General features: G+C 51.9%; 53 protein-coding genes and 1 tRNA gene (1 of these 54 only partly in view). 31 read left to right on the top strand and 23 right to left on the bottom strand.

Annotated features, from left to right (window positions below; translation table 11 throughout):
• The 3 genes from P3339_RS21265 to alaE form a co-directional block, all read right to left on the bottom strand.
• Window positions 1–518 carry the beginning of a response regulator gene (locus P3339_RS21265; RefSeq protein ID WP_282951816.1) on the bottom strand. It extends 856 nt beyond the left edge of the window, so 518 of the gene's 1,374 nt are visible here — the first part of the coding sequence; it begins with the start codon at window positions 516–518; its stop codon lies off the left edge, out of view.
• Window positions 519–898: 380 nt separating this feature from the next.
• Window positions 899–1,594, bottom strand: coding sequence for an aspartate/glutamate racemase family protein (locus P3339_RS21260; protein WP_020411574.1), 696 nt, complete (start codon window positions 1,592–1,594; stop codon window positions 899–901).
• Between the two features lie 48 nt (window positions 1,595–1,642).
• Window positions 1,643–2,215 carry an L-alanine exporter AlaE gene (gene alaE / locus P3339_RS21255; RefSeq protein ID WP_282951815.1) on the bottom strand — a complete coding sequence of 191 codons (573 nt, stop codon included), beginning with the start codon at window positions 2,213–2,215 and terminating at the stop codon, window positions 1,643–1,645.
• A gap of 166 nt (window positions 2,216–2,381) precedes the next feature.
• On the opposite strand from alaE, the gene P3339_RS21250 reads away from it, so the two are divergent.
• On the top strand, window positions 2,382–2,945 hold the full coding sequence (locus P3339_RS21250; RefSeq protein WP_020411572.1) for a PadR family transcriptional regulator: 564 nt from the start codon (window positions 2,382–2,384) through the stop codon (window positions 2,943–2,945).
• A 46-nt stretch (window positions 2,946–2,991) separates the two neighbouring features.
• On the opposite strand, the gene P3339_RS21245 is transcribed toward P3339_RS21250, so the two are convergent.
• Together P3339_RS21245 and P3339_RS21240 are read right to left on the bottom strand one after the other, a co-directional pair.
• Window positions 2,992–4,137 carry a beta-ketoacyl-ACP synthase III gene (locus P3339_RS21245; RefSeq protein WP_282951814.1) on the bottom strand — a complete coding sequence of 382 codons (1,146 nt, stop codon included), beginning with the start codon at window positions 4,135–4,137 and terminating at the stop codon, window positions 2,992–2,994.
• Between the two features lie 159 nt (window positions 4,138–4,296).
• Window positions 4,297–4,989: a ComF family protein gene (locus P3339_RS21240; protein ID WP_282951813.1), complete on the bottom strand. Its 693-nt coding sequence runs from the start codon at window positions 4,987–4,989 to the stop codon at window positions 4,297–4,299.
• Window positions 4,990–5,140: 151 nt separating this feature from the next.
• Between P3339_RS21240 and bioB the strand changes: the two genes are divergently transcribed.
• The 3 genes from bioB to bioC are packed head-to-tail and all read left to right on the top strand — an operon-like array spanning window position 5,141 to window position 8,942.
• On the top strand, window positions 5,141–6,208 hold the full coding sequence (gene bioB / locus P3339_RS21235; protein ID WP_282951812.1) for a biotin synthase BioB: 1,068 nt from the start codon (window positions 5,141–5,143) through the stop codon (window positions 6,206–6,208).
• On the top strand, window positions 6,205–7,398 hold the full coding sequence (gene bioF / locus P3339_RS21230; RefSeq protein ID WP_282951811.1) for an 8-amino-7-oxononanoate synthase: 1,194 nt from the start codon (window positions 6,205–6,207) through the stop codon (window positions 7,396–7,398). The genes bioB and bioF overlap by 4 nt, the downstream gene beginning before the upstream one ends.
• On the top strand, window positions 7,395–8,942 hold the full coding sequence (gene bioC, locus P3339_RS21225; protein WP_282951810.1) for a malonyl-ACP O-methyltransferase BioC: 1,548 nt from the start codon (window positions 7,395–7,397) through the stop codon (window positions 8,940–8,942). The genes bioF and bioC overlap by 4 nt, the downstream gene beginning before the upstream one ends.
• Here bioC and P3339_RS21220 read toward each other — a convergent pair.
• Window positions 8,933–9,421 (bottom strand): L,D-transpeptidase family protein, encoded by a 489-nt coding sequence (locus P3339_RS21220; RefSeq protein WP_020411566.1) that lies wholly within the window; start codon window positions 9,419–9,421, stop codon window positions 8,933–8,935. The two genes, bioC and P3339_RS21220, sit on opposite strands and share 10 nt — an antisense overlap.
• 229 nt (window positions 9,422–9,650) lie before the next feature.
• Here P3339_RS21220 and bioD point away from each other — a divergent pair, with 229 nt between their 5' ends.
• Window positions 9,651–10,343, top strand: coding sequence for a dethiobiotin synthase (bioD, locus tag P3339_RS21215; RefSeq protein WP_020411564.1), 693 nt, complete (start codon window positions 9,651–9,653; stop codon window positions 10,341–10,343).
• Between the two features lie 120 nt (window positions 10,344–10,463).
• Window positions 10,464–12,245 (top strand): acyl-CoA dehydrogenase C-terminal domain-containing protein, encoded by a 1,782-nt coding sequence (locus P3339_RS21210; RefSeq protein ID WP_282951809.1) that lies wholly within the window; start codon window positions 10,464–10,466, stop codon window positions 12,243–12,245.
• Window positions 12,246–12,320: 75 nt separating this feature from the next.
• On the opposite strand, the gene P3339_RS21205 is transcribed toward P3339_RS21210, so the two are convergent.
• Window positions 12,321–14,066 carry a S8 family peptidase gene (locus P3339_RS21205; protein WP_282951808.1) on the bottom strand — a complete coding sequence of 582 codons (1,746 nt, stop codon included), beginning with the start codon at window positions 14,064–14,066 and terminating at the stop codon, window positions 12,321–12,323.
• A 415-nt stretch (window positions 14,067–14,481) separates the two neighbouring features.
• Between P3339_RS21205 and P3339_RS21200 the strand changes: the two genes are divergently transcribed.
• The 5 genes from P3339_RS21200 to creD all read left to right on the top strand — a co-directional run bounded on the left by P3339_RS21200 (window position 14,482) and on the right by creD (window position 19,055).
• A complete protein-coding gene (locus tag P3339_RS21200; RefSeq protein ID WP_282951807.1) occupies window positions 14,482–14,733 on the top strand; it encodes a DUF3094 family protein in 252 nt (83 codons plus the stop codon).
• Window positions 14,734–14,743: 10 nt separating this feature from the next.
• Entirely contained in the window at window positions 14,744–15,412 is a 669-nt protein-coding gene (locus tag P3339_RS21195; protein ID WP_282951806.1) for a nitroreductase family protein, read from the top strand.
• A 70-nt stretch (window positions 15,413–15,482) separates the two neighbouring features.
• Window positions 15,483–16,169 (top strand): two-component system response regulator CreB, encoded by a 687-nt coding sequence (gene creB, locus P3339_RS21190; protein WP_282951805.1) that lies wholly within the window; start codon window positions 15,483–15,485, stop codon window positions 16,167–16,169.
• Between the two features lies 1 nt (window position 16,170).
• On the top strand, window positions 16,171–17,595 hold the full coding sequence (creC, locus tag P3339_RS21185) for a two-component system sensor histidine kinase CreC (RefSeq protein WP_282951804.1): 1,425 nt from the start codon (window positions 16,171–16,173) through the stop codon (window positions 17,593–17,595).
• Window positions 17,596–17,708: 113 nt separating this feature from the next.
• A complete protein-coding gene (gene creD / locus P3339_RS21180; protein ID WP_282951803.1) occupies window positions 17,709–19,055 on the top strand; it encodes a cell envelope integrity protein CreD in 1,347 nt (448 codons plus the stop codon).
• Between the two features lie 36 nt (window positions 19,056–19,091).
• Here the strand turns inward: creD and P3339_RS21175 are convergent, their stop codons facing one another.
• Window positions 19,092–19,553, bottom strand: a complete 462-nt coding sequence (locus tag P3339_RS21175; RefSeq protein ID WP_282951802.1) for an EVE domain-containing protein — start codon at window positions 19,551–19,553, stop codon at window positions 19,092–19,094.
• A 120-nt stretch (window positions 19,554–19,673) separates the two neighbouring features.
• Between P3339_RS21175 and P3339_RS21170 the strand changes: the two genes are divergently transcribed.
• The 13 genes from P3339_RS21170 (at window position 19,674) to P3339_RS21110 (ending at window position 35,984) form a co-directional block, all read left to right on the top strand.
• Window positions 19,674–20,762: a sensor histidine kinase gene (locus P3339_RS21170; RefSeq protein WP_020411555.1), complete on the top strand. Its 1,089-nt coding sequence runs from the start codon at window positions 19,674–19,676 to the stop codon at window positions 20,760–20,762.
• 4 nt (window positions 20,763–20,766) lie between these two features.
• Complete coding sequence (locus tag P3339_RS21165; protein ID WP_020411554.1) at window positions 20,767–21,582, top strand: LytR/AlgR family response regulator transcription factor; 816 nt, start codon at window positions 20,767–20,769, stop codon at window positions 21,580–21,582.
• 292 nt (window positions 21,583–21,874) lie between these two features.
• Window positions 21,875–24,970, top strand: a complete 3,096-nt coding sequence (locus P3339_RS21160) for an efflux RND transporter permease subunit (RefSeq protein ID WP_282951801.1) — start codon at window positions 21,875–21,877, stop codon at window positions 24,968–24,970.
• Window positions 24,967–26,091: an efflux RND transporter periplasmic adaptor subunit gene (locus tag P3339_RS21155; RefSeq protein WP_282951800.1), complete on the top strand. Its 1,125-nt coding sequence runs from the start codon at window positions 24,967–24,969 to the stop codon at window positions 26,089–26,091. The genes P3339_RS21160 and P3339_RS21155 overlap by 4 nt, the downstream gene beginning before the upstream one ends.
• Window positions 26,092–26,187: 96 nt before the next feature.
• Entirely contained in the window at window positions 26,188–26,784 is a 597-nt protein-coding gene (locus P3339_RS21150) for a DUF6515 family protein (RefSeq protein WP_020411551.1), read from the top strand.
• Between the two features lie 118 nt (window positions 26,785–26,902).
• A complete protein-coding gene (locus tag P3339_RS21145; protein ID WP_282951799.1) occupies window positions 26,903–29,068 on the top strand; it encodes a mechanosensitive ion channel domain-containing protein in 2,166 nt (721 codons plus the stop codon).
• A 148-nt stretch (window positions 29,069–29,216) separates the two neighbouring features.
• Window positions 29,217–30,629 carry a rhomboid family intramembrane serine protease gene (locus P3339_RS21140; RefSeq protein ID WP_282951798.1) on the top strand — a complete coding sequence of 471 codons (1,413 nt, stop codon included), beginning with the start codon at window positions 29,217–29,219 and terminating at the stop codon, window positions 30,627–30,629.
• Between the two features lie 77 nt (window positions 30,630–30,706).
• The gene (locus tag P3339_RS21135; RefSeq protein ID WP_282951797.1) at window positions 30,707–31,174 is read left to right on the top strand and encodes a cupin domain-containing protein; all 468 of its coding nucleotides are present in this window, start codon (window positions 30,707–30,709) and stop codon (window positions 31,172–31,174) included.
• A 20-nt stretch (window positions 31,175–31,194) separates the two neighbouring features.
• Window positions 31,195–31,560 (top strand): thiol-disulfide oxidoreductase DCC family protein, encoded by a 366-nt coding sequence (locus tag P3339_RS21130; protein WP_282951796.1) that lies wholly within the window; start codon window positions 31,195–31,197, stop codon window positions 31,558–31,560.
• A 409-nt stretch (window positions 31,561–31,969) separates the two neighbouring features.
• Window positions 31,970–33,259 (top strand): aminopeptidase PepB, encoded by a 1,290-nt coding sequence (gene pepB, locus P3339_RS21125; protein WP_282951795.1) that lies wholly within the window; start codon window positions 31,970–31,972, stop codon window positions 33,257–33,259.
• Between the two features lie 215 nt (window positions 33,260–33,474).
• Window positions 33,475–33,912 carry a DUF3667 domain-containing protein gene (locus tag P3339_RS21120; RefSeq protein WP_282951794.1) on the top strand — a complete coding sequence of 146 codons (438 nt, stop codon included), beginning with the start codon at window positions 33,475–33,477 and terminating at the stop codon, window positions 33,910–33,912.
• Window positions 33,857–34,609: a hypothetical protein gene (locus P3339_RS21115; protein WP_282951793.1), complete on the top strand. Its 753-nt coding sequence runs from the start codon at window positions 33,857–33,859 to the stop codon at window positions 34,607–34,609. Before P3339_RS21120 ends, P3339_RS21115 begins: the two co-directional genes overlap by 56 nt.
• A gap of 649 nt (window positions 34,610–35,258) precedes the next feature.
• Window positions 35,259–35,984, top strand: a complete 726-nt coding sequence (locus tag P3339_RS21110; RefSeq protein ID WP_282951792.1) for a CARDB domain-containing protein — start codon at window positions 35,259–35,261, stop codon at window positions 35,982–35,984.
• Between the two features lie 60 nt (window positions 35,985–36,044).
• Here P3339_RS21110 and P3339_RS21105 read toward each other — a convergent pair whose 3' ends face one another.
• Window positions 36,045–36,320, bottom strand: coding sequence for a hypothetical protein (locus tag P3339_RS21105; protein ID WP_282951791.1), 276 nt, complete (start codon window positions 36,318–36,320; stop codon window positions 36,045–36,047).
• Window positions 36,321–36,891: 571 nt separating this feature from the next.
• Here P3339_RS21105 and P3339_RS21100 point away from each other — a divergent pair.
• Complete coding sequence (locus P3339_RS21100; RefSeq protein ID WP_282951790.1) at window positions 36,892–37,839, top strand: GlxA family transcriptional regulator; 948 nt, start codon at window positions 36,892–36,894, stop codon at window positions 37,837–37,839.
• 338 nt (window positions 37,840–38,177) lie between these two features.
• Here the strand turns inward: P3339_RS21100 and P3339_RS21095 are convergent, their stop codons facing one another.
• Both P3339_RS21095 and P3339_RS21090 read right to left on the bottom strand, forming a co-directional pair.
• Window positions 38,178–39,191 (bottom strand): zinc-dependent alcohol dehydrogenase family protein, encoded by a 1,014-nt coding sequence (locus tag P3339_RS21095; RefSeq protein ID WP_282951789.1) that lies wholly within the window; start codon window positions 39,189–39,191, stop codon window positions 38,178–38,180.
• On the bottom strand, window positions 39,191–39,736 hold the full coding sequence (locus P3339_RS21090; RefSeq protein WP_282951788.1) for an SRPBCC family protein: 546 nt from the start codon (window positions 39,734–39,736) through the stop codon (window positions 39,191–39,193). The genes P3339_RS21095 and P3339_RS21090 overlap by 1 nt, the downstream gene beginning before the upstream one ends.
• Window positions 39,737–40,067: 331 nt before the next feature.
• Here P3339_RS21090 and P3339_RS21085 point away from each other — a divergent pair, with 331 nt between their 5' ends.
• Entirely contained in the window at window positions 40,068–40,544 is a 477-nt protein-coding gene (locus P3339_RS21085; RefSeq protein ID WP_282951787.1) for a hypothetical protein, read from the top strand.
• A gap of 613 nt (window positions 40,545–41,157) precedes the next feature.
• Complete coding sequence (locus P3339_RS21080; protein WP_282951786.1) at window positions 41,158–41,643, top strand: hypothetical protein; 486 nt, start codon at window positions 41,158–41,160, stop codon at window positions 41,641–41,643.
• Window positions 41,644–42,182: 539 nt separating this feature from the next.
• On the opposite strand, the gene P3339_RS21075 is transcribed toward P3339_RS21080, so the two are convergent.
• The 6 genes from P3339_RS21075 to rpsU all read right to left on the bottom strand — a co-directional run bounded on the left by P3339_RS21075 (window position 42,183) and on the right by rpsU (window position 47,993).
• Window positions 42,183–42,259 (bottom strand) — tRNA-Ile (locus P3339_RS21075).
• Window positions 42,260–42,566: 307 nt separating this feature from the next.
• Window positions 42,567–42,986 (bottom strand): diacylglycerol kinase, encoded by a 420-nt coding sequence (locus tag P3339_RS21070; RefSeq protein WP_020411534.1) that lies wholly within the window; start codon window positions 42,984–42,986, stop codon window positions 42,567–42,569.
• Between the two features lie 91 nt (window positions 42,987–43,077).
• Window positions 43,078–44,940 (bottom strand): RNA polymerase sigma factor RpoD, encoded by a 1,863-nt coding sequence (gene rpoD, locus P3339_RS21065; protein WP_020411533.1) that lies wholly within the window; start codon window positions 44,938–44,940, stop codon window positions 43,078–43,080.
• A gap of 195 nt (window positions 44,941–45,135) precedes the next feature.
• Window positions 45,136–47,112: a DNA primase gene (gene dnaG / locus P3339_RS21060; protein WP_282951785.1), complete on the bottom strand. Its 1,977-nt coding sequence runs from the start codon at window positions 47,110–47,112 to the stop codon at window positions 45,136–45,138.
• A 19-nt stretch (window positions 47,113–47,131) separates the two neighbouring features.
• On the bottom strand, window positions 47,132–47,578 hold the full coding sequence (locus tag P3339_RS21055; RefSeq protein WP_020411531.1) for a GatB/YqeY domain-containing protein: 447 nt from the start codon (window positions 47,576–47,578) through the stop codon (window positions 47,132–47,134).
• A gap of 199 nt (window positions 47,579–47,777) precedes the next feature.
• Window positions 47,778–47,993 carry a 30S ribosomal protein S21 gene (gene rpsU, locus P3339_RS21050; RefSeq protein ID WP_020411530.1) on the bottom strand — a complete coding sequence of 72 codons (216 nt, stop codon included), beginning with the start codon at window positions 47,991–47,993 and terminating at the stop codon, window positions 47,778–47,780.
• Window positions 47,994–48,166: 173 nt separating this feature from the next.
• Here rpsU and tsaD point away from each other — a divergent pair, with 173 nt between their 5' ends.
• The 3 genes from tsaD to folK are packed head-to-tail and all read left to right on the top strand — an operon-like array spanning window position 48,167 to window position 50,130.
• Window positions 48,167–49,201 (top strand): tRNA (adenosine(37)-N6)-threonylcarbamoyltransferase complex transferase subunit TsaD, encoded by a 1,035-nt coding sequence (gene tsaD, locus P3339_RS21045; protein ID WP_020411529.1) that lies wholly within the window; start codon window positions 48,167–48,169, stop codon window positions 49,199–49,201.
• 45 nt (window positions 49,202–49,246) lie between these two features.
• Entirely contained in the window at window positions 49,247–49,636 is a 390-nt protein-coding gene (gene folB, locus P3339_RS21040) for a dihydroneopterin aldolase (RefSeq protein WP_020411528.1), read from the top strand.
• A 2-nt stretch (window positions 49,637–49,638) separates the two neighbouring features.
• Complete coding sequence (gene folK / locus P3339_RS21035; protein WP_282951784.1) at window positions 49,639–50,130, top strand: 2-amino-4-hydroxy-6-hydroxymethyldihydropteridine diphosphokinase; 492 nt, start codon at window positions 49,639–49,641, stop codon at window positions 50,128–50,130.
• A 70-nt stretch (window positions 50,131–50,200) separates the two neighbouring features.
• Here folK and P3339_RS21030 read toward each other — a convergent pair whose 3' ends face one another.
• Complete coding sequence (locus tag P3339_RS21030) at window positions 50,201–51,313, bottom strand: NADH:flavin oxidoreductase (RefSeq protein ID WP_282951783.1); 1,113 nt, start codon at window positions 51,311–51,313, stop codon at window positions 50,201–50,203.
• 414 nt (window positions 51,314–51,727) lie between these two features.
• On the opposite strand from P3339_RS21030, the gene P3339_RS21025 reads away from it, so the two are divergent.
• Complete coding sequence (locus tag P3339_RS21025) at window positions 51,728–52,189, top strand: winged helix-turn-helix transcriptional regulator (RefSeq protein WP_026304897.1); 462 nt, start codon at window positions 51,728–51,730, stop codon at window positions 52,187–52,189.
• A 20-nt stretch (window positions 52,190–52,209) separates the two neighbouring features.
• On the opposite strand, the gene P3339_RS21020 is transcribed toward P3339_RS21025, so the two are convergent.
• From P3339_RS21020 to P3339_RS21000, 5 genes are all read right to left on the bottom strand, one after another.
• Complete coding sequence (locus P3339_RS21020) at window positions 52,210–53,268, bottom strand: type 1 glutamine amidotransferase domain-containing protein (RefSeq protein WP_282951782.1); 1,059 nt, start codon at window positions 53,266–53,268, stop codon at window positions 52,210–52,212.
• Between the two features lie 211 nt (window positions 53,269–53,479).
• Window positions 53,480–54,727: a sensor histidine kinase gene (locus P3339_RS21015; protein WP_282951781.1), complete on the bottom strand. Its 1,248-nt coding sequence runs from the start codon at window positions 54,725–54,727 to the stop codon at window positions 53,480–53,482.
• The gene (locus P3339_RS21010; protein WP_282951780.1) at window positions 54,711–55,406 is read right to left on the bottom strand and encodes a response regulator transcription factor; all 696 of its coding nucleotides are present in this window, start codon (window positions 55,404–55,406) and stop codon (window positions 54,711–54,713) included. The genes P3339_RS21015 and P3339_RS21010 overlap by 17 nt, the downstream gene beginning before the upstream one ends.
• A 76-nt stretch (window positions 55,407–55,482) precedes the next feature.
• Entirely contained in the window at window positions 55,483–56,211 is a 729-nt protein-coding gene (locus tag P3339_RS21005) for a pteridine reductase (protein WP_282951779.1), read from the bottom strand.
• The gene (locus P3339_RS21000; RefSeq protein ID WP_282951778.1) at window positions 56,204–57,424 is read right to left on the bottom strand and encodes a multifunctional CCA addition/repair protein; all 1,221 of its coding nucleotides are present in this window, start codon (window positions 57,422–57,424) and stop codon (window positions 56,204–56,206) included. The genes P3339_RS21005 and P3339_RS21000 overlap by 8 nt, the downstream gene beginning before the upstream one ends.
• Between the last annotated feature and the right edge of the window lie 247 nt (window positions 57,425–57,671).

The raw sequence follows: 57,671 nt of genomic DNA, 5'->3' as shown, positions 1-57,671 counted from the left end.
GCATTAAGTTGGCGCTTGCCGATTTCCACCAGGGCCTTGATGTTATTGTCTTCACTACGTGCCAGTAAATTAAGGGTGCCGAGTAAAGTATCTAGTGGATGGTGTAACTGGTGACGGGCGATAGTGAGTAGATCAGATTTTTCTTGTCGTAAAAGTTCCAGGCTTTCGCGAGTTTCTTCCAGTTGCTTTCCCATAGCATTAAATTCGCTATTGCGGCTGTGCACTTGCTGAAACAGACTGGTATTTTCCGCGCCCAGACTATCAATGCGTCGGTCAGTTTCCCGTTTTAATTTGCTTAGACTCAACTGTCTATTCAGTGCAAAAGCACAAACTATCAAAAACGCAATGACCGTTAAGACGAGCCAGATAATTGGCAGCTGTTGATCGAGAGTGGGCAGCTCGTAAGCCTGTGCGATACTGGAGATAAACACAGAGCCACATACTATTGAGCCGATCAGCAGGGCGTGTAATGAAACACGACGAGAGGGTACCCTCCCAGAAGATATGGTTTTTATCATCCTTGTAACCATTTTTTTGTTGGGGCGGACTAAATCCTGCAGTCCGCATTCTGTTTTTTACGGTGGGTTTCTATAGATACTCCCGAATACTTCAGACCGTTTGATACTGCAATATTGCACAGGGCACAAGAGATATTTTTTGGATGAAGGCCCTATGCAGGAGGAGAAAACAGTCATATGTATGAATGCTTTCTCTACTATCCAAGTAATATCGCGCCAATCAGGCATTGGCGATTTTTTTGTAGGGGTTAATAGGTAGGAATTGCAGCCTATTACAAAGGCTGGGAGGACAGACTTTTTTACAGGACGCGTACGAGGTTTGGCGAGTTCACAACTCAGGCTAAACGGCGCGATTCCCTGTGAATAAAACCCTGAGGCAATTAGGCGGCCTGGGGTAAACGCTCCTGCAGTAGCTGTAACATACGCTCTGAAGGGAGGAAGAGACGGATGCCATCGCAGTGGGCGAGTAGCTCCTGATAGAAATAATCAAAGTGGGTGCAACCCAGGATCAGGATTTGCACGCCGCTTTTTACCAGTGCGGCAACGAGGTCATCGAGGGCATGCTGCTGCACGATCATTTCCGCGGCGAGACCGTCCTCAATATCCTCGACAATCTGCAAGTTGCCGATGCCAATTACTTTTGCAGTTTTATTGCGCTCGAGGATTTCACGCTCGATATTGGCGCAACTCTGGCAGTTAGCTGCGAGCAGGCCAAAGTTGCGATAGCGCTGTGTCAGCTCGGCGTAGACTTCCAGGGGCGAGACAACCTCAATGGGGGAGGCGGCTTTGACTGCCGGCATATCTACCGCACCGGAAAGGGAGTTGCAGTAGATCATGGCAGCATCAGCACCTGCTTCGTGCAATTGCTTGATGGCTTCGATCAGTTGCTGAGTGAGGGCACCGCGCTCCAGGGCTTGCAGTTGGGTCTGGGCTTGTGGCGATGCTGAAAGTGAAAGGCCCAGCCCGCGAAACTGTCGTGCAGCAAGGAAATCGAGACCAAAGCGGGTATCTGTGGGGGTGCCGGCGACTATGCCAATGGTCATCGAACTCTTCTCAATGGCGTTATAGGTCAACACAGCGAATTTCCTCTCTCTCGTAATGCTCAGTCGAGTGTTATTGTTCGCCTAGGAGACCCTTCTGCTCCACAGGGAACTGACATTATTAATCCATACTCGGCGCACCCAGTCGAGATAAATCCCATAAGGGCGCCCGAGAGCGCCGGCGATTAGCATAAACGTGATACTGGCAGTGGCGATTTCATCCCAGCTGGCGCCGCCGAGGCGCATATTGCACAGATACAGAGGAAACTGAAAGCTCAGAAATACGAAGGTGTCCACGAGGTAGGCATTGACCACACCGCCTCCGCCAAATCTGTTCACAATCCAGCTGCGATAAACACTGAAAGGACGTGCTATCAGAGTGTTGAATACCAGCGCCATCAGTCGCACTTTCAGGTGTTCACTCCAGCTCATACCGGCCAGGACCAGCTCAATGGGAATTGCCACAGCCCAGGAGAAGCTGTTCATTGCGAAGATATCCAGCAGAAAGTCCCAGCGGCGAGCATTGGGCGTTTCTGTGTCGGCGTCTGGGCTGGATGGAGTGATTGCGGGCGCGGACATGGAGCTGGAAACCTCGTAGACTTCTGACCGCCTGATACAGGGTGGCGGCAAGCCGGCGATTATATCTACAATTGGCATAAATGCTAGCCCCTACATCTCGACTGGTAAGACTTGTCGAGATAAACATCCTAAATTTTTTTAGAAAATTAATCTAATTATCTTATTGGCTCCTGGTGCCTCCTGGCTATAAGGGCTATTCAGCAGTTAATATGCAACTCTTTGCATAAGCTTAATCGGAGTTCCTATGTCCTTGCGCTATGCTGTCCTCACCTTGCTGGATATCGAGCCCGGCAGCGGTTATGACCTAAAGCGCCGTTTCGAGCGCAGCGTTTCGCACTTCTGGAGCGCCAGCCACCAGCAGATGTATCGGGAACTACACAAGTTACACGCTGAAGGTCTGTTGAATTGCGTGGAACAGCCCCAGGAGGGAAAGCCGGATAAGAAAGTCTACAGCCTCACTGATAAAGGCCGAATGGAACTGCGCGACTGGGTGACCCAGCCAGCGGCGCCGCAAAAGATCCGCGAGCCCTTCTTGGTGCGTATGTTTGCCGGCCACCACCTGAGCCAGGAAGAGCTACGCTCGGCACTGAATACGCAACTAAGGCTTCACCGGGGACTTCTGGATAACTACAGTGAGCAAAACGAGCGAGTACTAAATAGTGATATTGCCCTGCAAGAGCGCTACTGGCTCGCGCACCAGACCCTGTTGTTGGGTATTGAGGCGGAGAAGACCTGGATCACCTGGGCGGAAAAGTTGCTCGAAGAGCTGGATGAGAAGTGCGAAGAGGATGGCCAGGCAGTGAAATAAAAAAACCGGGCCCGGCCCGGTTTTTTCAGGTCTGAAGTAAGTCTAATCAGACCGCGATCTTTTCTACCACCAGACTGCCGATGGAATAGCCGGCGCCGAAGGAACAGATAATGCCGCGATCTCCAACCTGCAAGTCGTCACTGTGCAGGTTGAAGGCGATTACCGAACCGGCGCTTGCGGTATTGGCATAGCGGTCGAGTACTACTGGGGCGCGCTCGATGCTGGCTTCGTCTCCCATCAGTTTCTTGGCGATCAGGTTGTTCATATTGATATTGGCCTGATGTAGCCAGTAGCGGCTCACGCTTTGCGGATTGGTATCGGTTTCCTGCAGGTGCGCCTCAATATGGGCTGCAGCCATGGGGCAAACCTCCTTAAAAACCTTGCGACCGTTCTGGCGGAACAGTTTGCCAGGGCCGAAGGGATCAACATCCGCGGCGCGCGCTGCATATCCGAAGTTTGAGCGGATATTGTTGGAGTAGACGGTCTTGGCTTTGGTGCCGAGTATTTCCCAGGCACTATCTACAGAGCATGTCTCACGGCGCTCGATTACGCTGGCTACAGCCACGTCCCCGAAGATAAAGTGACTATCGCGGTCTGTGAAGTCCACTTGAGGGGAGGCCAGCTCCGCGTTAATCACCAGCACAGTGCGCGCGGCGCCGGAGCTGATCGCATCTACCGCTCGTTGTAAGGAGAAGGTTGCTGAGGAGCAGGCGACTTCCATATCAAAGGCAAAGCCGTCGATACCGAGAGCACCCTGGATTTCGATAGCAATAGCAGGGTAGGCACGCTGCATATAAGAGGCGCCGACGATTACCATATCCACATCGGAGGCTTTCTTACCGGCTTTTTCCAGCGCCAATTTGGCAGCATTCACGCCCATCTCGGCCTGTACACAGAGATCGTCGTCATTGCGCTCGGGGATAAATGGGCGCATGCGCTCTGGGTCGAGAATCCCCTCGCGGGTAACTACATAACGGCTTTTAATCCCTGAGGCTTTCTCGATAAATTCTGCAGAGGATTGGGGTTTGGCTTGCAGTTCCCCATCTTCAATTTGCTGCGCGTGCTTCAGGTTATACTGTGTAGCGTAGGTATTGTAAGCATCTACCAACTCTTCATTGCTGATAGATTCTGGTGGGGTCCATAGGCCTGTCCCGCTGATGACAATGCCCCGTGGCAATTTGTACTCACTCATCGCTGAATTCCTGGCCCGCACCAAAAATCGTGCGAGCAATTAGTCACTGAATAGAACCTTAGCAGCGCTGGCTGATGTGGGACTTTCGTGCCAGAACGGCAAGGCATAATATTGTGACGCTATTGTGACTACTGGTCTATCTGCGGTCGCGCCGATGAGTCATGGCGTTCTGGCCAAAATAAAGGCACTTACCTTGGTTGCGCCTGCTTCAAGCAGTTTCAGCGCTGCTGCTTCCAAAGTGGCGCCGGTGGTCAACACATCATCTACCAGGCCGATGTGTAGCCTCTCAACATTCTCATCGACAGAGAAGCTATGGAGTAAATTGCGCAGGCGCTGGTTACGGCGCAATTGAGATTGTGTCTGGGTGGCACCGAATTTTCGCAGTAATCGAGGGCGTACCGGTAGTTGCCACTGCTTTCCCAACTCAGCTGCTACCAACTGCGCCTGGTTATAGCCGCGCTGCCAATAACGACGCCAGTGAAGAGGGATGGGGACAAGCAGGTCCGGCCCTTGGTTGGCTGGTTTTAACGCTTGGGCGGCCAACTGGGCAAGGCTGTGACCCGCAGCCAGGTCGCCATGGTATTTGAAGCGTTGTATCAGTTGGTTTATCGGGTAAGCATAATGCCAGGCGGCGCGGACTCGGCTGTAGTGTGGTGGCTGCCTCAGGCAGGCGGGGCAAAGCTGGGAGGGCGGCAGCAGCGGCAAAGCACAGGTCTCGCAAGCGTTTTCCAGAAAGGGCAGATCCTCTATGCAAGCGGGGCAGATCCCATAATCGCCGGCCCGGTCACCACATAAAAGGCATTGGGCCAGGTTTCGGGTAATAAACAGTGGGGAGATAATCCTGTAAACCATAATCGGGTGATTGAGTTGACAGCGATACGGGCCTGGCTAAACTGGCCAGTCTGTTTGGTCGAGTCTGCCACTGCAATTAGTGATAGTCACCACGGCCCTGCGAATAAAAAAACAGTACGAATAACTCCAGCAACTAGAGAGAGTAAGCCCTGTGACTGCCGCCCAGCAATTACCCGCCGCTGAGATCCGCCACGATTGGACCCGCCAGCAGATTCTGGACCTCTTTGCCCTGCCGTTTAGCGACCTGATATTTACCGCCCAGCAGGTGCATAGGGTGCATTTTGATGCTAACCGGGTGCAGGTGAGCACGCTCTGCTCGATTAAGACTGGCGCCTGTCCGGAAGACTGCGCCTACTGCCCCCAGAGTGCTCGCTACGATACCGGGCTGGAGCGGGAAAAGCTGATGAAGGTGGAAAAGGTTTTGGAGGAGGCCAGGGCGGCCAAAGCCGGCGGCGCTACCCGTTTCTGCATGGGTGCTGCATGGCGCTCGCCCAAGAAAAAGGACATGCCCTACGTCACCCAGATGGTGCGTGAAGTTAAAGCGCTGGGTATGGAAACCTGTATGACCCTGGGTATGCTGAATGATGACCAGGCGCAGGAATTAGCGGATGCCGGGCTCGACTATTACAACCACAATCTGGACACCTCACCGGAGTATTATGGTGAGATTATCACCACCCGCACCTACCAGGACCGTCTTGAGACTCTGGGTAGGGTGCGCGAGGCCGGTATGAAGGTCTGCGCTGGTGGCATTGTCGGTATGGGTGAGGGGGACAAAGATCGCGCAGGGCTACTGATGCAGCTGGCCAACCTGCCTGAACACCCGGAGTCGGTGCCGATCAATATGTTGGTAAAAGTAGCGGGTACGCCGTTAGAGCAGGAAAAGGATCTGGACCCCTTCGAGTTTATCCGCTGTATTGCCGTGGCCCGAATTATGATGCCCAAGTCCCATGTGCGCCTGTCTGCCGGACGTGAGCAAATGAGCGATGAAATGCAGGCAATGGCTTTCCTCGCCGGTGCCAACTCCATCTTCTATGGGGAGAAGCTGCTGACCACCGCTAACCCTGAGGCCAACAAAGATATGCAGTTGTTCAACCGCTTGGGAATCCTGCCGGAGGAATACCAGCAATACGCTGACGAATCAGAAGTGGAAGCTGAGCTGACCGCCCAGATCAGCGAGCGACAAAACGATGCCTTTTTCTACGACGCGGCCAAATGACCCTGGATCAAACCCTGCGCCAGCGCCTAGATGAGCGGCGCAGGCGTAACCTCTACCGGGAAGTCAAGACTCTGGATTCGGTGCCGGGGCCCGAGGCCAGGGTTAATGGCCGAGAGCTGCTTACTTTCAGTAGCAACGACTACTTGGGGCTGGCAACCCATCCTGAGGTCATCCGCGCCCAGCAGGCCGGAGCTGAGCTGGGCGCTGGTACCACTGCCTCTCACCTGGTCAATGGGCACTTGCAAGTCCACCAACAGCTGCAATACAGTCTTGCTGAAGTCACCGGGCGCGAGGCTGCATTGGTATTCTCCAGTGGCTATATGGCTAATGTGGGCACGCTTTGTGCGTTACTGGGCCGTGCCGACAATATTATTTCCGACAAGCTCAACCACGCTTCACTGATCGATGGAGCACGCTTGTCTGGCGCTAACAGCTTGCGCTTTCCCCACAACGACCTTATTGGTCTGGATCGCCAATTACGGCGTGCTGCCAGTCGAGGTGGCAATATCCTGGTGGCGGTCGACGGTGTTTACAGTATGGATGGTGACCTGGCGCCGATGGCAGAGATTGCTGATCTGTGTCGTGAGTATGGTGCCTGGTTGATGGTGGATGAGGCTCACGGATTTGGGGTAATGGGCAGCGAAAAATTTCCTTTCGCTGGCAGTTGTACTGCGGCGGGTCTTGACCAGTCCCAGGCACCAGTGATCATGGGCACCCTGGGCAAGGCCGCTGGTAATGCCGGAGCCTTTGTGGCTGGTTCTCGCGAGCTGATTGATTATCTGGTGCAATTTGCCCGTACGTACATCTACACCACTGGGATGCCTCCGGCGGTGGCCGCGGGCTGTGTTGCCGCTGTTGATTTGATGCGTAGACAGCCTGAGTTGACCAGGCGCCTGGAGTCTAACATTGCCCACTTTCGCCACTGCGCCAGGCAATTGAATTTACCTCTGGCTGACTCCCCCAGCGCAATTCAGCCGCTCCTGCTCGGCTGTGAAGAAACCGCTATTTCTATTTCTGAACAGTTGGAAAAACGCGGTTTTTTGGTGAGCGCTATTCGCCCTCCGACAGTGCCCGCGGGTACTGCCCGCCTGAGAATTACCTTGAGTGCTTCACATAACCATCACCAAATCGATGCGCTTCTCAATGCCTTGGCGGAGGTCCTCCGGGAAAACAAGGCGGTGCACTTGTGAGCCAGATAGAGAACCTGGTGTTCTTGCATGGTTGGGGCGGAGACAAGGGGCCCTGGCAGCCACTATTGGAGGCTGTGCATGAACAACTGGGGCTACCGCTGATTTGTATCGAGTTACCGGGGTTTGGTGAACGCAGGGAGCAGGCATGGCCAAGGCTAGAGGTGCTTCTACAACAGCTTTACCAAGCGCTACCGCAAAATTGTGTTTTGGTAGGGCACTCCCTTGGCGGCATGTTGGCTCTGCAGATTGCCGCCAGGCCAGGACAAGAGAAAATCCATGGAGTTGTCACCATCTCCGCCAATGCTTGCTTTGTAGAGAGGGACAATTGGCCCGGCATGCCCCGTCGCACTTTTGATAGGTTCCGTAGCGCTTTCGTGCAGGATCCCTATGCTACCTGGGAGCGCTTTTGCGCCCTGCAGTCCCATGGTGATAACGCCATGCGTGACCTGGTCAAGCAACTGAAAGCGCGCAAACCCAACATTAACCCCGGAGCCTGGGTTAAGGCCCTGGACTGCCTGGCAGAGCTGGATAATCGGGATCTTCTGCAGTCGCTGGAAATCCCCGCTCTCCACCTGTTTGGCAAGCGGGATGCCCTGGTGCCGCTGGCGGCCATAGAGGAAATCCAGGCCTATGGTGCGGCAGTAGAGGTGATGGAGGGCTGCGGCCACAAACCACAGTTGTCACAACCTCGCCAAGTGGCAGAGCGATTACGACACTTTGTCGAGAGTTTATCCCCCTCTAGTGCCCTAGCGTCAGAGCCCTTTGATAAATCTGCGGTGGCGCGCTCCTTCGGCCGTGCCGCCGCCAGCTATGACGATTGCGCACATATACAGAGAGCGGTGTGCCGTCAACTGATGAAAATGGCGGAACGCCACTGGGAACCTCGTATCATTGTTGATTTGGGCAGTGGCACCGGCTTTGGCAGTGAGTTGCTGCGCCAGCATTTTCCCAAGGCAAAAATTATCGCCCTGGATCTGGCAGAGGACATGTTGCGCTTTGCCCGCACAGAGAGGCCGCTGGCAGATGGCTATATCACTGCGGATGCGGAGCAACTGCCCCTGGCGGATGGTACTGTAGATCTGGTGTTCTCCAGTATGGCACTGCAATGGTGCTACCGATTGCCGCAGTTATTCGCCGAGTTGCGTCGGGTACTTTCTCCCGCTGGACAATGTCTGGTGGCGACATTGGGGCCGGGTACCCTGGCAGAATTGCGCGATAGCTGGGCTCTGGTAGACAGCGGTGTTCACGTTAATCGCTTCCTGCCACTGGCCAACTGGCGTGAGGCAGCGGCGCAATCGCAGCTTTGTGGTGAAGTACTCGACGAGCAACGCCTGTTGCATTTCGACAGTCTGCGCCAGCTGATGAAGGAATTGAAAGGTGTGGGAGCACATAATATCAACCGCGCGGCCAAGCGAGGCATGACTGGGCGAGCCCGGTTACAGCGGTTGGCCGAAGCCTATGAAGGTCTCCGGCAGCCAAAGGGGCTGCCGGTGAGTTACGAGGTGATTTATATGAAGCTGGCCCTGGGGGGTAATCAAGGGTAGATATCGATGGGGATGGGGGTTTTCACCAGAGCCCAAATTTCATCCATCTCCCGGTTGGAAGCTACGGCGATACAGCCATCGGTCCAGTTGTTACGGCGCAGGTGGTTTTCCATATAGGCCCATTCGGGTTTGATGCCGTGGATCATGATATCGCCACCGGGGCTGACCCCCATCCTGGCCGCCCGCGCTCGGTCCTGTTTATTCGGGTAGGACACGTGGATGGAGCGGTAGAAGCGGCTATTGGGGTTTTTCCAGTCCAGGGTGTAGCGTCCTTCTGGGGTTCGCTCGTCCCCTTGGCGGACTTTGTGTCCCCTGGGGTTATCGCCGAAGGAGACTGTGTAGCTTTTCACTACCCGGCCGTCGCGAATGAGCTGCATCAGCTTCTTCGACTTGTACACAACAACATGATCGACAGGGGTTACTTTTGCTGAGGCGAGCAGTGGCATCGCCAGCAATAGGGCAAGAGTCAGGTATCGCATGGTCTCTAAGCTGCTTGAATGTTTTCAGTTATTTCGAGATTTTCCGCGTCCCTGCAGAGCATTTTCCCCTTTTGGGGGAGTTATTTTGTTAGCGCTACCCCGTGCCTTTGTTATCAGTGCTCGGCTTGATTTGTTCAAAATCTGCGCTACATGGCTAAATTATCATCAAGTTGATGGCGTGAAAAGTCACCACAAGAAAAAAATTGAACTTTTTTGATTAGCGGAGGCGATGGCCTTGGGCAGAACCTATTTTGTGGCCGGTACCGATACCGAAGTGGGCAAGACCTTTGTCAGTACAGCCCTGCTTACAGCAGGCGCAAACGCGGGATTACAAACCGCTGCGGTGAAGCCGGTAGCGTCTGGCTGTGAGCGGACTGAAGATGGATTGCGTAATGAAGATGCCCTGCTATTGCGGGAGGCGATGACCCTGCAGCTGCCTTACCAGCAGGTGAACCCTTTTGCGCTAGAGCCTGCAATCGCACCTCATATTGCCGCTATTGAGGCGGGAAAGCAGTTGAGTGTGTCACGTATGGCGGGCGTTTGCCGTGGTGTGATGTCTGCCGGCGCCGACCTGGTGCTGATTGAGGGCGCTGGAGGCTGGCGTACCCCTCTGGGACCAAGGAGCTTCCTGTCCCAGTTGCCGAGGGAACTGAATATCCCTGTGGTACTGGTGGTGGGTATGCAGCTGGGTTGTATCAACCACGCTCTACTTACTGCCGAGGCTATCCGCCGTGATGGTCTGCCGTTGGCTGGCTGGGTGGCTAACTTTGTTCGTCCGGGCATGGAGCGAGCCGAGGAGAATCTGGCCACCCTTGAAGCTCTGATACCTGCATCATTACTCGGTGTACTGCCCCATAGCGAGGGGCGGGATTATCGTGAGGCAGCCGAAAACCTGGATATCCGCCCGTTGCTACCCGCCTGAAGAACCCACCGTAAAGGCCGTTCCATCCGGGACCCGAGAGGGCCCAAACCAGTTGACTTTGCCCGCCTTCGGCCCTAGATTCAAACAAGCGTTTGAAACACTTGAATGAGGATTGGGAGCATGGCCGACTACAAGGCGCCCCTGCGGGAGATGAACTTCCTGCTGCACGAAGTCTTTGCTGCAGAAAAACTCTGGACGGAACTGCCCGGACTTGCTGGGGTGGTAGATCGCGAGACCGCAGATGCGATTCTCGAAGAAATGGCCAAGCTGGCTTCCAATACCCTGGACCCTATCAATCGCAGCGGCGATGAGGAGGGGTGTCACTGGAATGAGGGGGTTGTAACCACCCCGGAGGGCTTCAAGGAAGCCTATGCGACTTTCTGCGAGGGCGGCTGGGGCGCACTGCTGGGTAACCCGGAGTATGGCGGTATGGGTATGCCGAAAATGTTGGGTGCTCAAGTCGAGGAAATGATCAATGCCTCCAATATTTCCTTTGCTCTCTACCCGGTATTGACCAACGGCGCCTGCCTGGCGATTGATGCCCATGCCAGCGAAGAGCTGAAACAGAAATATTTGCCCAAGATGTATGAGGGCACCTGGGCTGGCGCCATGGACCTGACCGAGCCCCATGCGGGCACCGACCTTGGGATTATCCGCACCAAGGCAGAGCCCCGCGAGGATGGCAGCTACAGCATAAACGGCAGCAAGATTTTTATTACCGGCGGCGACCAGGACCTGTCCGATAACATTATTCACCTGGTACTGGCCAAGCTGCCGGACGCACCCCAGGGCCCCAAAGGCATCTCCCTTTTCCTGGTGCCGAAATACAAAGTGAACGAAGACGGCAGTGTTGGCGAGAGCAATAACGTGAATTGCGGCTCTATTGAGCACAAGATGGGCATCAAAGCCTCCGCCACCTGTGCGATGAATTTCGATGGAGCCCAGGGCTGGCTGGTGGGCGAAGAGAACAAGGGTCTCGCCGCCATGTTTACCATGATGAATTACGAGCGCCTGGGTGTAGGTATCCAGGGCCTCGGCGCTTCCGATCGCTCCTACCAGAATGCCCGGGAATACGCTCGCGACCGTATTCAGAGCCGCTCTCCGGCCGGTGCCCAGCAGCCAGAGAAAGCAGCCGATCCGATTATCGTACACCCTGACGTGCGCCGGATGCTGCTCACCCAGAAAGCTCTGGTTGGTGGTGGCCGCGCCCTGTCCACTTATGTGGCCCAGTGGTTGGATATTTCCAAGTTCGGTGAGGGTGAAGAGAAGAAGAATGCCGAATCCATGGTGGCATTACTGACCCCGGTGGCCAAGGCCTTTACCACCGATATGGGCCTGGACTGCACCGTAATCGGTCAGCAGGTATTCGGCGGCCACGGATATATTCGTGAGTGGGGTCAGGAGCAGCTGGTGCGCGATGTGCGCATCACCCAGATTTACGAAGGTACCAACGGTATCCAGGCCCTGGATCTGGTGGGCCGTAAAACTGTCGCCAGCGGTGGTGCCCTGTTTGAGCTGTTTGCCGCGGATGTACAGAAATTTATCGACAGCCAGGTGGATCGAGAGGCGATGGCGGAGTTCGTGCAGCCGTTGGCAATCGAGCTGCAGCGCCTGCGCGAGGCCACCGAGAAGATGATTGCGGCTACCCAAGAAGATCCCCACGCGCCTGGTGCGGCATCTGTAGAATACCTGCATCTATTCGGTTATGTGGCCTACGCCTTTATGTGGGCCAAGGTGGTTGCAGTAGCACTGGACCAGCAGGAGGCAGATAGCTTCTACAAAGGTCAGGTGAAAACTGCGCGATTCTATTTTGCGCGTTTGCTGCCGCGCACCCAAGCACTGGCTGCAAGTGTAAATGCCGGCAGCGCGACCCTTATGGATCTGGAGGACGAGCTGTTCTAAGGGGTCTGGAGAGAGTCCCAAAAAGCCCCGCATCGCGGGGCTTTTTTATTTTGGTTGTTTAGGTTTCAAAGCTTGTCACGGCTTGGCTTCAGCAGTCAAAGTCAGTCCGTTAAATGCTTCGTAGCCATGCAGGGCGATATACCATGTACCGGCAGAGGGGTTATTGAAAGAGCAGCTCTCAGTGTTATATCCGTTGGTGTTTCCTACCCACTCGTAAGGTACGCAATTCTTAGTATCATTCACTACGCTCCCCCTGGTCGGGCTGCTTCCGTAACTAACATAAAGGTCGACTTCACCGTTATCGTTGAATATCTCAATATCCAGGGAGGACATGCCTGGCTCTACCTCAATCTGGTATGTCAGCCAACTGCCAGACGCACCTGCAACATTAGTTTCCACAAGACTGGTGCCGTTGCCGGTATTGCCATTTCCGGTAATAGACGCTACCGCAGCCGCAGCATCGACGATGCCTGCACCACAGCCAGTACATGAAGATGGGAAGCTACGGGTAGTGTTACTGAGTACGGATTCAACTTCATCTGGAGTCAGGTTCGGGTCTACCGAGTAAAGTAAAGCGGCTACGCCGGCAACATGTGGCGCGGCCATGCTGGTGCCTTGGCTGTAGTAGTAGGCATCACTTCCGGGGCTTCTGGTACCGCTATTGTCTGTCGAGAGGATGCCATTGGAATCATTGGCGAAGCTCTGTGCGCCCCCAGGAGCGGCCATATCGACTGCATTGCCGTAATTGGAATAGTAAGCGCGGCCGCCATCGCGATCTGTTGCGGCAACGGTGATAACGCCATCACAGCTCGCTGGGGTGTATCTACTTGCGTAATCATCGTCATTACCGGCGGCCACGACAACGGTTGCGCCGAGACTGCGTGCGGTATTAATAGCCGTTTGGTAGGCCGAGCCACAGGCACCCTCACCACCGAGGCTCAGATTGAGAACCTGTGCCGGGTTGGCATTAGTCGGTACACCGGAAACACTGCCCCCTGCAGCCCAAACGATGGCATCTGCGATATCTGAAGTCAGACCGCCACAGCGGCCGAGTACTCGAACTGGGACCACCTTGGCTTTGTAAGCGACGCCGGCCACTCCCATATTATTGTTAGTAGTGGCTGCGATAGTGCCGGCAACGTGGGTACCGTGCCAGCTGCTGTCGCTTTCGTAATTTCTGGGGTCATCACTCTGGCAGGCATTGTCTGTGTGCCAGTCACCTGGGTCAGTGGCATCGCCATCACGTCCATCGCCATCGACTGAGACAAACGTATTGGAAATCATATCGTAGCCAGGTAGCAGGTTGTCGACCAGGTCGTGATGGGGGCGATAGCCGGTATCAAGGACGGCTACTACAGCGCCCTCACCCTGTGTGACATCCCAGGCTGAGGGCAGATTGAGGCCACCTGTGGATTCCCGGTAGTGCCATTGATTCCAATAACTGGGATCATTCGGAGTTGCCATTGGACGCATCAATAAATCTGGTTCTGCGTACTCGACATTGGGGTCCTGCTTTAGCCGCTCAACTATTTTTTTCAGTTCCGCCTTGCTTTTGCGGCCCTCTAGGCGCATAACTTGGGCTCCTGAAGCCATACGGCGCTTGTGGCGTAACTTGTGGCCGGCTCGCTGAGAGGCCTTATCAATAGTGTCTTGTGCAAGCTTGGCACCATGACCAATTTTTGAGTTTTTCTTGTACTTGATGATGATGCCGTCAGTCAGGCCGGTCTCATTCGCATGAGCCGCGAAAGGGGTAGCACACGCAAGCGAAACTGCCGTTGCGATTGCTGTTTTTTGCATCAGGGCTTTTATTGATGAGCGCATTATTATTGTTTTCTCCACAACTTTTGGAATTATCCGCACTGGCTACTTTGTCAGTACGTTTTTCATTGTTGGCTCCAGATGCGCTCGCTAGCCTAATAAGTTTGACTGATCCCTGAGCGGGCGGCCTTAGCCTCAAGGCTCTGTGCATGTAAGACACAGAGTCCAGGAATTTCATTCTTCAATAAATACTCACCTGGGCATATTTTGTAACGAATTCATAACGTTAGCCTTCAGGCTTTAATTGAACTTTTCTTATAAAATTATCTAATAAAGTTATTACTTGTTTGCCGGTTGAGGGTAACTTGGGCCCACTTCCCTTCGCTTGGGAAACCTGGGTATAGGGAGTGGCCCTGATATCAGTCTCCCGGGAATTTCGCTGTTTCATAATATTAAGCAATAGGAGATGGCGTTTTTTGTGGAGTCACTTTTCGCTTTCTCCTACACTCGGGACAAAACAATAACGAGCGAAAGAGCCAATGTCCGATACCCCCAAAAGAAACTGTCCGCAGAAGACCAGGCCCGGGTCGATCAGTACCTGCAAAGTGGTGTGAATCAGGTGGAGCGAAAGCCCTTCAGGCCCTGGTTATTGCTGCTGGTGGTTGTGGTTGTACTAACTCTCTTGTCACTGCTCAGTGTGTTTATCGCACAGACCAAAGGTGTGGTTTGAGGGGCTGGATATGACGACTGAAAAAATATTCCAGCCCTTGAATTTTACCCACCTTGACGATGATGAGATGCGCCGTCGTGCAGGTGAGTTCTTCCGACTGATGCGCCGGCGCCGCTCGGTGCGGGACTTCTCTGCAAGGCCCGTACCTCGTGAAGTTATCGAGGATGCCGTGCGTGCTGCGGGCAGTGCTCCCAGCGGGGCTAATATGCAGCCTTGGCATTTTGTCGTAGTTGAAAGTGCGGAGGTTAAACGCCGCATTCGCCAGGCAGCAGAGGAGGAAGAGCGTGAGTTTTACCAGCGGCGGGCCCCTGAAGAGTGGCTCAATGCCTTGGAACCACTGGGTACGGATGCGCACAAACCTTTCCTGGAAACCGCCCCTTACCTGATCGCAATTTTCCTGAAGAAATTTTCCAGTGCGGAAAGTGGTGAGCGATTAAAAAATTATTACACAGCAGAATCAGTGGGTATTGCTACTGGCATGTTGATTGCCGCTTTGCATAATGCCGGTGTGGCTACTCTTACCCACACCCCCAGCCCGATGAAATTTTTCAATGAAATTCTCGGTCGCCCGGTTGAGGAAAAGCCCTATATGATTTTGGTGGCCGGGCTGCCGGCGGAGGGCGCCCAGGTGCCGGCGATTGCCAGAAAATCCCTGGATGAAATCTCTGATTTTATTTGAGTTATGGCTAAAGCAAGCGTAGGGCTCAGTAAAAAATAGGTACACTGGCAGAATTTGAGCTTGGGGTCCTATGCCAAAAATACTGATCGTTGAAGATGAAGGCGCTATTGCCGATACCCTGGTCTATGCCCTGCAGACCGAGGGGTTTACCACTCGCTGGGTGGGGGTGGCCGGCGAGGCGCTGGTGCTGCTTGAGAATGAGCCTTTCGACCTGGTGATCCTGGATGTGGGACTGCCGGATATCAGTGGCTTCGAAGCCTGTAAGCAGTTGCGTCGTTTCTCCGAAGTGCCGGTAATATTCCTCACTGCCCGCAATGCAGAAATAGACCGGGTAGTGGGGCTCGAGATCGGTGCTGATGACTATGTGGTGAAACCTTTCAGTCCGCGCGAAGTGGTGGCGCGGGTTAAGGCCATCCTTAAACGCATGACATCGGGCTCCGATAAGTCACAAAAAACAGAGCTGAAAGGACCTTTCCGCATAGAGCAGGGGAGTTACCAGATTCATTTCCGCGAGCAGTTATTACCTCTGACGCTCAATGAATATCGCCTGCTGGAAACCCTGTTAACCCAGCCGGGACGAGTGTTTTCCCGTGCACAATTACTCGATGCACTGGGTGTGGCACTGGAGGCGGGTTATGAGCGTAATATCGATAGTCACATCAAAGGGCTGAGAGCCAAATTGCGAATGATTGCACCTGATGCCAAGCCAATACAGACCCACCGGGGCTTGGGGTATAGCTGCTGCCTGGAATCCTAAAATGTCATTGGGCATTCGTATTTTCGCTGTCTATTTCCTGTTTGTTGGCTTGGCCAGCTGGTTTGTATTGAATACGGTGATGGAGGAGATCCGTCCCGGGGTACGCCAATCCACCGAGGAAACCCTGGTAGATACTGCCAACTTGCTGGCGGAAATCCTGCGTGATGATGTCAGGAGCGGTAATCTGGCTCAGAGCCAACTACCTGAGTTGCTGGAAGCTTATGGTCGGCGTCAGCCACAGGCAAATATCTGGGGACTGACCAAGAGCCAGGTGAATCACCGAATTTATGTCACTGATGCTTTCGGCCGAGTTTTATTGGATTCCAGCGGTCGGGCGGTCGGCCAGGACTATTCTCGTTGGAATGATGTCTACCTAACCCTGCGTGGCGATTACGGTGCGCGCTCTACGCGTGAAGATCCTGACAACCCGGATTCCTCGGTGATGTATGTGGCGGCGCCCATACTCGACCGTGAAGAAATTATCGGCGTGGTCTCCGTGGCCAAGCCCAATCAAACCCTACAGCCTTATATTGATCGGTCGCAACGGCGTTTGATGTGGCTGGGGGTGGGATTGGTCGTACTGGGATTATTGGTCGGCGCCCTGTTGTCCTGGTGGCTGGGCCGCTCACTGGGGAAACTGACCCAGTATGCCCAGGCTGTGAGTGCGGGGCAACGAGTCGAGCCACCGAAAATGTCTGATGGTGAGCTGGGGCAGCTGGCACTGGCCCTGGAACAGATGCGCTCTGAGTTAGAAGGCAAGAATTATGTTGAGCGCTATGTGCATACTCTGACCCACGAATTGAAAAGTCCGCTGGCGGCCATTCGCGGTGCTGCTGAACTGCTCGATAGTGAGATGCCCGCGGATCAGCGCCGGCGTTTCATAAGCAATATTCAACAGGAGACCTCTCGTTTACAGCAGTTGAGCGAACGATTGTTGCACTTGGCCCAGGTAGAGCAGCGTCAGGGGCTGGAGGAGAGGGAGGCCATTCCACTGGCACACTTGGTGGAAGAGCTGTTGCAGGCCCGACAGGCGCGTATTACCGCTGGCGGTTTTAGTATGGAGTGGGCAGTGGAAGATACTCTGAGATTGTATGGCGAGCGTTTCTTATTGAACCAGGCCCTGGCCAATTTGCTCGACAACGCATTGGATTTCACTCCACAAGGTGGCCTGCTTCGCATTGGCGCCGGGCGGTGTGAGGGATGGATAGAAATCTGCCTATACAACCAGGCTGAAGCTATTCCCGAGTATGCCCTGGCGCGCCTGACGGAGCGTTTCTACTCACTGCCTCGTCCCAGTGGTGGACGTAAAAGTACTGGTCTGGGACTCAACTTTGTAAAGGAAGTGGTCGAACTGCACGGTGGTGAATTGACTATCGCCAATGTGGAGAGAGGTGTTGAGGTGCGCCTGACTTTGCCAGCTGATTAAGTTGAAGGCCAAAGTTCACATAATCTCCACAAAATCTCCTTTTAGACCCCATCGGCATCCCACCCGGGCCGCTCAGACTCAGCAGATCGAAATTCGACACTGAGGTCTGAACCATGAACCGAACCCTGGCATTTAAATTGGGCGCGATCGCCTTTTTGGTGTTATTGCTGTTGATACCGCTGACTATGATTGGCGGTTTGATCGATGAGCGGCAGCGATACCAGGGAGAAGTACTTCGGGATATTGCCCGAAGTTCCAGTTACAGCCAGAAAATCGTTGGGCCTATTCTGATAATGCCATATACCAGAACAGTGCAGCACCTGAAGATAAACGACCAAACTGGCGAACGTTATCAGGAACAGCGTGAAACCAGTGGGCGGCTGTATTTTCTGCCGGAGCGATTTATTTTTGATGCCGAACTGGGCACCGAGCGCCGCGCTCGGGGTATTTATGAGGCGCTTCTTTACCATAGTGATAGCAAGGTGAGTGGGGTGTTTCGGTTGCCACAGAAGTTGGGTTTGGGTGAAAAACTGGATCAATATCGCTTTGATGCACCCTTCCTCTCCGTTGGTATCAGTGATATTCGAGGTATTCGTAAAGACCTGAAATTGCGTTTGAATAACGAAAGTCTGGAGTTCGCGCCCGGCAGTGGTACCTCTATGCTTGGCGCGGGTGTTCATGCGCAACTGTCCATGATAAATCCAGAGGGTGGTCAGGACCTGGAATTTGCCTTTGATCTGAACTTGCAGGGTACCGAGCATTTGCAGTTGGTGCCGGTAGGTCGCGATAGCCGGGTGATGCTGGCTGCTGACTGGCCCCACCCCAGCTTTATCGGCGAGTACCTACCGAGTCGCCGAGAGATCACCGATCGCGGTTTCACTGCCGAGTGGCAGACCAGTTTCTTTGCGACCAACCTGGAAGAGGTGTTGCAGCAGTGTGGGAAAGATAGCGAGTGTGCAAATTTACTCGGGCGCAGCTTTGGCGTCAGCTTTCTTGACCCTGTGGATCAGTACCTGAAGACTGATCGGGCGATTAAATATGCACTGCTATTCCTCACTTTGACCTTTGCCACTTTCTTCCTGTTTGAAGTACTCAAGCGACTGTCCGTGCATCCGGTGCAATACGCACTGGTGGGTTTGGCGCTGGCGTTGTTTTACCTATTGTTGTTATCGCTGTCGGAGCATATTGCTTTTGCCAAGGCCTATGCAGTTTCTGCAGCAGCCTGTGTCGGCCTGATTGGTTTCTATACCAGTTCTGTGTTGCGAAGCTGGCGTCGGGGTTTGGGTTTTGCCGCTCTGCTGGCAGCGCTTTACGGACTCCTGTATGGATTGCTCAGTGCTGAGGATTACGCCCTGCTGATGGGGTCACTGCTGGTATTCGCGGTACTTAGCTGCACTATGGTGTTGACCAGAAAACTTGACTGGTACAGCGTGGGACGTTCCCCTCACGAAGATAACTAAATTACCCGCAGCGGCGCCAAAGGCGTCGCTATGCCGTCAGCTTAGTCCGAGTTCGAGAATAGTGTCCCACTCACTTGCTTTTACAGGCTGTATCGACAAGCGCCCCTGCTTAACCAGTACCATCCCCTCAAGTTCAGGGATCTTCTTGATTTCGGCCAGTGGAACAGGTCGTGCAAACTCACTGCGCCAGGTTACATCGACACAGTACCAGCGAGGATCGCTGTGGCTGGCCTTGGGATCGAAGTATTTGCTCTCAGGGTCGAATTGGGCCGGGTCTGGATAGGCGGCCCTTACCACTTCGGCGGTACCCACCACCGCTGGCACCTTGCAGGCACTGTGATAGAACAATACTCCATCGCCCACTGAGACCTGATCGCGCAGGAAGTTGCGCGCCTGAAAGTTGCGGATTCCATCCCAGCGTCCGCTGCCAGTGTTTTCGGCGGCGAGGTCCTGCAGGCTGTATTCGTCCGGTTCGGATTTGAATAACCAGTATGACATGCGGCAGTTTGTCCCTGTGCTGCGCCGGTTGGTGTTTCGCCGGCGATCGACCCCATTTAGTATGAAGCCATACAAAAGTGTCAAATCGACACCATATTTTGATGTCTTCAGCGGGAGATTATGGGAAATAAAGCATTTCAGTGGCTTTCACAGCGCCTTTCGAGCCATAAGTCCCAATACTGGGCCCTGCAGCTCAGCGGTTGGGCCGGCTACACCCTAATGACTTTTATCAGTAGTTTTTTCTGGGTAAAAGACCACTGGGTCCATTCGGGCTATATCGCCATGGCCACCACTGCCGGGATTTTGCTGAGCGGTTCCATGCGCTATGGCTTCCAGCGCCTGTGGAACAAGCCCCCGGCAACCCGTTTCCTGGGGTCACTGCTCTTGGTAGTGCTGGTAGCCGCGCTCTGGGCAGCCATCAAGTTCGGAGGTTTTTTGTGGTTGTACGGTAAAGTGAGCGATGAAAACCCGGTTTGGCAAGCCACCTACTGGTTTTCCTATTCATTTATGATTCTCACCACCTGGGCGGCACTGTATTACGGCATTAAGTATTATCAAACCTCGCAGACCCAGCAGGCGAAGGCCCTGCGTGCTGAATCTATGGCGCACCAAGCCCAGCTGAAAATGTTGCGCTACCAGTTAAATCCCCACTTCCTGTTTAACACTCTCAATGCCATTTCCACACTGATCCTGGATAACGATGGGCGCACCGCCAACAATATGGTAATGCGTTTGTCACAGTTCCTGCGCCACTCCCTGGACAACGACCCCATGCAAAAGGTCACCCTGGCCAAGGAGGTGGAGGCACTGATGCTCTACCTGGATATTGAGAAAGTGCGCTTTGCCGATCGTCTCGGTGTGCGCCTGGATTTACAGGGAGAGTCGCCTCAGGCGCTGGTGCCCAGCCTGTTGCTGCAGCCTCTGGTGGAAAATGCGATTAAATACGGCATTTCCCAGTTGGAGTGGGGCGGGGAAATCGGTATCAAAGCGCGGGTCTTTGCTGGAGAGCTTCTGTTGGAAGTCACAGACAATGGTCCAGGCATGTCGGAAAAGGAGTTGCGCCTGATTGGCAAGGGCTATGGTGTTGGCATTCGCAATACCTGCGAGCGCCTGCGCGCATTGTATGGCGAGGATCAGAGAGTGCGTTTCCGCAATCGCCCGGAGGGCGGCCTGTCGGTAAACATTCGCATTCCCTATGAACAGGAATAACGAGATGAGTGCAGTTGAAAACCTGACCGCAATTATTGTCGATGACGAACCCCTGGCCCGCCGTGGCCTGCGGCTGCGCTTGGAGCAGATGCCTGGTGTAAAAGTGGTCGCGGAGAGTGGTAATGGCCGAGATGCCCTGGAAAAAATTCTCGAATTCGGGCCCGATGTGGCTTTTGTGGATATCCAGATGCCGGGCATCAATGGGCTGCAGCTTGTGCAACAGATTCCTTTAGAGAAGTTGCCGCAAGTGGTGTTTGTCACTGCTTACGATCAGTACGCTGTAGAGGCGTTTGAAGTTAATGCAGTGGACTATGTATTAAAGCCCATTGAAGAGGAGCGTTTAGCGTTGGCGCTGGCGCGCGCTCGCGAGAAAATGTCCACTGCAGATATTGCCATCCAGCGTGAGCAATTGCTGGAGGCTGTGGCGGATTTAACCAAGGAGTCTCCGGAGGCCTTAGAGCAAAAGCTGGTGAGTGGCCAGTTTGCCGGTAGTGCCTATCCAGACAAAATTGCAGTTAAGGATTCGGGGAAAATCACCCTGGTCCCAGCGCGAGAGATTGACTGGATTGATGCTGCCGGGGATTACATGTGTGTACACGCTCAGGGTGAAACCCATGTCATGCGTATCACCATGAAAGAATTGGAGCAACAGCTGGACCCTAAACTATTTCAGCGTATCCACCGCTCCACCATTGTGAATTTGAGCCGCGTGCGCGAAATTAGGGCGCATATAAATGGGGAATACCATTTGGTTTTGGATAATGGTGAGTGCCTGAAAATGAGCCGCAGCTACAAGAGCAAAGTGCAGCACTTCCTTTAACTTTCCTGTGGGCCACATCATTGGAAAATATCGGATGTGGCCTGATCGATAATTCCCGGCACTTGATCGCAAGTCTCTTGTTTGCCGTTTTTATTGCATTAGCCTTCACACTGGTTGGTCCGGCAAGCTTTTTCCGGATGAATTACGCGGCATAGGACAGTGCAGCAATAGTGTGAGCCCAAAAGCATGAAGTCTGTGTAAAAAGCTGCATGGTTTTTTCGGAAATCAGTAAACAGGGGCGGGAAGCTCCGTCTTATTCTGTATTTATAACTAAAAAACAAGGGCCTATGGAATGGCGCTGACGAGAGCCGCTTTGAAAAACCCCGCCGCAGCCGGCGTGGCTGTGGTATTGGCTGTATTACTGGGAGCTTTTCTTGCCAGTCGCCTGCCGGTACAGCTTTTCCCCGATATAGAAAACCCCCGTATTGCCATCCAAGCTGGCTGGCGTGCCGCCGCGCCGAAAGAGGTGGAGGCGGAAATAGTCGAGCCTATCGAATCGGTACTGCAGGGCCTCACTGGCCTGGAAACCATGGAGGTGAATGCAGGTCGAGGCGGCGCCTGGGTGAACCTGGAATTCACCATGGGCACCGATATGGATAAGGTGCTGATCGATGTGATCAGTCGTATGAGCAGCCTGCCGCCACTGCCGCGGGATGCGGAGCCGCCGAGGGTTATGCTTGGAGGATGGGGCGGCGATGCCACCGCTCTCACCTATTTCTTTTTGCAAAAACTGCCTGGTAACGCCAATCACCTCGATGACTATGCAGGTCTGATTGAGGATGTACTGCGGCCGGAGCTGGAGTCTGTACCGGGTGTTTCCAGTGTGGAAGCTCAGTCCGGTCGCGCCGCACAGGAGGAGCTGCAAGTCATTTTTGACCCCTGGAAAGCGGCTGAGCTGGGCATTCAGTTGCCGGCGATCAGCCGTCAGCTGGCCTCGGCGCGGGACGTCTCTGGTGGATTTACCGATGTGGGGCGTCGCCGCTACACATTGCGTTTTGTCGGTGAATATGAGCCGGCCGATTTATCTGAGCTGGTGCTGGAGTGGCGCGATGGCCAACCGGTGCGACTCGGCGATATTGCCGAGGTGCGGGTTGGACCGTCTGAGTCCCGTGGGGTTACAACGCAGAACGGCAATCCTGCGGTATCTATGCGCATTAACCGCACCAACGACGCAAATATGCTTGCCACCCTGGAGCTGGTAAAGCGGAAAGTTGCGGAGCTGAACGAAACCAAACTGAAAAACGAACAGCTGGTGCTGGTGCAGTCCTTCGATGCCTCGGTGTTTGTTTACCGCGCCCTGAATTTGCTCGGCGGCAATCTGATACTGGGCATACTGCTGGCGGTAGGGGTGCTTTGGTGGTTCTTGCGGCGTATGCGTGCCACCCTGATTGTTGCGGCGGCGATCCCTATTTCCCTGCTCTCGACCTTTGTAGTGCTGTCCGCTGCCGGACGCAGTGTGAATGTCATCTCCCTCGCCGGCCTCGCCTTTGCCACAGGTATGGTGCTCGATGCCGCGATTGTGGTGCTGGAAAATATTGTGCGTCTACGGGAAAAAGGCCTCGGCCCCGAGGAGTCATCAGAGCAGGGAGCCGGGCAGGTTTGGGGAGCACTGTTGGCGAGCACAGCAACAACTGTGGCGATCTTCCTGCCGGTATTTTTCCTCAATAGTGTCGAAGGGCAGGTATTTGGGGACTTGGCTCTGACTATTGCCGTGGCAGTGGTGTTTTCCCTACTGGCCGCTGTGGCAATAGTGCCACTGGCGGCGAAGCTTTGGCTGCCCCCTATTTCCAGCGAGGATCGCCTGGCGCGCGTTTGGGGAAAAATCACTTCCCAGGTAATGGCACTAACCAGCACACGCGCTCGTCGCTGGCAGGTCATAGGTGGCTTCCTGTTGGTACCTGTTGCCGCGACATATTTTCTTTTACCAAACCTCGATTATTTACCCCCGGTAAAAAGGGATGCGGTGGATGTGTGGATGAATTTCCCTTCGTCCACCAACACCAAAACAATCGAAAAGGAAATCGTCAATGAGCTGGACCGGCGCATGGCACCCTATATGAGTGGTGAGCGGGAGCCGGCCCTGAAGAACTATTACATTATTTCCTGGCCCAATGGCGGCACCATGGGTGTGCGCGTTAAGGATATGGACCAGGCCAAGGAGATGGAGCGGCTGCTGCGTGAGGAAATCCTGGTGGATATTCCCGATTTTCAGGGATTTGCTGCCCGCGGCAATCTGTTTGGCCAATTCGGTGGAGATCGCCGGATAGCTTTGCACTTACAGTCGCGCGATGCCGATGGCCTGATGCGTGCCGCCGCCCGTGGTGTGGAAGTCATGGAAGAGGTGATGCCGGGCACACCGGTGCAGACCAATCCGGGGCTTTCTTTATCGGAACCTGAGCTAACTGTGCGCCCGAACGACCGTGCAATGCTGGAGCAGGGCTGGAACCGTCAGGATATGGGCAGCTTGATTCGCACCCTGGGTAATGGTCTCTATGTGGGCGAATATTTTGACGGGGAAAAACGTCTGGATGTGATTTTCAAGGCACAGCCCTGGAGCACCCCGGAGCAGTTGCAGAATACCCCGCTGGTCACGCCCCGCGGTGAGGTAGTGCCGCTCAACCAGCTTGCCAATGTTGAGCGCACTGTGGGTCCGGGCAACCTGCGCAGGGTGGATGGTCGCCGCACTATTACATTGAATATTGTGCCGCCCGATGATGTGTCCCTGGAGGAAGTTCGCGCGCAGCTGGAGGCGGAAGTGCTGCCGCAAATCCGCGAGGCTCTGCCGGATGATGGCAGTATTCTGGTGGGTGGTAATGCCAGTGATCTGGATAAGGCCCTGGTATCCCTGTCACAGAATTTTGTTTTGGCGTTGTTGATTCTATTCCTGTTGATGAGTGCCTTATTCCGCTCTTTGCGTGATGCTGGGCTGGTTTTGCTCACCGTGCCACTTGCCACGGTGGGTGGAGTGTTGGCTCTACAATTCCTGAATTTAATTGGCTTCCAGCCTCTCGATCTTCTCACCATGATTGGCTTCGTTATTTTGCTGGGCCTGGTAGTGAACAATGCCATTCTGCTGGTGCACCAGACCCGTGCTGCGGAAGATGCCGGCGCTAGCCGGGTAGAGGCAGTAGAGCAGGCATTGCGCCTGCGTCTGCGCCCGATCTTTATGAGTACCCTGACCAGTGTGTTCGGTATGTTACCCCTGCTGGTCGCGCCGGGTGAGGGCAGTGTGATCTATCGCGGGCTGGCTGCGGTGATCGTCGGCGGCATGGCAGTCAGTACCCTATTTACCTTGATATTGTTGCCGGCGCTGCTGCAGACCGGGCGTGTGCCACTACCGCAATTTACCCGCCTGCGCCAAAGATTGGCTGTGAGGAGTTCCCAATGAGAAAGTTTTTAGCCGGGGCCGCCTTGTCCCTGCTCATCGCCGAGCCGGTTTTGGCTCAGGGCGGGGCAGTGGCAGTCACTGTCGATAGGGCGCAAACCCGTGAAGTGGTGCCGAGCCAATGGTCTGCCGGGGAGGTGGTGAGTCGTCGCGATATCCTGATTTCCTCTGAATTGGATGGCGTGCTGGAATTTGTCGCCGAGCCGGGCAGCCTGGTGAAAAAAGGCCAGCGCCTGGCACAGCTGGATGCCACGCACTGGCGCCTTCAATTACGTAACAGCGAGAGCCGGATAGCGCAATTACAGGCACGCCTCACTTATATGGATGCCCAGCTGCAGCGGTTGAGCAAGCTGGCGGAAACCAATAGTACTTCGCGCTCGGCGCTGGAGGAACAGCACGCCGAGCGCGAGGCAATGGCCCAGGATCTGCTGGCTGCGCAAATTGAAAGAGACAGGCGAGCTTACGAACTCTCCAAAACCAAAATTGATGCGTCTTTTGATACTTTGGTGGCGAGCCGTGAATTACAGGCAGGGGAGTATGTGCGCACAGGTTCCGAGTTATTGCGTGCCCTGGATATGTCGCAACTCGAAGTGGAAGCGGATATCCCGCTAGCCGCTCTGCCGTTGATCGCTGCTGGCGATACCATAGCCGTGCGCAGTGATGTGGTATCTCGCTCTGAAGGAGAGCGCACCAGCGACCAGGTTTTCACTGGCCAGGTGCGCCAGTTTGTACCCGTGGCCAGTGATAATTCGCGGCGGGTGAAGCTGATGGTGAAGTTACCGCAGAGCGCACCACAACAGTGGGACTGGATTGTAGGAATGCCGGTCCAGGTCGCTGTGCCCCTGGCCGAAGCCCGCGCGACTATGGTGGTGCCGCGGGACGCTCTGGTTCTGCGTAATGGTGACACCTTTGTATTCCGCGTGGGCGATGAGGATAAAGCGGAGCGCTTGTCGGTCCGTATTGGTAGCGGTGATGGAGAGTGGATAGCCGTTTATGGTGACCTCGATAGTGGTGACCGGGTGATTGTTCGCGGTGCTGAGCGCCTGCAGCCGGGGCAGGAAGTGAAGATACTCTCAGAGGTGGTACGTGATGAGGATGGTACCAGTATTGAGGGGGATAGCTGACCAGTTTTACGGTCACAGTTTTATTTAAATAAATTGGGGAACAATGTTCTCTGACAATACACTTCTGCGACACTTAATTGCTCGTCGAGGTGTCTCATGCGTTTCCTGTTTGCGCTGCTGTTAATGACTATTACCTCAGCACCCCTAGCGGAAACGCAGGCGGAGCGCCTGCCGGATGGGGCGCGCCTTGTTGAAGCCAATGATGAGATTTATTTCTACGTGGGTGGATACTTCTATCGCCAGGGGCCGGATGGGTATACCCGAGTGGAACCGCCTCTGGGAGCTAGGGTGCCGGAAGTACCTACGGGTACTTCATTTTTCCTAAATGGAAAGGACTACCGGCGGGCGGGCAATGGCACCTTTTTTGAGTTTGACCCGCAGGACAACCAATTTGTCGTAGTCACACCGCCAGCTAACTGGCGCAATTACAATCGCAATCCCCTCGCACGCCAGGTGGAAATCTATCAGCGAGCCTACCCACCCAAGTATGAATCTCCCCGGCGTGTTAGTCAGCTGCGCAGTTTGCGCAGTTCGGATCGTAACATCGGCCGCAGGGAACTGTTTTGTAAGGCCAGGGCCGCCAATCTTGTGAGAAGTGTGCACCAGCCCGGCAGGGTGTCAGTGATCAGCTCGCGCGCCTATCGCAGGCAGTACCTCAATTGTATGCGTAAGTATGGTCGTAGACGTTATTGATACCACTTTGAGCCGTCTGTCCCTGGAGTCTGGTCGCTCTCGACTACACTGAAATATATGCCCTCGAGGGGGCATATTTTCTTCCTCGCGATTGTTTCTCCACGGACAGATGTAATCTATGGCGGGCGCTGGCGGTTTCTCCCTCCTTCGAAAGAATTCCACTGAATGCCCGCTGCTTCGCCTGCTTTCTCTCTTTACTCTCCTCATTGTTGTCGCGCTATTCTCTCTGCCCGCAAGTGCACAACTGCCTGGATCGAAGCCGAAGGAATTTAAACCGGAAATTCCCGACTTTGCTGAACCTTCCGCGGATTGGTGGACGGGATGGAGCAATGCCTCACCGGAGCAGCGACGCGAGTGGTTGGACGCATTGCAAACTGCTTGGTCTGAGTGGGAAGGAGAGTTACCGGAAGACGACGAAGCACTACAAAAAGGCGCGAAGAAAATTTCCCAGAGCCTGGATGGGATAGAGATAACCTGGAAGAAGCGTCAGGAATATTTAAAAGTAGAACTGATGCCGGAGGTGAAATTCCCGGAAAATCCGACAGTACTCGACTGGGCCAGAGCGGACTCGGCAATCAGTCGTGGGCGGCGACGTTTGAGTGGGGTACAGCTGGAGGCGCGGCAGCTGCGGGATACCCGCTCCCAGTCCCTGTCGCAGTTGCGCAGGCAGGTGATTGTACTGCGCGATGCCAAAGGCAAGGAGGAAGATGAAGCGGCGCAAGCACTGCTGCTGGCCCAGATTAATCACCTCAATATTATTGAGCAGCTGGCGACAGTGAATGATTTCCTCGGTACTTGGCAGGAGAAAATTGAACTGGCTGAAAGCAAGCTGCGACGCATGCTCGACGATCTGCAATTCAGCGAAAAAGATGCCAAGGAACTCGAAAAAGCTATTGCTGATACAGATAAGAAAATTGAGCGTATAGCCGCAACCCGTACCAGTATACAGAGTACCACCGAGCCCTCCACCGACCCCGATACCAATATGAAAAAAGATCTCACCCTGATGCAACTCGAGGTGGATCTGCTGGAGGAGCACCTCGGCAAGCGCAAGAGCGAATTGCTGCAGTCTATTAACACCGTACTGGACCCGGCGGCAGAGGAGCGCCCGTTAATTGTCAGCAGGGAACTCTTGGAGAATGCAAATACAGTGATTGATGCTACGTCGCGGGAACTCGCTATCCGTCAACGCCAAGTGGTGGCCTGGCGGGGCGAAGATGAGAGCGAGGACCTCAGTCGCTGGTGGAATTATTTTGAACGGATCGGCAGTGGTTTGGCTCGGGCCAACGACCTGGAGCAGGATATCCAGCGCTATGAAAAAGCACAGCTGGAAGTTTACCGCGAGCGCCAGGGTTGGTGGGCCACAGTGCGTGAGCGTGTCTCTCTGGCTGCCCGCCAGGTATACAAGCGCTGGCGCACTTTGGCTGATTACCAGTTATTTACCATCGCACAAAACCCGATTACCCTGCGTCTGATTGCCAAGATGATATTTGTCTTGGTGTGTGCCTGGCTCCTGTCGGTGTTGACCAGGGCTTTCTTGCGCCGCCTGGTGCGCAGGGAGCATGCCAGCGAATCCTCCATGTATAACCTGAGCAGGGTGTTGCACTACACCTTTGTTGCAGTCGCCCTTGTTATTGTATTGAGTATGCTTGGGCTGGATACATCCAAGCTAGCGCTGGTGGCTGGTGCGCTCTCCGTAGGTATTGGTTTTGGGTTGCAAGCCATTTTCTCCAATTTTATTTCCGGGCTTATTTTGTTGTTCGAACGGCCCTTGAAGGTGGGAGATTTGGTGGAGCTGGAGTCTGGTGTCTTTGGTCGGATTCGCGACATCAACGTGCGTTCTACCCGTATTACCACTCGGGACAATGTGGATATCCTGGTGCCTAACACCGAATTTGTTGCCGGTCGTGTAATCAACCATACCCTGGATGATCCGGTGCGACGTATCCATGTGCCTTTTGGTGTTTCTTATTCCTCAGATCCAGACCTGGTACGTGAAGCAGCGCTGGAGGCTGCTGACCGGGTCAATATCACCCACACCGACTGGAAACGCAAAACCGAGGTTTGGTTGATGGAGTTCGGTGATAACTCGCTGAACTTCAAGCTGGTCGTGTGGGTAAACAGCAATATGGTCACTTCTTTGGGGGACTCATACGCGCTTTATAACCTGGAGTTGTTGAGAGAGTTTCGCGAGAAGGGGATCGAGGTGCCTTTCCCACAGCGGGACCTACACCTGCGCAGCTGGGATGTACCGGCCATTATTGGCCGAGCGGCTCGGAAATAGGCCAATAGCACCGCGGCGGGTATTCAGCCTCGGCGAATATGCGTAGTATTTTCCCTGCGGCCGATGTGACAATCGGCCCCGTCCAATTCACTTTGTATTGCTGCGTTTTGCTACCGGGCGCTCGAGCAATAGTAACAAGGAAACGCCCGTGCTGATCATCCCTATCGAGAATAAGCCGGACTGGCGCCGCCCGCCGTTGATGTGCTTTGCGTTGATACTCGCAAATTTACTGGTATTTATGTTTTACCAAGGCGGTGATGAAGCTCGTTGGCTGGAGGCTGAAGATTACTATTTTGCCAGTGATCTTCCGGATCTGGAGGAGCAGCGTTTTCTGATGTATGTCGATGAAATGCATCCCGAATGGCGCCTACAGATGGATGCGGAAGGCGAGGAGTTTGTCTACCGGGAGCTGCTGTGGAATCCGGAGTTTCACCACTGGCTGTTACCTAAATTAGAGCTGGAAGGGCAAACCCTGTGGCTGCAGCAGCGCGAGCACTTTGCCGGGTTACGTGATCGTATCAGCAGTATGGCCTTGGGCCTAACACCGGCGGAGCCGAGTATTGGAGGCATGTTTGGGCATATGTTCCTGCACGGAAGTTGGGATCATCTTATCGGCAATATGATTTTCCTGCTGCTATTTGGTTTGTCGGTAGAGCTGGCGCTTGGCGGGCTCTGGTTTATCACACTCTATTTGCTTGGGGGCCTGGCCGCTGCTGGCTTACATATGCTGGTGGAGGCTGGTAGCTATGTGCCAATGGTCGGTGCTTCTGGAGCCGTGTCGGCGATTATGGGAATGTTTGTCGCTATCTACGGAGTGCGGCGCCTGCGTTTTTTCTACACTGTTGGCTTTATGTTTGGCGAATTCAGTGCCCCGGCACTAATGGTATTGCCCTTGTGGCTCGGCAAGGAAATTTTCGGCTATCTCTACGGAGATGCCGGTATTGCTTACTGGGCTCATACCGGTGGCCTTTTGGCTGGTTTTGCCTTGGCGCTAATGTTGATTTACTGGCGTCCGCCAGTCCAGGTAATGCCAGAAGAAGAGGAAGAACTGCCGTCGCCACAAAAAAGTGCTCTCACTCGTATCGATCGCTTTCAGGAGGAGGGCAAATTGTTGGAGGCCGCCGACGCTGCGGCCGCTGCGGTGCGGCAGTACCCGGATTTTTTGCCGCTCATCCTGCGCTATATAGAACTGACCGCTGTTTCCCCGGATAGTGAGGCCTACCACCGCGCCAACCTGGCACTATTTTCCCAGGCGGCCAATTCGCGGATTGATACTTATGTCCTGGCAGATGGATATCGCAGCTATTTGCAGGCTACTCAACAACCTCACGCATTGAGCTCTAAAGCGTGCCTGTTAATGGCACGCCGCGCTGCGGAAGCTAAAAACTGGCCGTGGTTGGAGGAGCTGCTTCAGAGACTAATTTCACAGGGGGTACAGCACCCATTAATACCCAAGCTCGGTTTGGCCCTGGTAAATTATTACCGGCGTATGGGAGAGGAAGGCAGTGCGCGGAAAATGAAAGAATTAACCCAGGCAGTGGAGATACAGGGGCAGTCCTAGTAGCGACCTTTTAAATTTGGTAGGGAGAGCACAATTTTTAGGTCACCAGTAAAAGATTGGATAGGTTAAGGAAAAGCATGAGTAAAAATATTCTTAAGAATGAAGAAATTCTGGAAATGGAAGGCGAAAAGAAGGTGCACTTCCTCAATCCAAATGCCGTGCGCCGCAATAAATCTCTCGGAGATATGACCGGAATTACCGGTTTTGGATTTCATGTTATTGAAATAGAACCGGGTTATGAGTCTACGGAATTTCACTGCCATCAATTCGAGGATGAGTGTGTTTACATCCTGCAAGGTCAGGCGCAAGTTCAAATTGGTGAGAAGGTATACGGGGTATCGGAAGGGGATTTTATTGGTTATCCGGCTGGTGGACTGCCACATGCAATGAAAAATACCGGCACTGAGACCTTGCGCTGTATTGTAGTGGGCCAGCGCCTGGATCATGATGTGGCCGACTACCCCAATAAAAGTAAGAGGATTTACCGCAATAAAGGGCTGCCCTGGGAGCTGGTAAATCACGATGATATCGAGAAACCCAGGTAAATTGACCGATTTCTTTCCTCATGACCGCCAAGATTCGTGTTTTCTATAATTCCGCCTGCCCAGTGTGCAATGCGGGTATTAGTGCTCAAAAGAAAAAGCTGAGTACCTGTGAAGTAGCCTGGGAAGATGTACATCTGGATAATGCCAAGGCAGAAGAGCTCAATGTGGACCTAGAGTCTGTGCGTGAGCGTTTGCACGTGATTGATACACAAGGGAGGCTACAGGTTGGTTTCGAGGCGTTTATTACAATTTGGGAGAACTCCCCTGGCGAGCATTGGAAAGCAAAAGTGTCCAAGGTTCCAGGAGTGCGTTGGGGACTCAACAAAGCTTACAATGGATTTGCCCGCTGCCTATATCTGTGGAATAAGGCTTTAAAGCACTGGTGATCTCTTCTGTCAGATCGATCAGTTTGTGGTTTCTGCGTTACTCAAAACTTTCCACTGGCTGTGTGCTTGGTGAGTAGCAAATAAACAGCATCCAGTTGTGGATATTTTCCTTGTGAAGGCTATTTAGCATTTGTGCTACCAGTTGGTAACTGTGTTGTTGATAGAGCAATTGGAGCAGGGCGTGACAAATTCCCAGCTTTTTACACTAGAGTGGATTCCATGGCGAGATAAAGCTCGGTTGCTTTATTAGGCCTATTTAATATTGTGTGGAGAGAAGAAGACGGTAGTAATACTCTTTGAGAAATTTATCGTTGGGATAGTGGCGTAGTCGTCGAGTATTTTTGACGTACTGTTAGAATGTAAAAAGAACTGCAAAAAATTGGCATAAAGGTTTCAAGAAAGGTGTTGTATGACAAAAGCTATGCGCGTTCAGCTGGTTGAAGGTAAGGCAGGTGATCCGTGGGGCGATTCTGCGCTTTTGAGTTTTACTGGTGGCGATGCTTTTATCCATATTGGCGCAAGCAATGGTGCCTCTTTGGTAGCTGCACAACGTGCAGCTCGCCGGCTGGATGGCATGGGAGTAACCGAAGTTGCCCTGAGTGGCGACGGCTGGGATATCGAAAGCCGCTGGGCCTTTTGGGCTGGTTATTTCAATCCCAAGGTAACCAAGACTATCCATTGGGGCTCAGAGGATGACGAAGAGATAAAAGAACTGGCTGCCCGCGAAAGTGCCGCACGTTGGGTACGCGAGATTACAAACGGCACACCGGATGATGTCTCTCCCCGTGTACTGGCAGAAAGTGCTGCTGAAATGTTGCAAAAACTCGCCCCTCAGGCCTTAAGCTACCGGATTGTTGCGGGAGATGATCTGCTGCGCGAGGGCTTTGTGGGTATCCATAACGTGGGCCGTGGTAGTGTGCGTGAACCGGTGATGCTTCAGGTGGACTACAACCCAACCGGAGAGGATACTGCGCCGGTAGATACCTGTTTGGTGGGCAAAGGCATTACTTTCGACTCCGGTGGCTACAGTATTAAACCGTCAAGTAACATGGCCACCATGAAGTCTGATATGGGTGGTGCCGCCATGGTCACTGGTGGCCTCGCTCTGGCTATTGCTCGCGGTTTGAACAAGCGGGTGAAGATGTACTTATGCTGTGCTGAAAATCTGGTATCCGGTCATGCTTTCAAGCTGGGCGATATCATTAAATACAAAAATGATGTCACTGTGGAAGTACTGAATACCGATGCCGAAGGGCGTCTGGTACTCGCCGATGGACTAATCGCGGCCTCTGAGGAGCAACCGCGCTGGCTGCTAGATGCTGCTACCCTGACGGGTGCTGCGAAAATGGCTGTGGGGCGTGATTTTAATTCCGTATTCAGTTTTGAGGATGAAATGGCCCGAAAAGTCCTGGATGCTGCAGCTCAGGAAAACGAAAAAGCCTGGCGGTTACCTTTAGAAAATTTCCATCTGGAGCAGACTCCCTCCAGCTTTGCGGATATATCCAATATCGGTATTGATGGCAGTCCAGGCGCCTCCACCGCAGCGGCTTTCCTGGCTCGCTTTGTGCCCAATGAAGGCCGCAACTGGGTTCATATGGATTTATCCGGTTCCTACCAGCCAGCAGCTAACGATCTTTGGGCCACTGGTGCCAAGGGCCACGGCTTACGCACTATCGCGCGCTTTTTACAGGAAAATTGACTCTTATTGCCGCACAAAACGATTACTGAGACAGTAGAAAAACGCGTCTATTATAAGGCGCGTTTTTCTATTTGGGACCGATGAAATTGGCACAGCTGGTGGTCCAGTGTTTTGTTGAATCCAGTGTGATTAATATCCAGTGGCTAGTTAACCAGCAACAATGAATTTTGTAATACTATCCGCGCTCTGGTAAGAAAATAAAAGGGGAGATGTAAATGAGTACCTCTGGGGTAACAGAAACGAACTCGGTGAAGCAGATTCGTTGCGCCAACTGCCAGACTGAATTACTGGGGCCACACTGCTACTCCTGTGGCCAACCTATTAAGGGGATGGTTCGGCACTTTTCTTCTATAATAGGAGACCTTTTTGACACCCTGCTAGCATTAGACTCCCGTATCTGGAAAACCCTGCCATCACTTCTTTTTAAGCCTGGCTTTCTAACCACTGAATACTTTGCAGGTCGCAGGGTACGTTATGTCAGTCCTGTACGTCTGTTTATTTTTTTGTGCGTAACTACATTCTTTGTAGTGCGTATGAGTAGCGACTGGAGTATCAACTTCGGTGCTGATAGTAGTAGCTCGAAAGAGGCAGTTAATATTGCTGAAAAAAGTAAACGACGCCCTGGATACAGTGGAGCAGGCAAAGTTAGCTAATGCTAATAATCCAGAACTTTTAGCTGAGCTGAATAAAGTTCAACTAAATTTGACGGATGATACTGAGGCGTTGCAGGATGAGGCAGCCACTATTGAAAGTGGAACAAGTGAGCCGGAGAAATTAACGAAAGCTGAGGTTACCTCGGGCTTAAAACAGGCAATTACCGAAGTAGACCGGGATTTTTTAGAAATTGATGGTTTACCGGAGGGGTTCACGAATTGGCTTGATAAAGAGGTTGCCAGGGCACAAGATAATATTGCACGAGTCTCCGATGACCCAAATCGCTTTAAAAAGGCGTTTCTGGGTTCTCTTCCCTCTACGTTACTTATTTTGGTGCCACTCTTTGCACTAATGCTTTGGGTAATTTATCTCTTTAAGCGCCGCCTCTATATGGAGCATCTGATAGTCGCTCTTCATAGTCATGCCTTTATTTGTTTTGTATTGTTGCTGGTGACTTTACTGGGAGATCTTCAAGATTGGCTAACTAACTACAGTTTGATTGATACTTTATGTAATTGGACCCTGGTAGCACTTATCTTATGGATACCTATTTACCTTCTGCTTATGCAAAAACGGATTTACCAGCAGGGTTGGATTATAACTCTGATGAAATATTGGGCATTGGGTATTTTGTACCCTGTATTGTTGATATTTGGTGCAACCCTGACAGCCCTATATACTCTTGCTGAACTTTAAATATTGAAAATAACGAATTGGCTTTCAACGTTAACGCTCCTTTATCATAGAACGATGATATAAAAAACAGAATACACTTATAAGAAAATAGTAATCCTGGGAAAATCTAATGCAGTACTTTCTGTGATTGCTTTGGAGTGACTGTTGCTAAGGGAATCATCAATTCGCCTGAGTTTGGGGTTATATTTTGCTCTAAAATTTGATGCTTCTGAAATTAGTATATAAAAAAATCAACAAATAAGATTAATTTAGGTTGTACTTTTATAATACGTTGTTTTCTATTCTTTTCCCCTAGAAGTATTTTTGTTGGGTGGGTAGGGTTAGTTGAAGTGAGTCTGTATGTGAGTAGTTTAGCGCCAGTAACTGTTTTTGGCTCGTTTAAAGAGTTGTACCGCTTATTTCGATCGAGGTAAATATCTTTAAATTATTTGTTTTTGAATTATAAGCAGGCTATCAGGAGCTATTTCACTAGAAATATATCCTTACAGTGCTTATACATGAATTGAAACTACGCCATTATTTTTCGATAGTACATAGAAATTTATAAATGCCTTCTTAAAATCGGTTTGCTCATCAAGTAATCCTGAAACTCTTACCAGTTATTGATTGAGCATATTTTTTGATATTAATATTTCTTAGGGAGGATGATATGTTGAGGCATTTATTAGCTCTTTTGGCTTTAGGATTAACTTGGTCCTTGGTAACTGTTAGTTATGCAGATCCAATCCAGGATCTGAGTATGCAGAACTACGAGGCGGGTTGGTATCCCAATTTTTGGCAGGGTCAAGGTCCTTTGACCTGTCGTAGAACCTGTTCGATCTGGGTGGGAGGTGTGCCAGAATCAGAAATGACTAAGGATATGACTGAGGAATTTGAGCGCACTAACGTTTGTAAAATTACGCGAGATCCGGAAATTATTGAAAAGCCGATTAATGATCCGCTTTCCCATTGGCTCTATGGAAATCAATTTGATGATAAAGCCAACTGTTATGTCGGTACGCCTTATGGAGTGAAAGAGGATGATCATTATATGTGCTTGTGTGTTTGCGACAAGCCGGACTTAGTGGTGAGTAAAATATATGATCCAGTTTGGGATGGCGGATCGGGCCAGTCGGTGATAACCGTGGATATCACCAATGTCGGCGCATCGGCTTCTATAGCCAGTTTTGCCCGACTGATAGACCCAGATACTCTGGCAAATGATGTTCAGGCTACGCCGGTTATTGCTCCGGGAGCAACTGTGACACTGGTTTTTACTTTGGGCTATTGGGTGTTTGATCCAGATGCGCATCTAGAAGTCACAGCCGACTATAAGGAAATAGTCGAAGAGTGTGATGAGACCAATAATACCTTGGTGTACAGTAAGCAAGGATAAGAATATTTAAATAGGCCTCCCCAGAACAGTGATTGGGGAGGCTGGGATCAGATTAATGAGTTAGCGGGCGAGATAAACGTTAATTACTTGGCAATTTTGTTTATTGACTGTAGCAGTGGGGGAACCCCCTTCTTTCAATTTCTTGTCGAGCTTTTTTAGGACTATCAAATACATACGTGGATAGTTACGCACCAGATAGTCTTTCTTATTGGCGCTTTGCCAAGGGTATTCATAAGTAATAGCAGCTACGCCTCTAGCGAGCGCTAAACCATCGGTGCAGGTATCTGGGGTTGCACTGGTTGCAAGCAGGGCTATAGCAATAGAAGAAAGGCTCATACTCGTTTGGCTACAGTTTGAGAAAAAGTGGTACATCTCGACGAATAAGCCCGAGTATAGCGTAAGGTAGGAAATATCTATAGTACATGGCTCTAGATGCCTATCTATTTAGACGACGAAGTGATTGAAGCATGACTCAGGTGAAACTTAATCTATTTATGTGGCTAGAGGAAATTTCAGGTGCGTTTCAAGTTGGAATTTAATAGAGCTCGTTTGTTGATGTATCATCTTTGGCATAATCCAAGTGAAGCCAATAAAACAAGTATCGCTCTCAGGTTGAGATTCAGATTATTTACTTTCTCGTAAGGCTTTTACATTCAACTTTAAAATTCTTAGGTGAAATAATCTATTTCATTAACGGCAGTAAATAATCGAACTGCCTAAAAGCAGTAGACTTTCATCTCTCCTTAAGACCACATCGTCATGAAAGCCACCATCAAAGCCAGTGAAGTATTTGATATTAAGGTTTTACGATCTTTATGAGTTAGGAGTATTAAATGTCTGTTTAGGCCGTATTTGTGTCTTTTCCGACTTGGATGAGGGTTTAAAATGCAGTCACGGAGGAGGCATTATGGCTAAGAGAATAGGTTTTTTTATTGCTAATGGGTTCCAAGCTTTAGACCTTTTTGGTCCCCTGGATGCATTTATGGAGGTAAATAGCTTTGTAAGTGAGGCTTATATTTGTAGCCTGATTGGCCTTGAGGCCGGCCATGTCAAAACCGCTTATGGTCAGTCTCTAACTGTAGACGGCGATATTTATCAGTTACCTCAGTTGGACTACTTGGTTATCTGTGGTGGAATTGGCATGCGGCAACTAGAGCTGAGCTCCAAACAGCTCAATGCGCTAAGGTTAATTGCAAATAGTGCCAGTAGGGTTGTGAGTATTTGCACCGGTGCCTTTGTTTTGGCTAAGATCTTCCCCGAGCAGAGCCACAGAGTTACTACACACTGGCGTCATTGCCAGCAACTGGCTCGGCAGGCCATTAATTACCAGGTAGAACAAGATCCATTGTTTATTGAAAGTGGAGTGATTTGGTCCTCCGCTGGTGTTTTGTCCGGTGTCGATTTGGCCTTGGAGATTATTCGTCGGGATCATGGTAATACGATTGCAGCGAGTGTGGCGAAGGAGCTTGTCATATATCTGCAGCGTCGAGGAGGTCAAGCCCAGTACTCAGACCTGCTTCAGGTACAGTCTGGCGATAGTATGCGTCTCAACCCATTATTGGAGTGGTTGGCTGAGAACTACCAGAAATCTATCAGTGTTCCGGACATGGCGGAGAGAATATCAATCAGTGAGCGCCAGCTTACTCGCTTATTTAAACGCCATTTGCAGAGCACACCAAGCCAATATCTAAATCAGATACGTCTAAATCGCGCGAGGGACCTTATTACTTGTGAAAGTCTCAGCCTGGAACAGGTTGCTTTGCGCGTCGGATTCGCTAGTTATGATAGCTTTCGTCGTGCGTTTTATGCCCAATTTGGGGTATCTCCCTCCTACTTCAGCAGAAATCATGGTTAAACAGAAATTTCTTTGTGCATTTGGGAAAATAAATAACCCACTAGATCTGCGATCACTGGATTTCCTGTTTCCGCCGTTATGTGTAAGAGCAGCTTAAAACGTAGCGAAAGGAAACTTTTTATTTCTACTGGGTCTTAGCTACACAATATCTTCCGAGAAGCTGACGTAATCATTTCCTGGCTTATTCTCATAATTAATAGATACTCGGATAGTTATCTATCCCCTTGTTAAGTGAAGTCAGTAATTCTCTATTTAAATTTAGTGGAGAGTTTTTAGCTTATCCCCGCATCAGGGTTTTAAAATCCTGTTGCGGGAGGTAAAAATTTTTTTAAAAGTAATTACCACTCTACACAGATTTTTCCAAAGTGTGACCCTTTGGCCTGGTGCTCGAAGGCCTTTGCCAGATCAGTAAAGGGGAGGGTTTTATCAATTACCGGATGGATATTATTGGCTTCCAATGCGGCCACATAGTCTTGTTGCTCACAGCGATTTCCCACAACAAGCCCTTGTAAACGGGCTTGTTTACCCATCAGCAGGGCGGTTGGAATTTCACCCTGCCTCCCAGTCAAAACACCAATCAGTGAAATATGCCCACCGACCCTGACTGATTGAATCGATTGTTCCAAGGTGGCAGGGCCGCCTAATTCAATAATATGGTCGACACCTTTTCCATGGGTTAACTCCAATACTTTTTCTGACCACTGGGCATGGGTTCTATAGTTGATACCCTCAGTCGCCCCCAAGGCTTTTGCCCGCTTCAGCTTCTCATCAGATGACGAAGTCACGATCACTTTAGCCCCTAGCATGTTGGCAATTTGAATCACTGCTATTGATACGCCACCGGTGCCGAGGGTTAATATGGTGTCACCTGGCTTCACTTTGCCGTCACTCACCAGGGCTCGCCAGGCAGTGAGGCCGGCTGTAGTGATCGTGGCGGACTCTGCATGGCTCCAGCCTGTAGGTGCGAGGGTAAATGCGTTGGCGCTACGAACAACATACTGAGCAGCCATTCCATCAATACCATCGCCCGGCGTATTGCCGAAGCCCCAGACGTTGTGGCATGCAGGCCCTGCTTGCCACTGGGGAAAGAAACAGGAAACTACAGAATCGCCAACTTTAAATTCACTCACACCTTCTCCAACAGCTTCCACTGTGCCGGCGCCATCTGACATCAGGATGCGGCCGTCTTCCGTGGGTATACTGCCGTTGGCGACAAGCAAGTCATGGTAGTTAAGTGAAGATGCGCCAATAGCAACTCGAATTTGATTTGGGCCTGGCTCCCCTGGGTCTTGCATATCGCTTAAAGATATGTGATTCAGTCCACCAGGTGCTTTTAGTGTCAGTGCTTTCATTATTTTCTTCCCTTAATCTTAAGTGCCTCTGTTCTCAGGCCCTCTAGCCAATCTTGGTGGCCATTAATCATAGGGTTAGGTCGTGTTTTCGCTAATTCAATGGCTGGTAAACCATTTTGTGTTTCCTGGGTGAGGATACGTACTCGGTCGCCGGATAGATCTTCTATTAACCAGGCGTGGTGAACATCTAGACGAGCATCTCCTTCACCAGCCCATCCATGCCAAGCTACTCGCGCGGGCTGCCCTTTGACCGGGGCAAGGTACTCTACACAGCGCGCTTCAACCGGAAAGCCGAAAGTTTCAAATGAAAACCGCGTACCCTCTCTCAATTCAGGCCCCAGCCCATCCTGGAATTGGATATTGGCAGAGTTCGCATAGTAGCGGGGCCATAGCGATGGGGTGTTGAGTAATGGCCATATATCCGTAGTAGATAATCCGGCGACAATTAGCTCATTAGAGCAATAGTTATCGGTAAATCCTGGAACAAAGCCCTGAGGCCAAATAATTTCACTCATTGTGATTTTCTCGATTTTGACACCGGCCATTCACTTATTCCCTGCGGGTTTACCGGCATCTCGTTCAATCTTGCAGGTCTACTTCAGGGAGTTCATAAGATCATAATGGCGGATAAATATAAGTCTAATTTTAATTTATAATTTCTTATATAGCCAAATCTTATATCTGATTGAAGTGTTGAGTTCCCCCAATAAATTTGATCAGAGGGTTAAAATTACATAAACCAACAATTGTTTAATTAATTAAAAAGTATTTGGCGTTCTTGTCTGCTTCAAGCTGCTATAAGTATTTAGCAGACATACACCGCTGGTTAACTGGTTATCGCTCATGACGAAGATATTGAATGGGAATAAATTTCTGATGACTCTGATAGTTTGTTTATCAGTAACAAATTTTGCATATTCTGAGAGTTACGACACTGGTAATGAGCGAGACTGGTTGTTAAACGCAGAAAGTGAGAAAGATCGCTTGATTTTGCTGCAAAACTATCTTGGTGGTTTTTCTGCTTCAATGTGGGAAGTGGGATATCGATACAAAAGCATTTTCTTGGCTTTACAGGATGAGAATTTTGATCTTGCCATATACCACTGGAAAAAAATAAAAACTGCTATTGAAAATGGCTATCTCAAGCGCCCTGCACGCAAAGCCAATGCCGATGCTATTTTCTTGGACTTGGTATACGGTAATGTGCTTGGTTCATTTGAGAGTAGAGATATCAAAAAGGCATGGCAGGGATTTTCTAATGGTCGTTCAGCCTGTATGAAATGCCATGCTGCTGAAAAAATTCCATGGATGAATAATCAACCGTTATTTCGAACTACTGTAGCTCCACTGTAGTACAGGTTTTCTTTTATATGATATTCGGTATTGAGCTTTAAAATACCATGGTATGTAAGCTTTTTAGATCGTTAAGATTTTACTTCTTAAAATATCTTTGATAGGCAAATAAGTGTCATTTTATGACAGCCTATATTTATCTTTTCGAATTATGGTTTGGCCGGACTGTACATGTTGATGATGTTGAGATTGTTTTTTGGCAGGGTAATAATCTAACAGGAATTTTAGAAAATTCTTCTATTGAGTGGCTCTAAAAATATTTTTCAGCATAGTTTTTTGAATTTTATAGTTAGTTGTTTGCTATCACTTAACTCCTATGCCGAGCCTCTGGTTGTGACATCTAAGGGGATTCTGGTTCCGGTTCTCTTCGTGCTGTACTTTCCATAGCCTCTAAACTTTCGACTCCTCCTATAATTAGCATTGTAACAGGCGGTGATATTTCAATTGCGGAGCCTTTGGAGTACTCAGGTAAATTGCCTTTGGTTATCCATGGTGTGGACAAATTAGTATAACTCAAAATAATGTTGACCTTTTACGAATCAGCGAGGAAGCTGATTTATCACTCTCAAATCTGAATTTTGAAGGCCCTGGTTGTTTTCATATTGAGAACAGAGTGGATCTTGCTGAACCTGGTGGGAAAGGTATTTATCTCAAGGTAGGCGAGAGTCAGAAGGGCATTGTAAATATAATTCTTGAAAAAGCTCATGTTAGCGGATCGGCTTATCATGGTATTCACATATCCGACTGTGTTCTTCGCGATAAATGTGGAGGTGGCTTGGGTGGCGGTGGTGATGGTTCACCAGCGTCTATATCTGCACATTTGGCGAATGTAAAGATAGAATCTGTCGGGTATGGAGCCTTTGATGGTGATGGTATTTGGATTGATGAACGTGGCGAAGGCAGTATCTATACAACTGTCATTGACTCACTTTTTTCGCGTGTTGGTGCTGACGGTATTGAGCTTGATGAAGGGAATAAGGGAGATGTTATGGCACAAATTATTCGAAGTCGTTTTGTAGATACTGGAAATTATTGTGATCCGACTGTTCTGAAAAAGTGTATCTCCAAGCGGCAAAGCGAGGAAGAGCTAAGAAATTAGCTTTTAAGTTTTGGGGGAATATGGTCCCTCCGTCAGCCGAATTGACTTTCTAACTCACTGATATATGAGTTTTGTGTTCATTCCATATGCAATATGCCTCCAAATACTTGCGATGATATTGAGGGTCTATTCAATTACTAGTATGCGCTATTTATTAGCCCATAAAAATTGAATTCTACAGGGCTGATATTTAAAAATAGCTTAGGTTTTTTTAAATTATGCGTAGTTTTTAATTGGTCACCAGAAAAGTGGGCCGAGGGTGTAAAGCTAACGAGCGTAAGTGTGGATTGTAGTGGGCTGACTGAAGATGTTGGGAAGAGAAGGTGAGTGGAGATTTTTGAGAGGGCTTTGCTGTTTTGTCTGCGGTCAGTTTTGCTTATCTATGGAATATAACCTGGCCACAAGGGACACTATATGGTTTCAATAGGGCAGGGCCTCAAGATGCGGTGGATAATTTAGCTATCCTATGGGACCAAAAGTTGGCCAAAGCGGACAAGCTTTGATCGCAACAACATGGGGTTCACTGGGGGATTTAAAGGTGGTGGGCCCTCCGGGACTCGAACCCAGGACCTGCCGATTATGAGTCGGATGCTCTAACCAACTGAGCTAAGGGCCCACACTTTGCTTGCGGGGATCGTTGCAAGCGGTTGGGGAAAGTACAAGATTTTTCCTTTCAAATCAATGCCTTTGTGGCAGAGATTTCCTCTCGGCAGCCTTTGCCTGCCAACGTGAACTTTATCGTTTATTTTTTATACGAAATACTTGGCGGTGTATTTTAGTGTCAATGGTAAGGCAGTTGGAATTTACAGCTTTCTATATTAGTACGACCGTATGATTTTAGGGTTTTAACTGGTACTGCCGTTTAGATGGGGCGGGAAGTTAAGCTTCCCGCTTTTCTCTTCAAGCTTTTACACAGATCGCGGTTAGATTGGCAGCTTGGGAATTACTATGCAGCCCCAGACAATCAGCCATGAAATAAGAGCCACGGCTACGGCGGCGGAGCCTGTGTCCTTGGCAATCTTGGCCAAAGGGTGTTTTTCTGGGCTTATGCGGTCCACGGTAGCCTCAATGGCGCTGTTGATTAGCTCAAGGGGCAGTACCACCAAGCTTACGGCGATTAGTATGGCGCGCTCTGCCGGTGTATCTCCGACCCAGATGGCGAGAGGGATAATGAAGATTACGAGGATGATTTCCATACGGAAGGCTTCCTCATTACGCCAGGCGGCGGCGAGGCCTTCGCTCGAATATCTGGCGGCGGCGATCAGTCGAGCAAGGCCTTTTTTGCCCGGCTTATTGGCGACTCCTTCAGACTTTTCCGGTTTGCTGGCGACTTCTTTTTGCATATTACTCTCCTGCCATCCGTAGACCCTTGAGGGTGGTCTTTATTGTGTCACATAAAAAAGCCCGGTCGAAACCGGGCTTTTTAGTTGGCGCTTACTCGTCGAGGAAGCTCCGCAGGTGCTCCGATCGGGACGGGTGTCGCAGCTTACGCAGGGCCTTGGCCTCAATCTGTCGGATACGCTCACGGGTTACATCGAACTGCTTACCCACCTCTTCCAGAGTGTGGTCAGTGTTCATGTCAATACCAAAGCGCATACGCAGTACCTTGGCTTCACGCGCGGTCAGGCCGGAGAGCACGGAGCGGGTGGCATCATGCAGGCCGGTCTGGGTGGCGGTGTCCACCGGGGAGGACTGGTTCTGGTCTTCGATAAAGTCACCCAGGTGTGAGTCTTCGTCATCGCCGATGGGAGTCTCCATGGAGATGGGCTCTTTAGCGATCTTGAGGACTTTGCGTACCTTGTCTTCCGGCATTTCCATACGCTCGCCCAACTCTTCAGGAGTGGGTTCACGCCCCATTTCCTGCAGCATCTGGCGGCTGATACGGTTGAGCTTATTAATAGTCTCAATCATATGCACTGGAATACGGATGGTACGTGCCTGGTCAGCAATGGAGCGGGTGATCGCCTGACGAATCCACCAGGTGGCGTAGGTGGAGAACTTATAACCGCGACGGTATTCGAACTTATCCACAGCCTTCATCAGGCCGATGTTGCCCTCCTGAATCAGATCCAAGAACTGAAGGCCGCGGTTGGTGTACTTTTTGGCGATAGAAATCACCAGGCGAAGGTTGGCTTCCACCATTTCCTTCTTGGCGCGGCGAGAGCGGGCCTCACCAATGGACATACGGCGGTTGATCTCTTTGATCTGGCCTACGTCCAGTCCGGAGCGTTCCTGGCACTGGGCCAGTTTACGCTGGGCGCGTACTATATCGTCCACTACATGGCGCAGGGCGTCGGAGTAGTCGCGCTTCTTTTTGATGATCGCCGGGATCCAATCCTCATTGGTTTCGTTACCGGGGAACTCTTTGATAAAGGTCTTACGCGGCATGCGTGCACGCTTGATGCACAGGTTCATAGTGATGCGCTCTTGTCTGCGCACACTGTCGAGAATATCGCGCACTTCGCCGTAGAGCGGATCGAACTGGCGCGGTGCCAGTTTGAAGTAGCGGAAGACTTCAGCCACGGCTTCGAGGGCTTCGCCTGCTTCCTTGGAGTCGCGTCCGTGGGCGGTAATGGCTTCGTCTGCAACTTTCTGAGCAGTGATTAGCGCATTCATGCGCTCTGCCAGTTCCTCTGGGTCGAGGCCACCGGCGTTTTCCTCTTCTTCCTCTGAGGTACTGTCGTCATCCTCGTCGTCGGCAGATTCGTCATCGCTATCGCTAGTCTCACGGGATTCCGCGGCTTGGCCAGCTTGAGCACCAGGTGGTACATCTTCGGCGGGGTCGAGCCAGCCGGAAATGACATCAGGAACACGGCGCTCTTCTTTTTCGATTAGCGCGTACTCATCAATGATCTGTTGTACTGCACCTGGCCAATAGGCGAGAGCGGCCATCAGCTCACGCAGGCCCTCTTCGATACGCTTGGCAATGGCGATTTCGCCCTCGCGCGTGAGCAGCTCAACGGTGCCCATTTCGCGCATATACATGCGTACCGGATCGGTGGTGCGGCCTACATCGGATTCTACGGCGGCCAGTGCGGCTGCTGCTTCGGCTGCGGCGATCTCGTCAGCGGAGCTGTCGCCTTCAGCCATCAACAACTCTTCGGCATCTGGTGCGCTTTCGAACACCTTGATACCCATGTCGTTGATCATGCCAATAATGTCTTCCACCTGATCGGGGTCGGAAATATCTTCCGGAAGGTGGTCGTTTACCTCCGCGTAAGTGAGATAGCCCTGCTCTTTACCGCGGGCGATCAGTTCCTTAATGCGGGAGGTCTGTTGCTGGGTTTTGTCGGTCATGCACAACCCTGAATTCTGGGGATGAAAATACGGGACAAAGACGCGGGATTATAGCGTATTTGCAATAGCAATAACCACTCTAGCTGTCAAGTAACGGCGTTAGTGCGTAGTTTAGGGTGCTGGGGTTCCCGTTCCCGCCCGGCGGGGTGTGTGAATATAGTGTTGAGCCCACAGTTTTCAAGGGGTTAATGCAGATTAATTGTCTTTTCTGCGCCAGTTGGCCAAAAGCGCCAGCTGTTCTTCCTGGCTGAGCTGGGTGCCACTTTTCAGTTGGGCGAGTAAATCACGCTTACGCTGCTTGTCAGCGGTTTGTTTCAGGCGCTGCAGGCAGTCGCTGAATTCAGTTTGTGGATCGTATTCCAGGTTGCTATTGCCTTGTGCTAACTGGCGAATACTGGAGACCAGCTGGGATGCGGCGAGCTGGGCCAGGGTATCGCAGGATTCGGCACCATGATGGGCGCGCCAATAGCCAAGTAGCTGATTGAGGTTATATTCGGGGCGGTTCCTGAGTAGTTCTACCAGCTGTGCAAAGAGTGCCAGATCGGGGTCACTACTTGTCCGGAAGTGCTCCAGGTCCTTTATTTGTGCAGAAAGTTGTGGATGGTGCAGCAGAAGGGCAATAAGCATACGTTCCGGTGGCAGGCGGTATTGCCCGCTGCGTCGCAGGTTACCAGGTTCCTGTGGGGAGGCTTCCGCCAGATAGGGGGCGCGATCTCGTGGCCAGGGCTCTGGCGGAGTGCGATGCTGGGAGTCCTGATTGGGCTCTAGCGGCGCCCTATGTTCTTGTTCGGCTGTTGTTTGTTGAGGTTGGCTGTGCTGTACCTGGGTGTTGCGGGCTTTCTCCGCTTGGATAACCTCCTGCAAAGTCTCTTTGTCGAGACCTGTGCGTGAGGCGAGTTGTTGGAACATCAGTTGGCGGTAAACACCTTCTGGTAGCAAATCCAGTAGAGGAGCGGCGAGTTTGGACAGGCGCGCGCGGCCGTCCATGGTTTGTAGGTTGAGATCCTCGCTGAGCAAATCAAAGAGAAAATCTTCCAGTGGCAGGGCCTGTTCCTCCATTAGCTGCTGAAAGCGCTCTCCGCCCAGCTGGCGCACCAGGGTGTCTGGGTCCTCACCTTCCGGCAGCAACAGGAAGCGAAGGCTGCGGCCATCCTGCATTTGTGGCAGAGCAGACTCCAGGGCACGTCGCGCGGCAGTGCGGCCGGCGCGGTCGCCGTCAAAGCAGAACAGCAGCTCTGTGGTGTGGCGGAAGGCGAGTTGGATATGGTCTTCGCCACAAGCGGTCCCCAGGGTGGCGACGGCGCAACGGATATCGAACTGGGCCAGGGCCACCACATCCATATAGCCCTCTACCACAATCAGGCGTTCAAGGTTGCGATTGGCCTGACGTGCTTCCCACAGGCCGTAGAGCTCACGGCTCTTGTGGAAAATAGGGGTTTCAGGGGAGTTCAGGTACTTGGGTTTCTCATCTCCCAGTACTCGTCCACCGAAGGCGATAGCGCGTCCGCGCTGGTCGCGGATTGGGAAAATAATACGATTGCGGAAACGATCATAATGGTGGCGCGAGTTGGGCTTAGTATTGCCATCGCTATCCTGGCGGCGAATGGCCAGGCCCGCCAGTTCCAGCTGGTCCGCTTTTTCTGGAGTATCGGCCAGTGCGTTGAGCAGGTTATCCCAGCCCGGGGGCGCCAGGCCTATACCGAAGTCGCGGGCAATCTCCCCTGAAAGGCCGCGGTTGCGTAGATAAGCCACGGCATTGCCGGCGGTAGGGTGGCTGCGAAGTTGCTCGCGGTAGTAATCTGCGACTTTCTCTGTGAGTTGGTAGAGGGACTGGCTCTCTTTTTGGCGTTTCTCTTGCCCTGGTGCGAGTTGCTCCCGGGGTACCTCAAGGCCGCGGGTTGCAGCGAGTTTTTCTACCGCCTCAGGGAAGGGGAGGCGGTCGTACTCCATGAGAAAGCCAATGGCGTTGCCGTTGGCGCCGCAACCAAAGCAGTAATAGAACTGCTTGTCTGGACTTACGGTAAAAGATGGAGTTTTCTCATCGTGAAAGGGGCAGCAGGCGGAGTAGTTTTTGCCGGTTTTGCGCAATTTAACCCGGCTGTCCACCAACTCGACAATATCTGCTCTGGCGAGCAGGTCGTCGATAAAATGCTGGGGGATCTTGCTGGGCATAGTGCTTCCCGTGTGAGGATTAGCCCAGTTGGGCTTTTACCAGCTTACTTACTGCGCCCATATCTGCACGGCCCTGTACCTGGGGTTTAACCTGGGCAATAACCTTGCCCATATCAGCCATGCTGCTGGCGCCTGTGTCTTGCACAGCGGAAGAGACGATTTCGTTGATTTCAGCCTCGGTCAGCTGCTTGGGCAGGAACTCCTGGATTACCTCGATCTCAGCCTGCTCCACTGCCGCCAGCTCGGCGCGGCCTGCCTTTTCGTACTGGGCGATGGAATCGCGACGCTGTTTGGTCATCTTGTCCAGCAGGGCGAGGATGCGGGCGTCATCAAGGTCGATGCGCTCGTCGACTTCAACACGTTTAACTTCGGCATTGATCAGGCGCAGGGTAGCCAGGCGCTCTTTGTCTCGCGCTTTCATTGCGTCTTTGGTGGCCTGGGTCAGGGTTTCCTTGAGAGTGCTCATAACGAGTGTTCCGGGATTGTTGGCAATGAATTTTGGTTTCGGGTGCTTAGAATAGCTTGTCTGCTGGGCGGGGGAAAATGCGTTAGCCCAAACGCAAAACGGCGCGCGAGTATGGCTCGCACGCCGTTCTTTATAGCTCCGCTACGAGCTGAGCCCGTCCGGCCGTCTCGCTGCGACAGGCTTATGCAGCCTGCGGCTCTTAGTAGAGACGCTGGAACTTGCGATTTTCGCGCTGAAGCTTTTTAGCGTGACGCTTAACAGCGGCAGCAGCTTTGCGCTTACGAACAGCGGTGGGCTTCTCGTAGAACTCGCGACGACGTACTTCAGACAGTACGCCTGCTTTTTCACAGGAGCGCTTGAAGCGGCGCAGGGCGATATCGAAAGGTTCGTTGTCTTTAATTCGTACAGAGGGCATTAGGATACCTGTTAAAATTCGTTTCTCTCGGCCATTCCGGCAATGCTCTCGCAGTTGCATCCGGTGGCCGGTTCACAGCGAGGGCGCAAATTCTAAACACTCCCCTACGGGATCGCAACCCCATTTTCAAGTATGATAACGGCCCCTCGAAGCAGTCACGAGTATGAGATCAAGTGCGCGTCCTCGGTATAGAAACTTCCTGCGATGAAACTGGCGTAGCTATCTACGATTCAGAATCCGGCCTGCTAGGCCATGCCCTGTTCAGCCAAGTGGATCTGCATGCAGATTATGGTGGTGTGGTACCGGAGCTGGCGAGTCGCGATCATGTGCGCAAGCTGCTACCCCTGGTGCGCCAGGTAATGGCCAAGACCAATACCAAGCCCTCTGACCTGGATGGCGTAGCTTATACCGCGGGGCCTGGTTTGGTTGGTGCCCTAATGGTAGGTGCCTGTGCTGGCCGCTCCTTAGCATATGGTTGGGATGTTCCAGCGGTGGCGGTGCATCATATGGAAGGGCATCTATTAGCACCCATGTTGGAGGAAAACCCTCCGGCCTTTCCTTTTGTCGCCTTGCTGGTTTCCGGCGGACACACCCAGCTGGTGGAAGTGCGTGGTCTTGGTGACTACGAACTGATGGGGGAGTCCCTGGATGATGCCGCCGGTGAAGCCTTCGATAAGGCCGCTAAAATGCTCGACCTGGATTACCCAGGCGGCCCGCGTTTGGCTGCCCTGGCGGAGAAAGGTGACTCCAAACGCTTTACCTTCCCGCGCCCCATGACTGATCGGCCAGGGCTGGACTTCAGTTTTTCAGGTCTTAAAACCTTCACTCTGACTACCGTGCGCCAGCACGCCCTCGAAGATGGCTTGCCGGATGAGCAAACCTGCGCGGATATCGCTGCGGCCTTTCAAGAGGCCGTAGTGGATACCCTGGTGATTAAGTGTCGGCGCGCCATTAAGGCCTCCGGTTATAAAACCCTGGTGATTGCCGGTGGGGTTTCCGCAAATAAACAGCTGCGCGAGCGCCTGGAAACAAGTCTGAGCAAGGACGGTGCCAGTGTCTATTATCCGCGCCATGAATTTTGTACCGATAACGGCGCCATGATTGCCTATGCCGGTAGTTTGCGTTTAAAAGTCGGGGAGCAGACTGATTTAGCCGTGGATGTGCGCCCGCGCTGGCCTATGACAGAATTGCCCAAGACCGAACTTTAAAAATCCCAGGAGCAGCCTGGCAGTTAAAAAGAAAAGAGCCAATAAATGGATATTGTTTATATACGGGATTTAAAAGTGAATACCATTATTGGTATTTACGATTGGGAGCGGGAAGTGCGCCAGACCGTCAGCCTCGATCTGGAGATGGCTTTCGATATCAGTGAGGCGGCACGCACAGATAATATCGAGTACACACTTAACTATAAGGCGGTAGCCAAGCGCTTGATTGCCTTTATTGAAAGCAGTGAGTTCCTGTTGGTGGAGACCATGGCGGAGCAGGCTGCGGCAATTGTCAGGGAAGAGTTTTCAGTAAGCTGGCTGCGACTGCGTTTGTCCAAGCCGGGTGCGGTCAGGGGGTCCAGGGATGTGGGTGTCATTATTGAGCGTGGCGAAAGGCCAGCAAAAGGTGCAGCAGCGATGTCTGCGGGAGTGTAAACGTGGCTCAGGTGTATCTCAGCCTCGGCAGTAATATCAATCGCGCGCAACATATTCGCGCGGCTCTGGATGCCCTGGCCGGGCAGTTTGGCGAATTACAGGTGTCCCGGGTCTTCGAGAGTGAGGCGGTGGGTTTCCTGGGCGATAATTTTTACAACTTGGTAGTGGGGCTGCAAACTAACCTGCCGGTAGGGCAGCTGGCTCTTTGTTTGCGCGGTATCGAAGATGCCAATGGCCGCCTGCGCTCCGGACCCAAGTTCAGCGCGCGTACCCTGGATATTGATATTCTCACCTATGATCACCTGACCGGGATTGTCGACGGGGTAAAATTGCCACGGGGTGAGATTGTAAAAAACGCCTTTGTTTTGCAGCCTCTGGCAGAGATAGCACCGGAAGTACCGCACCCTGTTGAGCAAAAGACTTACCGGCAGCTTTGGGATGAGTACGATCAGGCTTCGCAGAAATTGTGGCCGGTAGAATTTATTTGGCCGTGATTCCAAAAAATTTTTAAAAAATGTAGATAAAAAAGCAGCCTTTAGAGGCTGCTTTTTTTGTCAGTAAAAATTAACTCAGGCTCATTAGCGCCTCTTTGGTAAACGGAGTGATTTCCTCCGCACGATCTTCACGTACCTTGGCGAACCAGTGTGGGTCCTGTAGTAGTGCACGGCCAACGGCAATCAGATCGAACTCCTGGTTGTCCATACGGCGGGTCAGTTCGCCTAGATCGGTAGGGTTGGCAGTACCGCCCATGCCCTGGTTGTTGCCGCCGATAAAATCATCGTCGAGGCCGACACTGCCGACGGAAATTACCGGTTTTCCAGTCAGCTCCTTGGTCCAGCCTGCCAGGTTGAGATCAGAGCCCTCGAACTCCGGCACCCAGAAGCGTCTTGAAGAAGCGTGGAAAATATCAACGCCAGCTTCAACCAGCGGTGTCAGGAAGCGTTTCAGTTCTTCCGGGTTTTGCGCCAACTTGGCTTCGTAATCCTGCTGCTTCCATTGGGAGTAGCGCAGCACTATGGCGAAATCTTCGCCTACGGCTTCACGTACCGCTTTGATAATTTCCACTGCAAAGCGGGTGCGATTTTCGATGGAGCCACCGTACTCGTCATCGCGTTGGTTGGTACCTTCCCAGAAAAACTGGTCGATCAGGTAGCCGTGGGCGCCGTGAATCTCTACACCGTCAAACCCAATTTCCTTGGCTGCTTTTGCCGCGTCCGCAAAAGCTTGTACAACTTCCTGGATGTCCTCTTTGCTCATCGCCTGGCCATTGGGCTTGCCAGGTTTGAATAGGCCTGAGGGGGAGTAGCCGGGTACTGATTTATCCGGGCCTATGCCCTCTTTGCGCACGGAACCTACGTGCCACAACTGTGGGATAATCTGGCCACCGGCAGCGTGTACTTCGTCTACCACTTTTTTCCAGCCGGCGAGAGCGGCTTCACCGTAGATTGCCGGTACATTCTCGTAGCCGTTTGCGGCTTTATGATTAACGAAGGTGCCTTCGGTAATAATTAGTCCCACTTCACCTTCAGCTCGGCGGCGGTAATAGCCGGCCACCTGGTCATTGGCTGAATAGCCCGGTGACATAGTGCGGGTCATGGGGGCCATTGCGACCCGGTTGCGCAGCTTTAGGGATTTATGCTCGAAAGGACGCAGTAGGTTGTCCAGGGAACCACTCATATTTCTCTCCTGAATGTCTCGATTCAACACTGGGACTCACTGGTCCCACTAGGTCACAATTAAAACGGTTGCGTTATAAGACCTTATTTTAAGGTTGAGTTCAATATCTGGTTTCGTATTGCAACTCTTTTGCCGGTATACTGGCTAGGGAGCCTCTGAATAACTCCGTAATGCCTCTGCGGGCCATGAAGGCTGCAGATGTTAGGCGCAGCTCGCCGCGAATGGCTCAGTCCTTTGCAAGAGCTGCAACGCAGCAGCTGTGGCCTTCAAGGCCCGCCCTTCGGGGCTTGCAGAGCGATTCACACTCCGCGTTGCGACTTCTTGAAAGGTCTAGACATTCCTGTGAAGCCGCGCCTTGATTGTGAACCGCTCTGCATGCCAGAGGTATCACGGAGTTATTCAGAGGCTCCCTATATGTCACGTAAACGCTTTGATGATCTTGATTGCTCCCTGGCTTGCGCCCTGAATGAGGTGGGGGACTGGTGGTCCCTGCTGATAATTAAGCAGGCGATGCTGGGTACCCGTCGTTTTGTGGACTTCCAAAGAAACCTGGGAATCGCCAAGAATATCCTTGTGGATCGGTTATCCCGTCTGGTGGATAACGAGGTGCTGGTGCGCTTTGATGCGGGTGAGCACGGCACACGCTACGAGTACCGCTTAACGGAAAAAGGTCGCGACCTGTTTACGGTGGTAATCGCCCTGCGCCAGTGGAATCTGCGCTGGAATGGCAATAAAGACGGCGTGCATCTGGTCGATAAAAACAGCGGCGAACCTATCCCTGAAATGGTTGTGCAGAATGCCCAAGGGCAAAAACTCAGTATTCGCGATGTATTATTTGTGGATGAAAATGGCCAGCCGCTAGAGCAGGCTGGCTAGCTGGCTTTTGAGGGGCTCTATCAATCCTGGCTCTTGGACAGCAGTCTGATTATGTCCAGAGCCCTGCCCGGCTCCCAGCGCATAGCAGAGACAACGCCGTGCATGGCCAGTAGGCGCTGGTCTATTTCCCCTTTCTCTTGAAGTTCCTGTAATTTCTCTGCGGCCTCGGTAAAGCCGTGCTTCTCATAAGTGAGTAGTAATTTGACGGTCTGCTCCACCGGGGTGACTTGGCGTGGAACTGGGGTATACCCCATCGCCCTTACCATACTCTCAGCCGCCAGCCAGGTGGACCAGGGGTTTTGTCCGGTAATAAGCTGGCCATCCACGCTGACTTGTTCCAGGTAAGTGGGCCCAGCCTGGAACACCGCGCCTTGCTTACGTAAGCGATCCTCCAGCAGGAATGGAAATCGTTGCTTGGCGTCGGGAATAAGAAAAAGCTCCTCTTCGTTAGTAAAAGCACTAATCTGCCGATCGGCAATCAAGGGCTCGCCATTATCCAGGGTGACATTGGCAAGGGCTGCTGGCCCGTGGCAAACCGCTCCGATAATTTTGCCGCTGCTATAGATTTCCCGCACCAGGGACTGGATATGGGGATTGTCGGGGAAATCGAACATGGTGCCTTTACCGCCGACAAAAAATACTGCCCGATAATCCTCTGCCGATACCTGATCGATAGGAATACTGTTATTGACCTTTTGTTGTGCCTCCGGGTCATTGAGAAAGGCATAGTCGAAAGGCCCAAGGTCATCTTTATCGATCACCGCAGGCGGTTTGCCGCCTCTGGGACTGGCAATATCGACAATAAATCCGTTGGCCGAAAAGATGTAATAGGGGCGTGCCAGTTCCGTTAACTCATAACCAGTAGCCTTGCCACTATCTCCCATCGTTTCAGTACTGGTGACAACAGCTAAGATTTTTCCTCGGCTTTCCCTGGGTAATTGTTGTAAATACGGTAGATCACTGACCGTCGTAGTGGAAAAGTCCTGCTCTTGGGGTGGAATTAGGCCCTTAATCCAAATAATAAAACCAAAAAATACCGACAAAGTCAGTGCCAGGGAAATAACAATTTTCTTCAACATATTAATCTCCAAAATTGCGGTAGCAGACGGAAAATCTTCTAGTGAGTTCGTAGGAGAATAAGGGGTGGAAGGTGAAATTCAGGTGAGATGGTAGTTGCTAAATAGGAAGAAAGAATAAACTGCACTCGGGATCGTATAAGGCATGGGTGCCAATTCACTGTGCGTCTCGAGCGCAGTATGTTTTTGCGGTAAAAATCTGGACCTTAGAAAATTACTGTGTAAAAGACAGAGCACACTGATAAATATTTTTTCGACATTTGACGGCGATGGTCCAATTTAAGGCTTCACAGATTCTCTTGGCCAGGAAAAGGCCTTGACCTATACCGTCACTGCCCTCCCTCTTTTGGCCGGGCAAGAGGGAGGTTTCTAAATCTAATTGGTTGTCTGTGGCGTTCTCAAAAAAGAGTGTGTTCCCCTTATAGGTAATAACCAATTTAGGGTTGGAGGCGTGCTGTAATGCATTGCTGATTAAGTTATCGACTAGCAGACTTACCAGGTGTCGATTGGCCAGGACTCTGACTTTGTGCCCTAACTTTAAATCAACATGAAACTGCTTTTGTACAATTACCTGGTGTTGAACTAAAAGACGCTCCTCCAGTAAAGCACGCAATGGGATATCTTCCGACTGTAGAGATTCTGAGCGGGCGAGGGCCAATAGTGTCTTAACAGTTTTTTCCATACCGGCAACAGTTTCTAATAGCTCATTTTTCTCAGCTTTAGTCATTTCCCGATTTTGACTGAGAGCCAGTGTGCTTTTCAGAATGGTTAGCCCGGTGCGCAACTCATGGCTCGTATCCCGGGTAAACTCGGTTTCCCTGCGCAATGTCAGCTTGAGCTGGTTAAGTGTATCTTGCAACGTGCTTGCGAGATAACCGATTTCATCTTGTTCATTGTTATAGGGCAGGGAAATTTGAGAATCGCAGTTTCTCTGCTGCTTAACCGCTTTAGCCAGGGTTACTACAGGTGCGATGGTTTTACGGGAAATACGATAAGCACAATAGAGGGCTAAGAGTAGGGTCAAGATACAGGCGCCGGCAAAGAGCCAGAGAAGTTGCGAGGATTGTCGCGTAACAGTGAGTAATTCACTGACTTCAGCTACGAGAACGGCGGAATCGTTGCCCGGAAAATGTACTCTGCGCAGATGGAAGTGATGTTCCGTATCACTAAACCATTCTGCCTTTTCTGCATGGCTAGGTAGGGCAGTGCGCAGTTCAGTAGGAATTACTTTGCTTTCAGTGTATAGCGTTAAATAGGGTAGGCGTGGCTCTGGGATTGTTTTAGCCTGTTTTGCCTGCTGTTCGAGGTAGCGGACTTCCCCGACCAATAAGTTATCGAGTAAATGGTCTTCAATTACATAGGCCACCATCATACAGATGGCAAAAAACACCAAACATAGCAGCAGGGTAAAACTGCCAAAAATAGCGAAGACCTTCCTCTGTAAATTACTGGTTTCGCGCATTGGGAATTTCCAACTGATAACCGAGATTGGTGATAGTTTTCAACATGGGAACCAGGAAAGGCTTATCCAATGTTTGGCGAAGACTATAAATGTGGGATTTTAAGGCGTCTGTTTCTGGGGGGTCGTCACCCCAAATATGGTGGATGATTGCCGAGCGGCTTACTGGTGCTGGCGACGCCTGGGCGAGCATAGTGAGAATGCGAAAACCGATAGTTGTCAGGGGCAGAGGTTGTTTATCCCGGTAGGCGGTTTGCTGGCGCTGGTTTATCTGTAAATCACCCACCTTGATTTCTTCACTGGTATGCAGCTGGTGTCTACGTGCCAGGGCGCGGCATCTCAGTATCAGTTCCCTTGGTTCGAAGGGCTTACATAAGTAGTCATCGGCACCGATACCAAATCCGCGTTCTTTATCTGCGAGAGCATCGCGGGCAGTTAACATCAGAATTGGCATGTTAACTGGCGCTTGTGCCTTGATCTTTTCACAGACCTCCAAGCCGTCTATATCCGGCAGGCCCAGGTCGAGAATGATCAGGTCGAAGATTTGTTCCAGGGCCAGCTGTAAACCCTGGCGACCCCGATGGGCGTAATCTATCTGCCAGCCCTCAGCGTGCAGGAATTCGGCAATCTGGCGGGCGATAGTGAGGTTATCTTCAATCAACAATATCTTCAGTGAGGGCACCGGCAAACCTCTTGTGGCAGAGTAAGTTGCCAAACATTCTGACAGAGTGTCGGTGAAATTGAAGTGAAGCCCCGCTCTAGATATTGAGGTTACGGCCGCCGTCAACAGCAATAATCTGGCCGTTGATATAGGGGGCGTCGCAGACCAGGAAGCGCACGGTTTTGGCGATATCGCTGGGGTCACCGGTTCGGGCCAAAGGAATGCGCTGGGTGATCTGTGCTTTCTTGGCTTCGTTAGTTGCCTCTTGCTCTGGCCAAAGAATGGCACCGGGGGCGACTGCATTGACCCGGACCTGGGGAGACAGCTCCAGAGCGAGGCTTTTTGTCAGCATTACCAGCCCAGCCTTGGCGGCGCAGTAAATAGTGTGCTCGGGCATCGGGCGCTCGGCGTGGATATCCGCCATATTAACAACGCAGCCCTGTTGTTGGCTGAGTGTTTCTTTCAGGGCCTGAATGAGAAAGAAGGGGACTTTGAGGTTGCTGCCTACCAGCCGATCCCAGTCCTCCTCGGTCGCCTTTCCCACAGGTGTGGGGTGAAATGCTGAGGCATTGTTGACCAGAACATCTATGCCACCCCAGGCCTCTTGTGCGCGCTGGGCCAGATTGGAGCAGGCTTCGGCGCTATTCAATTCACTGTGCAACGCTATGGCAGAGTTGGGGCGAAGTCGGTTCAGCTCGTTTGCCAGGGCCTTGGCTGCATCAGCCGAGTTGCGATAGTGAATAACAACCCTGTGATCTCTATGCAGCTCTTTGGCAATAGCACGGCCCAAGCGTGCGGCAGCACCGGTAATCAACATATTACGCAATGTAATTATCCTTTATTTTGGCGATTGCCTTGATGCGCTCCCGGTCCAGTGCCTGCCCCAGCTTCGCACCCTGGTAGCCCTGTTTAATCAACTCCTCGGCAGTTACCGCCGATGCTGCTTCGCGAGCGGCACGTAAAAAGTCCACTTGTGGATAATCTCTATTCTCCAGCCCCTCACGACCCCGGGCATCTGCCTCGCAGGCGCGTAGAAAGTTTTCAAATCGCTCGGGACGTCGCAAGGCATCCAGACTGCGGATCATTTTCATAATGGTCTGTGGGCGCAATTCGAAGGCCCTGTGGCAATGCAGGTGGTATTCACAGACCCCGATAGCCAGTGCAGTCAGATCTTTTGGGGTACGCCAGCGCTCACAGACGGCCTTTACCAGGGGCACGCCGGCGGACTCGTGGCCGTGGTGGCTAGGGAGAATCTCTTCGGGAGTTAACCCCTTGCCTAAGTCGTGCAGTAAGACTGCGAATCGTACTGGTAGCTCGGCAGGGGCGTTGTTGAGTGCCAGTAAAACATGCTCACCAGTATCCACTTCAGGGTGATGCTCTGGTGGCTGGGGGACACCGAACAGGTTCTCCAGCTCAGGAAGCAGGATGGGCAGGGCGCCGCACTCCCTCAGTACCTGAATGAAGACATCGGGGTCGGGCTCGGTAAGGGCGCGGCTTACTTCCTTCCAGATTCGCTCCGCTACCAGATATTCAACCTCTCCAGCCTCGACCATTTGGCGCATAAGCGCCATTGTCTCCGATGCAACAGTAAATCCAAGGTGGTGGTAGCGCGCCGCAAAACGGGCTACACGCAGGATGCGCAACGGATCTTCGGCGAATGCTGTGGATACATGGCGAAGCAGCCGTGCTTCTAGATCAGCTTGCCCACCGTAAGGATCAATCAGGGCACCATCCTCTGATTCAGCGATCGCGTTGATAGTAAGGTCGCGGCGTTGCAGGTCCTCTTCAAGAGTAATACTGGCATCCGTATTTACGGAGAAGCCACCGTAGCCGCGTCCGCTCTTACGCTCTGTTCGCGCGAGTGCATACTCCTCGCCGGTCTCCGGGTGTAGAAAAACGGGGAAATCTTTTCCTACAGGATGGAATCCAAGATTCAACATCTGTTCTGGACTACCCCCAACTACCACCCAGTCGTGCTCGGTTACAGGGCGTTTAAGTAATTTGTCGCGTACTGCGCCACCAACGAGATAGGTCTTCAATAGAATCGCTCCAAGGCTGGAGAAACCGGTTTCCCGGTGAAGAGTTGCACTGCCATAAATCCATTGGTTCCGGCACTGCCCATTAAACAGGATATTGGGCAGAAATTTCAGGGAAGGTAGGAGTGAGATTTTGGCAAGATAAAAAAAAGGCCCCGAAAAAACAAGGGGGCCCAGGGTCTTAGGGTATTCGCTTAGCAAACATCTAATTGCCAAAAGTGGGGTATCTGACTTACCGGCCACCCCACTG

It is taken from the genome of Microbulbifer sp. MLAF003, assembly GCF_030012965.1.
Taxonomy (GTDB): domain Bacteria; phylum Pseudomonadota; class Gammaproteobacteria; order Pseudomonadales; family Cellvibrionaceae; genus Microbulbifer; species Microbulbifer variabilis.
Note: the sequence above shows the minus strand (reverse complement) of the source record. Positions and strands in the feature narration are given on the sequence as shown.

Excerpts from the sequence above, each read along its gene's own strand:
- alaE (WP_282951815.1), bottom strand. The coding sequence starts at position 2,215 with ATGCCAATTGTAGATATAATCGCCGGCTTGCCGCCACCCTGTATCAGG.
- P3339_RS21250 (WP_020411572.1), top strand. The coding sequence starts at position 2,382 with ATGTCCTTGCGCTATGCTGTCCTCACCTTGCTGGATATCGAGCCCGGC.
- P3339_RS21245 (WP_282951814.1), bottom strand. The coding sequence starts at position 4,137 with ATGAGTGAGTACAAATTGCCACGGGGCATTGTCATCAGCGGGACAGGC.
- P3339_RS21240 (WP_282951813.1), bottom strand. The coding sequence starts at position 4,989 with ATGGTTTACAGGATTATCTCCCCACTGTTTATTACCCGAAACCTGGCC.
- bioF (WP_282951811.1), top strand. The coding sequence starts at position 6,205 with ATGACCCTGGATCAAACCCTGCGCCAGCGCCTAGATGAGCGGCGCAGG.
- P3339_RS21220 (WP_020411566.1), bottom strand. The coding sequence starts at position 9,421 with ATGCGATACCTGACTCTTGCCCTATTGCTGGCGATGCCACTGCTCGCC.
- bioD (WP_020411564.1), top strand. The coding sequence starts at position 9,651 with ATGGCCTTGGGCAGAACCTATTTTGTGGCCGGTACCGATACCGAAGTG.
- P3339_RS21210 (WP_282951809.1), top strand. The coding sequence starts at position 10,464 with ATGGCCGACTACAAGGCGCCCCTGCGGGAGATGAACTTCCTGCTGCAC.
- P3339_RS21205 (WP_282951808.1), bottom strand. The coding sequence starts at position 14,066 with ATGCGCTCATCAATAAAAGCCCTGATGCAAAAAACAGCAATCGCAACG.
- P3339_RS21195 (WP_282951806.1), top strand. The coding sequence starts at position 14,744 with ATGACGACTGAAAAAATATTCCAGCCCTTGAATTTTACCCACCTTGAC.
- creB (WP_282951805.1), top strand. The coding sequence starts at position 15,483 with ATGCCAAAAATACTGATCGTTGAAGATGAAGGCGCTATTGCCGATACC.
- creC (WP_282951804.1), top strand. The coding sequence starts at position 16,171 with ATGTCATTGGGCATTCGTATTTTCGCTGTCTATTTCCTGTTTGTTGGC.
- creD (WP_282951803.1), top strand. The coding sequence starts at position 17,709 with ATGAACCGAACCCTGGCATTTAAATTGGGCGCGATCGCCTTTTTGGTG.
- P3339_RS21175 (WP_282951802.1), bottom strand. The coding sequence starts at position 19,553 with ATGTCATACTGGTTATTCAAATCCGAACCGGACGAATACAGCCTGCAG.
- P3339_RS21170 (WP_020411555.1), top strand. The coding sequence starts at position 19,674 with ATGGGAAATAAAGCATTTCAGTGGCTTTCACAGCGCCTTTCGAGCCAT.
- P3339_RS21165 (WP_020411554.1), top strand. The coding sequence starts at position 20,767 with ATGAGTGCAGTTGAAAACCTGACCGCAATTATTGTCGATGACGAACCC.
- P3339_RS21160 (WP_282951801.1), top strand. The coding sequence starts at position 21,875 with ATGGCGCTGACGAGAGCCGCTTTGAAAAACCCCGCCGCAGCCGGCGTG.
- P3339_RS21155 (WP_282951800.1), top strand. The coding sequence starts at position 24,967 with ATGAGAAAGTTTTTAGCCGGGGCCGCCTTGTCCCTGCTCATCGCCGAG.
- P3339_RS21150 (WP_020411551.1), top strand. The coding sequence starts at position 26,188 with ATGCGTTTCCTGTTTGCGCTGCTGTTAATGACTATTACCTCAGCACCC.
- P3339_RS21145 (WP_282951799.1), top strand. The coding sequence starts at position 26,903 with ATGGCGGGCGCTGGCGGTTTCTCCCTCCTTCGAAAGAATTCCACTGAA.
- P3339_RS21135 (WP_282951797.1), top strand. The coding sequence starts at position 30,707 with ATGAGTAAAAATATTCTTAAGAATGAAGAAATTCTGGAAATGGAAGGC.
- P3339_RS21130 (WP_282951796.1), top strand. The coding sequence starts at position 31,195 with ATGACCGCCAAGATTCGTGTTTTCTATAATTCCGCCTGCCCAGTGTGC.
- pepB (WP_282951795.1), top strand. The coding sequence starts at position 31,970 with ATGACAAAAGCTATGCGCGTTCAGCTGGTTGAAGGTAAGGCAGGTGAT.
- P3339_RS21120 (WP_282951794.1), top strand. The coding sequence starts at position 33,475 with ATGAGTACCTCTGGGGTAACAGAAACGAACTCGGTGAAGCAGATTCGT.
- P3339_RS21110 (WP_282951792.1), top strand. The coding sequence starts at position 35,259 with ATGTTGAGGCATTTATTAGCTCTTTTGGCTTTAGGATTAACTTGGTCC.
- P3339_RS21105 (WP_282951791.1), bottom strand. The coding sequence starts at position 36,320 with ATGAGCCTTTCTTCTATTGCTATAGCCCTGCTTGCAACCAGTGCAACC.
- P3339_RS21100 (WP_282951790.1), top strand. The coding sequence starts at position 36,892 with ATGGCTAAGAGAATAGGTTTTTTTATTGCTAATGGGTTCCAAGCTTTA.
- P3339_RS21095 (WP_282951789.1), bottom strand. The coding sequence starts at position 39,191 with ATGAAAGCACTGACACTAAAAGCACCTGGTGGACTGAATCACATATCT.
- P3339_RS21090 (WP_282951788.1), bottom strand. The coding sequence starts at position 39,736 with ATGGCCGGTGTCAAAATCGAGAAAATCACAATGAGTGAAATTATTTGG.
- P3339_RS21085 (WP_282951787.1), top strand. The coding sequence starts at position 40,068 with ATGACTCTGATAGTTTGTTTATCAGTAACAAATTTTGCATATTCTGAG.
- P3339_RS21070 (WP_020411534.1), bottom strand. The coding sequence starts at position 42,986 with ATGCAAAAAGAAGTCGCCAGCAAACCGGAAAAGTCTGAAGGAGTCGCC.
- rpoD (WP_020411533.1), bottom strand. The coding sequence starts at position 44,940 with ATGACCGACAAAACCCAGCAACAGACCTCCCGCATTAAGGAACTGATC.
- dnaG (WP_282951785.1), bottom strand. The coding sequence starts at position 47,112 with ATGCCCAGCAAGATCCCCCAGCATTTTATCGACGACCTGCTCGCCAGA.
- P3339_RS21055 (WP_020411531.1), bottom strand. The coding sequence starts at position 47,578 with ATGAGCACTCTCAAGGAAACCCTGACCCAGGCCACCAAAGACGCAATG.
- rpsU (WP_020411530.1), bottom strand. The coding sequence starts at position 47,993 with ATGCCCTCTGTACGAATTAAAGACAACGAACCTTTCGATATCGCCCTG.
- folB (WP_020411528.1), top strand. The coding sequence starts at position 49,247 with ATGGATATTGTTTATATACGGGATTTAAAAGTGAATACCATTATTGGT.
- P3339_RS21030 (WP_282951783.1), bottom strand. The coding sequence starts at position 51,313 with ATGAGTGGTTCCCTGGACAACCTACTGCGTCCTTTCGAGCATAAATCC.
- P3339_RS21025 (WP_026304897.1), top strand. The coding sequence starts at position 51,728 with ATGTCACGTAAACGCTTTGATGATCTTGATTGCTCCCTGGCTTGCGCC.
- P3339_RS21020 (WP_282951782.1), bottom strand. The coding sequence starts at position 53,268 with ATGTTGAAGAAAATTGTTATTTCCCTGGCACTGACTTTGTCGGTATTT.
- P3339_RS21015 (WP_282951781.1), bottom strand. The coding sequence starts at position 54,727 with ATGCGCGAAACCAGTAATTTACAGAGGAAGGTCTTCGCTATTTTTGGC.